The sequence below is a fragment of the Treponema succinifaciens DSM 2489 genome (genome assembly GCF_000195275.1).
In the GTDB taxonomy this organism is placed as follows: domain Bacteria; phylum Spirochaetota; class Spirochaetia; order Treponematales; family Treponemataceae; genus Treponema_D; species Treponema_D succinifaciens.
In genome coordinates this window covers 1-57671 of sequence record NC_015386.1, presented here as the reverse complement: position 1 = coordinate 57671, position 57671 = coordinate 1, and the positions used below count along the sequence as shown (strand labels likewise).

Below are 57671 nucleotides of genomic sequence, written 5' to 3'. Positions count from 1 at the left end.
CGAAAAAATCTTTACCAAATTCCGCTTCTATAAATTTGTCTTTAGGAGAATAAAAAATTATATGATTGGGATCGGTTATATTAAAAATAAAACAAACCCTATCTCCGTATTTACCAACATACCCAATAAATAATAGATATTTTTTATATTCAAAAGACACTGTCAAAACTTTTATCCCAGAAGAGTCAAATCTAATATCATTAATAATAAATTTTTGATTATTAATCTCAAACATACCTTTTAGCAAATCAATGTTATTACTGCCTATTGGATAATACAATATATAAGGTATTTCTTTTAATTTCTCTATTGTAATTACCTTGCAGTCAGAAAAACCTGTATTTTGTAATTTATCATGTTCTAACCAGCCATGTTCATCAATTATATATTCCGTATAACTGTAGGAATCAAAATAAAAAAAGTTTTTAAATTTATTGTCAGCATAAAGCAAAAAAAATGTAAAAATAATTTGTATCGATATAAAAATTTTTTTCATGGATATACCTTATTGTCTGTAACATCCTGATAGTTTGAATTCTTCTTCCAAAAAACAGTTCCACCATAGGCAGCTGTTGAATCTAACTTATGATTCCATGGTTCACCTCTATTTTTACCAGAAGGTTGCCAATGCTCTTGGAAAGGACCTACAGTCGTATCTCCTGTTTTATAAATATCATGTTTTGGATCTGTATAATGAATTCCCCATTCTTTATTATGCATATTTGATTTTATATCAGCACCATACCACCAATATGCACCATTTGACTTACCTTTGCTTGTTCCCAAGATTGTAGTTATTGTAGCGTTTCTTGAAGTTCTTAGTCTTGCATTGTTATTTAATGTTCTTCCACGACGCGTAATACCTTGAGAATCATTATCATAATACCCATTAACTTGACCAGGTGCCTGTATTTCTTTTGTCACTGTTGTTTTCATCAATTCAGATCTATTTATTATTACATCACCAATTGCCTGCATTTCTTCAAGAGTATAATTTTTTTCATCAGTTTCTCCGTATAATGCAGCTGTCATTGTCTCAAAATCTTTGATTGAGCCAACATATTTTGAATTACCATTTTCTTTCACATAAACAGACTCCCATTCGTTTTCACTCCCTTCTGTCTTTATAAAATTCCCATTCATATCATAGTATATTCCAGCCGAATCGACTCTCGGAAAGTTTATGTCTATTGTTGCAAGTTTGGCGACAGGAATTTCCGTACCAATGAGCTTGAACAAATCTTCAACAGTTGCTACTTCAGACAAGACATAATATTTTTGTCCTGATAATATAACATCACATTTTAGTTTTTCTCGAAGCCAACAAATTATTTCAGCATAAACAAATTTATCAGAATTCAGTCCAAAAGGAGTTAAGATTTCAGCTGCAATAGTACTAATTGTTTTACCCATTTTATCATTATTTATCGTTTCAACAAGTACATTGTTTACATTATCACTCATGCTCGTCTTTCTCCCAAAATATATAATATTTCGAAATGTTTATGTTCCTTAAATCAGCATATCCATTTTCATCTGTGCTTCCATCAATTTTAATTTTTCCATCGAAAGAAAATATTCTAAATTTCTTGTTTCCAACAGGAAGTCCATTTTCTTTATCCTTAAATTGAGTTTTTATCCATCCCAGCACATCCAACTGTCTGGATTCTTCACTTTCTACACTATCGCATTCAACAGTGAAAGCATATTCGGGCAAGGTGTAACCCTTTTCTTCCATCTCTTTCTGGCTTTCGGTGTCGTCGTTGTCCTCCATGTAAACGACTTTCCAATCACAACGAATTTTTCCGTCCTGTACTTTATCAGTGAGAACCGTTAAATCATCGTCATCTCCGTCATCGTCTTTCTCAACGATTTTGAGTTTTGCGGTCGCCCCGTCTGCAGCTTCCCAATGAGGATTCATGATTTTCGGATTCTTTTCATTGGATGTGTTTTCTAAGTCGCTCTGATTCTCAGCCTTGCTTCCGCCCGCAGAAGCTACTAGTGAGTTCTCTTCCTGTGTGCCGTTAATCTGGCTGTCCGCCCGCTCCCTGTCTATCTCGCTCGCCGTTCCGCTCCTGTCGTTCACCTCGCAGAAATTCCTTATCAGATGGCATCTCGTGATGAAGCCTTCCTGAATGTCAAGCGTATGCTCCACGCTCTCAATCAAATATTCACCGTCGCTCTGCTTGCCGATATATTTCACCGTGAGGCGGTTGCCCGGCTTTATGTGATAGTTTCCCTTTGTCTTTATGTCGCAGCTCTGGAACTTGAACGAGCGGTTCTGTATGTAGGCTTTGGCGACCGCCGCCGCGTCTTCCTCGTCGATAATTTCTTCGGTGGTAATCTGCTCGATTTTCTTCGGGTCGTAGCCCTTCGAGTTGTCCTCCCAAGAGTATTCGCCCCCGATTTTGAGAGGGATGTCCTTCATCGTAGCCGTCGCCGCAAAGCCCCTGCAGTCCATAATGCTCCAGCCCGTGCAGGTCGCAGCAGAAAGCTGCTTTGTCATGCTCGTCTTTGCCCTTGCGCTGATTATCGACTTTCCCCATTCAAGGATTAAATCGTCATCACTCGGTGTTATTTCAGTTTTTACATAAACAGTGTTGCCCTGACACCAGACCGCCTTCCCGTACTTGCAGGCGAGCTGAGTGATGTAGTCATAGTCAGTGATGTTCCTTTGCTCCGTGTAGTTGTGCTTCGGGCCGAATTCCTCGACCTCGGCTTTCAGATTATGATTTGTGATGATTTCTTTTATAATCTGGGCTGTTGTCTTGCTTTCAAATGCCTTTGCGCGTATGCCTTTGTCCAGCCTGTGCAGTTTTGTTTCTATTTGGACTTCCATCTGGGGCGCGCCGTACTCACCGAACCGCGGCACGAAGCCCGTTACCTCGCCTGAGAAAACTTCTTCGACATCATCCTTGTAGCCCAGATGAACCGAGACCTCGCTTCCTTCGGAGAATACATCGTCATTGTCAAAGTCCGGCACTGACATACCGAAGACAAGGCTCGCAGTTCCGATTGAGCTAAGCCTGTCAGAAACTCTGATTTTCTTCAATGCCCCCTCATACTTCCAGGGAAGCCTCGCTCCGTCCGCATAGACTATCCATATCGGGGTCAGCGTTTTGTTCTCTGATGACATCGTTGTTTACCTTAGTTTTGATTATAGCATATTTATTGGTTATAGTCTTTGTGTAAGAATATACAGATAAATGAACAAGTTTTTTACATTTCCTATCAATCAAGTTTTATCATTATATTTTGTATCGACTCATCATTTGCAAGATAGAAAAGTCTTAAGCTATTATTTATAAAAAAAGACTTATCATTAACTATAAAGAATTTACAAGCACTTATATATGCGTTTGTTGGTAATGATACAATTTTCTTATTATCTGAAAAAATATCTTCTACACTAATTTCTATATCAGCACATAGAACCTTATAATTTTTTAAATCAACAATTGCTGTTGCAAATTTTTTTCGGCTAGAGATTTTTTTTATTCGTTTTGAAAAAAAATATGAACGAACATCAGGAGCAAAAGGACTTCCAAAATCAAGTCTTAAAATATCATCTGAAATCCAATAAGAATTATATCCTGTGGGACTTATTTCGTGCGATTCTAATCGATCATTTCTATAACTAAAAACGATTTTAAATTCACCATTTATAAGTTCTTCTACAGATAAAGATACTTCATTGTCATTATAAAGTTCATTTGCAAAAACCTTAAAATTCAATAGAAGTAAAAAAATTAATATTCTTTTTATATTCATTAAGCTAAGCCCTTTGTCCAGACATTTTGTCTGAAAAATAACGAATTTTATGCAGCCATCTTGTTGATGATTGCCGAAGGAAAACTTCCTTCCCTGTATACTTCGTCAGGAGTCTTGTAATCCAAGCCCTGATGAATTCTTTCATTGTTGAAGAACCTCACGAATTCTCCAAGCAGTTTTCGGAGTTCTTCTTCGGATCTGTAATCCCGGAGAAAAATCCATTCATATTTCAAAGTACGCCAGGTTCGCTCTACAAAGATGTTGTCCTTGCATCTTCCGATTCCGTCCATGCTGATTTCAACATTGTAGGATTTCAGAAGCCCGATGAACTCTCCGCTGGTATACTGGGAACCGCAGTCCGTGTTGAATACTGCCGGAACCCCGTATTTCTCAAAGGCTTCCCTCACGCATTCCAGGCAGAAATCTGTCCTCATGCTGTCCGAGAGCCGCCAGCTCAGAATCTTCCGGCTGTACAAATCAATCACGGCCGTAAAATACATCATGCCCCATGGAGTCTTGATGTAAGTGATGTCTGTCGCCATTACCTGGTTCGGGAACGCGATGAGCTTGTTCCGCAAGAGGTACGGGAACTTTCCGTATGGCGCTTTTCCGCTTCTTGTGGTCTTGAAGACAGGCTTCTGGCCTTTGATTCCAAGTTCCTTGTACAGGTTGCGGATAAACTTTTCTCCAGCCCAGTCGTACCCGAGTCTTTTCAGATGCTTTGACATCTTTTTGTAACCATAGGTACTGTGAGTTGACCACTCATTGATTACAATTTTTGCACGATTGAGCCTTGTTTTGTTTTCCCCAGCCTTCTTTTTCTGTCGTTCTGCTTCAAATCTGCGGCGCTCATAGTAAGTTGCCCGTGGAAGTTTCAGTATCCGGCACTGTTCAAGTACAGACAGCCCGACTCCATTTTTGTCATGCATATCTTTTTGAACAAGCTGCCATGATGCTAGTCCAGATGAAGCTTTTTTTTTAGCAAGTCAACCTCGAGCTGTTTCTTTCCTAATGAGGCGAGCATTTCATCCTGCTTTGCCCGTAGCCTTTCATTCTCTTCACGGAGGGCTTTCTGTTCGTCTGTCTCAAGTTTTCCTTCCAGAAACTGCTCCATCCATTCAGACAGTGTGCTTGGTGCAATGCTGTACTTTGCAGCGACCTCCGCCTCTTTAGCTCTCTTTTTAAGAGCCTCTTTTGCGACTTCGAGTTTGAACTTGTCTGAAAAATCCTTTCTTTTTCTTCCCATGAATTTGTCCTACCTTGACCTTAGCACAAATTCGTTGTTTTTTCTCCTCCGTGTCTAAATCTGAGGCTTATTATAAATTTTCCTTGATAAACACAAACATTTAGGAGTTGTAAATTACTATTCTCATAAAATGAAAAGTTATATTGCTCTTCAAGAGGACTACTATCTGCATAACAATTAAATGAACTAAATAATATAACAAATAATGTAAATAATAATGATTGAATCTTCATAACAAATATCCTTATTTATGCAGAACAGCACATTTTTTATCAATCCATTTATTCTTTATTTTCTTAAAATACTGTTTTCTTTCCGCATATGAATCTGTTTTCTTATTTATAACAGAAGTAATTGTATCAACTGCACTTTCTGTATTTCCTGCATCTGCTTTAGCGTTTAAGTTATGATTGTACCAATAAGCCATAGCAGAAATTACAGCCTCTCTAATATTTGATATATTTTCTGGAGTAATTTTAGTTTTAAAAGCTGGATGTACTTTTTTTATAGTAGTATTAATTTCTTCATATTGATCCTTAAATGTTACCTGCAAAATACCACCTCCACGATATCTCCAACCATCCCCACTTTCTATATTACCATTTCCATATTTATTTGCATAAACTCTATTTGCAATTGCTTCTTGGTTTGCTTTATGACCTCCTTTACCATCAACCCTTCCATACAACTCAGCTTCATCTTGATGATTAAGAAAATACGTAAATGGATCCCCAGATTTTAATACATCAGCCCTATAATTCATATTTTCTCGTTTTATAGATAAATCATTTCCTATTTCTTTTCTAACTTGTGCAAAAAAATGTGCTCTTCTTAAACAAGTTGTTAAATTAAATGACTTATAAAATTCATTAAATGCATTTATGAAAGACTTTAAATTTACATCACTTGATGCATTAAACAAAAATTTAATATCTTCAACAGTTAAATCTTTATCACATCTACATGTCTTTTCTTCTTTGATCACAGGTTGTTCCGGTGCTTGCAACGTATTCACGTTGGCTGTTTGTCTTGAACTTTTGGCATCAGACATGACAAAGTGTTCTGAAATAGCACATTGCAATGCAGGTATAAAAAATTCAACTGTATCTGTAGTACAATCTTGAGGCTTCTTACCAAAACGAAGAATAAAAAGTTTTTCAACTAATTCAGCATATTCTGGAATTGTCAGAACATCAGATAATGTAACTTCTTTCCTGGCAACTTTGGTCATAAACGAATAACTTGTCTGAGGAGTTCCTTTCCACAAGTATCCAGGAATAGCAATAACACAAACGTCACCTTGCTGAAGTAAATCACTATATATATCTTTCCAATTCGAAATAGCCTTTTCTGATAAATGTAAACTATTATCAGATAATTGATTGATATAACTTGATTCGATATTAAAAACCTTATCTAATTTATCATCTGCTAATTCCTTCAGTTTTTTTGTAAAATATTGTGCGACTGAATAAACTCCAAATGTTTTTTTCCCTAAATTATTATAATACTCTTTCCATTTAGGATTATTTTCATCTAGATAAAACACAAATCCGTTGTAATATTCCATATATCTTTTTCCTTTATTTTATAAACATACAGGCTGAACCAATAAAAATATCACTTATCTTTAGTTTTTCACTATCGATAGGTATTTCTTTACTGCTTCCATCTTTCCAGACAAGTTTTAACGTTTTTCCTTTGAGTTCATCAAAGTTTTTTACGGTTAGAACAATTTCGTCTTTTATATCCAACTGGCCAGACTCTTCACTTTCAACGCCGTCACACTCAACTGTGAAAGCGTACTCAGGTAATGTGTAACCTTTTTCTTCTTTTTCCTGCTGGCTGTTAGAGTCGTCGTCATCTTCTGTATAAATAACTTTCCACTTAGTTTTGATTTTACTATCCTGTACTTTACCAGATACAGAATCTATATCATCATTATTACCGTCATCGTCTTTTTCAATGATTTTGATTGTAGCAGTGGCACCATCGTCAATATCTGTAACATCAGCACAAAGGTAGACTTCATCGCCAACAAGAGCTTTTGTAATTGTATTGCCGTTTGTATCTTCCCAGTGTGGATTTGAAATTGCAGGATTCTTTTCTTTATCATTAGTTTCTTCTGCATTATTCTGTTCATCTGTCTGGTTTCCGCTACCAGTAGAAATTACATTTGATTCAGTGCCAGCAGTTTGATTATCTGCTCGTTCTTTGTCTATTTCACTTATAGTTCCAGATTTATTACTTATTTCACAAAAGTTTCTTTTTAAATGGCATGTTGTAAAATAGCCATCAAGAACATTAAAGGTATGTTCTACAGATGAAACTAAGTATTCACCATCGCTTTCTTTTCCAAGGTATTTTATAGTAATTCTGTTTCCAGGTCTTATATGATAGTTTCCTTCAGTCTTTGCTTCACAGGTTTGAAATTGCAAGGATCTCTTTAAGATAACTGCCTTGGCGATTTCCATGGCTTCAGCTTCATCTGTAAAATCCGCTGAATTGATCTGCGTAACTTTATGTGGGTCATATCCTCTTGCATTATCTTCCCAGCAATATTCACCGCCAATTTTCAGAGGCACATCTTTCATTGTTGCTGTTGCTGTAAAGCCTTCACATTTCATTACATCCCAGCCAGTTGCTGTTACAGCAGAAAGTTGATTCCTTATGCCTCATTTTTTGGGAAGTGAATTACATTCAATTAATTTCCAATCATCTTTAATTGTTTTAAAGTATGTTTTTTCATATTCATTATAAATTATATTCAATTTTTTTACTCCAAGGATATTTTTTTATATAACTGTTAATAATTTGACCAGAATCATCAAGAGAAAATTCAATTCTGTGAAAATAAAGTAAATCGGCATTTATATAAATACGGTGAAAACTTGTATTTTCATTATCATACATATAATACATGATTATAAAATTCTTACTTCCTTTTTTATCATATATAATTGGGTAGTTAAATAAGATATACTTTTTCGGATTGAGTTGTTTTTCTTTTGTCGAATTTTTTAATTTATCAACATACCAAAGTGATACATCACCATCATAATATTTGTCATAAAAATCCATTACAACTTGAACTTTTGCCTTAATATTAGGAGCTCCATAAATTACAATTTTAGGACAAATCGATTCAACTATTAATGAGAAAAAAACAAGAATGGAAAAAGTAATTAGTATTTTTTTTATTTTCATACTGGGTGAAATCTATCTCCATTTAAATCAAAACAATAATGAATCAGCCTTGATTCTCCAATATATTTTAAATTTTCAAGCTCATCTAGTATTACTTGATAAGTTAATTTAGAAATATTGTCTTTGTATTTAGAATATAAATCCATCCCTAGCTGCATTGTAATTTTATCAGCAGGATCATCACCGCCTTTAAAATTAAAATGTTTAATGTTTGTAATTAATTGTTGAATATCTGACCCTGTTAATAAAGTGTCTTCAGAAAATCCACAATATCGACCTACAAAACCATAATGTATATTAGACCAAACATCTAAATAATAATCATGATAATTATATTTATGATAATAAGATTCTGAAGGGGTTCCAGATTTTAGGGGTCTATGTACTGCACAATAATGAAATTGTTTTTTTATTTTTAGTTTATGATCCCAAGGTTTGTTAGTATCAACCATTTCAATCCATTTTAAGACAGCACCTCCAAATGCTTCTTGAGGAGAATATGGTGGAATAAAAGAAGAAGTAATAATTCCTCGTTTTTTAATTTCTGCTTCATAGTTATAATGTATTAAAGCAGATATTTGTTTTGCAGCTTCACTATTTATATTTGTTTTTATTTCTTGAACTATATATTTAGCAACATCAATAGCACCATCTACTTCATGTTCACATTCAATTAAATCAAAATATTCCGTACAAGTTTGATTTAATTTTAATTCTTTACAAAATATTTGAAGAATCTCAATTTTCGAAGCGGGAATTTTTACAATAGAATTTCTTTGTATAAAATCACTTTTTACAACAGATGCATTTTTATCTTTTAACCAACACATCAAAACATATTGATTTCCACCTGTATTTTTAATTCCATTTTTTTTTAATATATCTGCTGCTAAATACCAAACACCAGTTTTATCTTTTATTTTCTCTTCTTTAACTTTTATACCGCTCATATTTTATTCTCCAAAGTTTATGAAATATTTACCGGGCTTCAAATCTTTTTCATCAACAAAACCATCAGAGTTCGTGATACCTTTTTTTGTTGAACCATCCAATAAATAGATTGTATATTTATGATTTGAGATTGGTTTTCCACTCTTTTTATCCTTAAATTGGGTTTTAATCCATCCCATAACATCCAGCTGCCCAGATTCATCACTTTCAACACCATCACATTCAACAGAAAATGCATATTCAGGCAAGGTGTAACCTTTTTCTTCTTTTTCCTGCTGGCTGTTAGAGTCATCATCATCTGCAGTATATTTTACTTTCCATTTGCATTTGATTTTTGAATCCTGTACTTTACCAGAAACAGAGTCAATATCATCATCTTCGCCTTCATCATCTTTTTCAACAATCTTAAGTTTTGCGCTTTTACAATCATCTATATCTGTAATCTCAGCACAAAGATAAACTTCATCGCCAACAAGAGCTTTTGTAATTGTATTGCCGTTTTCATCTTCCCAGTGTGGATTCATGATTTTCGGATTCTTTTCATTGGATGTGTTTTCTAAGTCGCTCTGATTCTCAGCCTTGCTTCCGCCCGCAGAAGCTACTAGTGAGTTCTCTTCCTGTGTGCCGTTAATCTGGCTGTCCGCCCGCTCCCTGTCTATCTCGCTCGCCGTTCCGCTCCTGTCGTTCACCTCGCAGAAATTCCTTATCAGATGGCATCTCGTGATGAAGCCTTCCTGAATGTCAAGCGTATGCTCCACGCTCTCAATCAAATATTCACCGTCGCTCTGCTTGCCGATATATTTCACCGTGAGGCGGTTGCCCGGCTTTATGTGATAGTTTCCCTTTGTCTTTATGTCGCAGCTCTGGAACTTGAACGAGCGGTTCTGTATGTAGGCTTTGGCGACCGCCGCCGCGTCTTCCTCGTCGATAATTTCTTCGGTGGTAATCTGCTCGATTTTCTTCGGGTCGTAGCCCTTCGAGTTGTCCTCCCAAGAGTATTCGCCCCCGATTTTGAGAGGGATGTCCTTCATCGTAGCCGTCGCCGCAAAGCCCCTGCAGTCCATGATGCTCCAGCCCGTGCAGGTCGCAGCAGAAAGCTGCTTTGTCATGCTCGTCTTTGCCCTCGCGCTGATTATCGACTTTCCCCATTCAAGGATTACATCGTCATCACTCGGTGTTATTTCAGTTTTTACATAAACAGTGCTGCCCTGACACCAGACCGCCTTCCCGTACTTGCAGGCGAGCTGAGTGATGTAGTCATAGTCAGTGATGTTCCTTTGCTCCGTGTAGTTGTGCTTCGGGCCGAATTCCTCGACCTCGGCTTTCAGATTATGATTTGTGATGATTTCTTTTATAATCTGGGCTGTTGTCTTGCTTTCAAATGCCTTTGCGCGTATGCCTTTGTCCAGCCTGTGCAGTTTTGTTTCTATTTGGACTTCCATCTGGGGTGCGCCGTACTCACCGAACCGCGGCACGAAGCCCGTTACCTCGCCTGAGAAAACTTCCTCGACATCGTCTTTGTAGCCGAGATGGACTGAGACCTCGCTCCCCTCGGAGAATACATCATCATTGTCAAAGTCGGTGGCGGGCAGGTCGAAGACGAGGCTCGCCGTCCCGATTGAGTTCAGCCCGTCGTGGATTCTGATGGATTTTAGCGCGCCCTCGTAGCCTGTGCCAAGCCTCACTCCGTCAACATAGGCTATCCAGACCGGCGTAAGTGTTCTGTTCTCTCCTGGCATTTTGCAATACCTCTTGTTTTATCTTTTTGTATGCAATGAATTATACAATGGCCTGGTGATTTAGTTAATAGCTAAAAAATAATCTTGACCTTTTAGCTTTATATGCTTAGAATTTATGCATTATGCTTGGAGCATTCGTGTTTTAAATATCAGTTTGAGTTTATATCCTGCGCGCTCAATTCCAAACCTAACTAGACTTCAAAAAAAATCAAATTAGATTCACAAAGCAATGTGGCTAGATTATGGTGCTTAACACTTTAGTAATTGTATATGATTTCTAAAGGTACAGGCTACTATGCCTTACGCTACAGTTTGTCCGGGCTTGTTATACAGCTTGTCTGTAGTGGCTATACAGTCTGTCTGGGGCGTAAGCACAATCAAACTGGGGCGGTTGTACAGCCAGGCCGGGGCAATATGCACAGGCAGAATGGGATGTGGGAATTTGGAATTATTATATTCTTTGATTTTCTCCATACAATATATAGTCCAATTCTCTGCTTTATCTACGTCTGTACAGTTTGCTTACACCAATTATTCTGCCATTTTCATCATATATGTCATACATACACTTTTCAGGAGCATTATCAAAAGTTTCTTTGAGGGTTTTATATGGAGCAGGATCAAATTCTGGGACATTCATATAAAAATCAAAAAGTTCTTGATAATTGTCAAGCAAGTATTTTACAGAGTTTCCCATCAGCTCGATTTCTCTCTTGTTGGCTGAACTTGAATCGTATTTATCCTCTGTTCCATAATGAATTATTTCTCGTAATCGCCATCCATTTATATGATACACAGACTCATAAATTAAAGCATTGTTTTTATCATATTGACAACCTGCTATATACATACGAACATCATTTTTTAGCGTAATATCAAAACTCATTACATTTTTCCAATCCTCTGTATCATAATAATGATTTACAGATACGACATTTTGATTACTAGAAAATTCATTAATAATGGAGTCCCTTGTTTCAGCTGAATAATTATCTGAACAAAAATGAAATATTAAGACTATAAAAAAAAGATTTAGATATGTAAGTATTGTCATAAGGTTTTTGCAAGTTTTTCTCTCAATTGTTTCTGCTTTTCTTCTTCAAAAGTATTTTCCCATTTCTCAAAATTTCCACAATCCTCTTCTGCATCTTCCCACCAGCTTTCTAATTCAGCGCCAGGCAGATTTTGGTTTATGTATACTTTTGAATAATCAAAATTCCCGTGATTAAATGCATTCTCATAATGCTTTTTTATATTTGCAATTTTATCAATAACCCTGCTTGCCTTATCTGTAATACTGTATTCCACTTTTCCTTTCCTATTTCTCCATACTTTAAAGCTTACCCAGGCAGGAGCGTGCGCTGATACTTTTACTATCGTTCCGTCTTTAAATATAGCTCCGTCAAATTTTCCTCTTTGTTTGCAGTGCGGAGCAATGACAACATTGTGCAGGTTATAGTCAGGCTCTCTGTCTTCCAACCTCAAAATCACATAATCATCAGTATCATTAATTACCCCCTTAAAAGCAACATAAACAACAAATTCTATATTCATGCGTAAAACTACAGTCATTTTGAGTTCCTCTCAATTTTTTAATTAGCATCCAGTTCAATAGAATATTTGCCAAATAATAAATCCTTTAAATATACATAGCCATTTCCATCGCTTTTACATTTTATGATTGTGCCGTCTTCTTTTAGAATTCTCACAGGAACATTTGAAAATATTCTATCAGATTCAGTTTCCTTTAATTGGAATTTTATCCATCCCCTCACATCCAGCTGTTCTGACTCTTCGCTCTTAACTCCGCTACTCTCAACCGTGAACGCGTATTCGGGCAAGGTGTAGCCTTTCTCCTCCATTTCTTTCTGGCTGTCTGTGTCGTCATTGTCCTCTGTGTAGATGACTTTCCAATCACAACGGATTTTACCGTCATTTACAGACGTGCTCAGTTCTGTAATAAAATCATCGTTGCCGTCGTCGTCCTTTTCTACAATCTTTATTTTTGCTGTCGCTCCGTCTGCAATGTCCGTTACATCGGCGCAAAGAAAGACTTCATCGCCGACAAGGGCTTTTGTAAGTGTCCTGCCGTTTTCATCTTCCCAGCGCGGGTTTGTGATTGACGGAGTTTTTTCAGCAGATGAGTTTTCTGTGTCGTTCTGCGTTTCTTCATGGTTTCCGCTGCCGGATGAGGTTGCCGCTGCGTTCTCTTCCTGTGCATTTGCGCCCTGTCTGTCTATCCGCTCCCTGTCGATTGCGCTGATACTTCTGTTGTTGCCCACTCCGCAGAAGTTCCTTTTAAGATGGCATGTTGTGAAGTATCCGTCCTGAACGCTGAAGTCGTGCTCCACTGAGTAGACAAGATACTCGCCGTCGCTAGAAAGCATCAACAGCCCATAATGCTATTGCAGAATCGAAATTTATTCCTTTTATTTATCATCAAGTTTATTTACTAGTCCTGAAATATCAGGCATTTTTTCACCTATATAAATTTCCTGGCCTTTTCCATTTGGATATTCAATTCTCTGATATGTTAAATACCCGTTTCTGTCTACTTTACGCACAAGAGTTGCTATTGTTTTAAATTCTTCGCCTTCTTTTTTTTGATATTCGCCGGTTCCCTCGGAAACAGTATACCGATAAGTGTTGTGGCCGTTATGCTCTGCAATAAGGATGCCTTTTTCATATTGCCACCAAGCCATATTATCTCCAACTTCTTCTATTCTTTGCTTTTTATTTTCATTGATTAAAACCAGATTCTTCATTCTTCCATTTGAACCATACAAAAATACGTCATAGCCTTTTTCAGTTTTCATTATTTCATTTTTTCCATATATTTTTCCTTCTAAAATTTTCACAAAATTGTCTTCAAACTTATAAGTCCAGTATACTCCCCAGTCCGGATGCAATCGCCCATTTTCATCATAACAATTAATAAGTTCACCGACCCTCATTTTGTCATCTTCAATTATAAGTTTATACCATATTTTTTGTTCTATTTCTTCCTTATAAAAAGCCACAGATTCTGTTAAGTTTATTAAATTCTTATTAAAGGTATAGATGATGGAAGTTGCCAGTGCGTCCCAATCGCCAAAATCTACAACACCATTTTTTATATCTGAATATGTTATCGTTGTTACATATACTTTTTTTATGTTTGGATTAAATGCCAAACATGGTTCCGAAAGCATAAAATTTTGATTTATACGAACAAGTAGATTTCCCATTTTTTTTTGGTCAGCAGACAGTTTCGGATTTGAAAATGCCATGTGGCATATAAAAATTGCACAAATCAAAGCTATAATTTTCTTTGTTTTTCTCATAATAATACTCCTTAGAATTTAATTTCTTTTTATTGAATATACTTCAATTTTATTGATACAGGCTTTTTTCTTATCTGTTGCAAATTTCGGATCTGATGTAAATACTCTTCCTGAATCATTTTTGCTTGACGGTACAATTTTGTATTCTATTGTTCCATTAGGAAGAACTTTATAATCTTCTATAACTACCCAATGTTGTCCAAGGCCACCTCCAACATTTGCTCGGCCAAGGATATAATGTTCATATTCAGAATCTTTCTTTAATCTTTTCAATGTAGATTCGTTTAATTGCTTTTCAAAATAGTCCGCCTTCACAACAATATTTGGATTTGCCTTTTTTATGGCGGTCATTATTTCAGTTTGTGATAGATTTCCATTTTTATCAATAATTCTATCATTTTTATCAACAAAACGCTTAGGAGAAAATTCGCTATTATTTGATACTGAACAAACTAGTTTTGCAGCCGCAACTATCTTACAGCCATGTAAACTCATAGTATCATTCTCATCATTTGATAATAATAATGCTTTCCAAGCAGCATCCTGCTGATTCCAATTTCGGTACATTTCATTTACTTTTCCAAAATCATATAATATTTCTTCATTATTATCCGCTACAATTGGATTATTGTTATCTGCCTGAGAATTTTCCTCTGATGAAGTCTGAGAATTCTTTTCAATAGATGTATTTTCTGAATTATTATGCGTTTCTTCATGGATTCCACTTGCAGAGGTTGATGCTGCGTTCTCTCCCTGTGCATTTGCGCTCTGTCTGTCTATCCGTTCCCTGTCGATTGCGCTTATGCTTCTGTTGTTGCTTACTCCGCAGAAGTTCCTTTTAAGATGGCATGTTGTGAAGTATCCGTCCTGAACGCTGAAGTCGTGCTCCACTGAGTAGACAAGATACTCGCCGTCGCTGTGCCTTCCAAGGTATTTCACCGTGAGGCGGTTGCCCGGCTTTATGTGATAGTTTCCCTGTGTCTTTATGTCGCAGCTCTGGAACTTGAACGAGCGGTTCTGTATGTAGGCTTTGGCGACCGCCGCCGCGTCTTCCTCGTCGATAATTTCTTCGGTGGTAATCTGCTCGATTTTCTTCGGGTCGTAGCCCTTCGAGTTGTCCTCCCAAGAGTATTCGCCCCCGATTCTGAGCGGGATGTCCTTCATCGTAGCCGTCGCCGCGAAGCCACGGCAGTCCATGATGCTCCAGCCAGTGCAGGCCGCTGCCGAAAGCTGCTTTGCTATGCTCGTCCTTGTCCTCGCGCTGATTATGCTCTTCCCCCGTTCGAGGATTACATCGTCGTCGCTCGGCGTTATCTCCGTCTTTACATGAACCGTGCTGCCCTGACACCAGACCGTTTTTCCGTACTTGCAGGCGAGCTGAGTGATGTAGTCATAGTCAGTGATGTTCCTTTGCTCCGTGTAGTTGTGCTTCGGGCCGAATTCCTCGACCTCGGCTTTCAGATTATGATTTGTGATGATTTCTTTTATAATCTGGGCTGTTGTCTTGCTTTCAAATGCCTTTGCGCGTATGCCTTTGTCCAGCCTGTGCAGTTTTGTTTCTATTTGGACTTCCATCTGGGGCGCGCCGTACTCACCGAACCGCGGCACGAAGCCCGTTACCTCGCCTGAGAAAACTTCTTCGACATCATCCTTGTAGCCCAGATGAACCGAGACCTCGCTTCCTTCGGAGAATACATCGTCATTGTCAAAGTCCGGCACTGACATACCGAAGACAAGGCTCGCAGTTCCGATTGAGCTAAGCCTGTCAGAAACTCTGATTTTCTTCAATGCCCCCTCATACTTCCAGGGAAGCCTCGCTCCGTCCGCATAGACTATCCATATCGGGGTCAGCGTTTTGTTCTCTGATGACATCGTTGTTTACCTTAGTTTTGATTATAGCATATTTATTGGTTATAGTCTTTGTGTAAGAATATACAGATAAATGAACAAGTTTTTTACATTTCCTATCAATCAAGTTTTATCATTATATTTTGTATCGACTCATCTTTTGCAAGATAGAAAAGTGTTAAATTATTATTCTTGAAAAAAGATTTATCATCAACAATAAAAAATTTACAAGCACTTACATATGCATTTATTGGTAATGACACAATTCTTTTGTTATCGGAAAAAAAATCTTCTATATAATTTCTATATCTGCACATAAAACTTTATAATTTTCTAAATCAACAATTGCTGTTGCAAAGTCTTTCCGTTTTGAAATTTTTTTTAATTTTTTTGAAAAAAAGTACGAACGAACATCGGGAGCAAAAGGGCTTCCAAAATCGAGTCTTAAAATATCATCTGAAATCCAATAGGAATTATAACCTGTCGGACTTATTTCGTGTAATTCTAATCGTTCATTGCTATAACTATAAACAATTTCAAATTCACCTTTTGAAAGTTCTTCTACAGATAAAGATGTTTTATTGTCATTATAAAGTTCATTTGCAAAGACCTTAGAAATCAGTAAAAGTAAAAAAACTGCTATTTTCTTTTTGTTTATGGTCATCTTTGATTATTATGCTCCTTTACCCATTTATCTGTCAATTTCCAAAAATCACAAGTTCCAAATGAAATTGTTTTTTCATAAGAATCTTCCTTCTCAATTCCATGACTCCAGAACATAGCATCTTTTGAAATATTCTCATCACTTAGTAATCCGTGTATAACACCAGCAATCGAATATCTCATTGCAATATCTTTCTTTATTTCACCAGTTTTTTGCTGGTATTTTATGATGGATATGCCTTGTTTGAATCTATTTGTTTTTTTCTTAAGAGCATCAAAACCACTTAGCCTGTGATACAAAATTTGAGAAATAGATAAATTCTTTTCATTCATTCTATGCTTTACAAGTTCGCCCATGGAACATAGAAATCACATCGTTCCAGTTCCGTGGTGAATGGATGGATTTAGCTAAGCAAGGCTAGAATTGACGGATACGATACATCATGTATTTCCGTGATTCGGAACGGAGAAAGCGAGATACATCGTGTACATCGCCGGATTTCCTCGAAGTCAGGCAGGTACACGATGTATCACGAAGGATTTATGGCAGGGCTGGAAAGAATATTTTGTATCTTGTAAAAATTCTATAAAGCAGTAGATCTTTGAGGTATCAATCGCTGATTTTTATACCATCATCGTTAACATAAAAAGCAAATATGCAATATTCAGAATTCATTTCTAAATCTGGGAAATAACCACTATTATTCCAAAACCAAGGAATCGTAGGTGTATAATAAGCCTCAGATTTAGACACGGAGGAGAAAAAACAACGAATTTGTGCTAAGGTCAAGGTAGGACAAATTCATGGGAAGAAAAAGAAAGGATTTTTCAGACAAGTTCAAACTCGAAGTCGCAAAAGAGGCTCTTAAAAAGAGAGCTAAAGAGGCGGAGGTCGCTGCAAAGTACAGCATTGCACCAAGCACACTGTCTGAATGGATGGAGCAGTTTCTGGAAGGAAAACTTGAGACAGACGAACAGAAAGCCCTCCGTGAAGAGAATGAAAGGCTACGGGCAAAGCAGGATGAAATGCTCGCCTCATTAGGAAAGAAACAGCTCGAGGTTGACTTGCTAAAAAAAAAGCTTCATCTGGACTAGCATCATGGCAGCTTGTTCAAAAAGATATGCATGACAAAAATGGAGTCGGGCTGTCTGTACTTGAACAGTGCCGGATACTGAAACTTCCACGGGCAACTTACTATGAGCGCCGCAGATTTGAAGCAGAACGACAGAAAAAGAAGGCTGGGGAAAACAAAACAAGGCTCAATCGTGCAAAAATTGTAATCAATGAGTGGTCAACTCACAGTACCTATGGTTACAAAAAGATGTCAAAGCATCTGAAAAGACTCGGGTACGACTGGGCTGGAGAAAAGTTTATCCGCAACCTGTACAAGGAACTTGGAATCAAAGGCCAGAAGCCTGTCTTCAAGACCACAAGAAGCGGAAAAGCGCCATACGGAAAGTTCCCGTACCTCTTGCGGAACAAGTTCATCGCGTTCCCGAACCAGGTAATGGCGACAGACATCACTTACATCAAGACTCCATGGGGCATGATGTATTTTACGGCCGTGATTGATTTGTACAGCCGGAAGATTCTGAGCTGGCGGCTCTCGGACAGCATGAGGACAGATTTCTGCCTGGAATGCGTGAGGGAAGCCTTTGAGAAATACGGGGTTCCGGCAGTATTCAACACGGACTGCGGTTCCCAGTATACCAGCGGAGAGTTCATCGGGCTTCTGAAATCCTACAATGTTGAAATCAGCATGGACGGAATCGGAAGATGCAAGGACAACATCTTTGTAGAGCGAACCTGGCGTACTTTGAAATATGAATGGATTTTTCTCCGGGATTACAGATCCGAAGAAGAACTCCGAAAACTGCTTGGAGAATTCGTGAGGTTCTTCAACAATGAAAGAATTCATCAGGGCTTGGATTACAAGACTCCTGACGAAGTATACAGGGAAGGAAGTTTTCCTTCGGCAATCATCAACAAGATGGCTGCATAAAATTCGTTATTTTTCAGACAAAATGTCTGGACAAAGGGCTTAGCTTAGTGACTCTTGATAAAAATAAAATACAATCTCATTGTAATTTTTATTACTTTCATAATAAGCTTTACAATAGTCAAATAATTGATTTTTTAAATTTTCTTTTGAAAGATGATTCTTTTTTATAATATAATGCTTCCAACAAGTATTACTATTTTTATAGATAATATCTTGATGTAAATACCTTATGTTTATTTTGTTTAAATATATTATATCTCCTTGAGGCACAATTTTACTTCCCCTGTAAGTAATATCAGGTCTTGCCAAAATAATCCACAGTCTTATAATACCAAAAAACAATGTAAGGATAATGCTAAAAATAATAAACAAAATTGGCTTTATTTTTTTATTATTCAATTTTAAGCTCCAATTTTTTTTCATAAGTTGCATGATTTACAAACGCTTTACAACCTGTATTGCATTCACTTAAATGTTGCAAAATATACCATCCTTGAAATCCCGTCCTAAGAGGAGTATTATCAAAAGAGATAAGATCTCCTGAATCCAATCCAAAGTGATCGTAAAAATCAAAAACAAGTTCACAAGAAAAGACTCCTTTTTTGTTTTTAGTAAGATTTTTATTCATTATCAAATTAGGAATCATATATATTGTTTTTTATTGTTTGTACTCAATATGCTTTATTATTTGTCCATATTTAAGTAATGAATTTGAACGAGTACAAACATAGTAATAGCATATTTGATTCGTATTAAAACTGTAAATAAACCTTCCAATCCAATCTGAAGGATTTCCTTCCCCCAAGTGATAAGGAGGAATATATTCATTTTTAATTTCCCAGGGAATTTCCTTTGATACTCTGAAAAAATCTATTTCTATTGTTTTGTCATTACTACCTAAATTGTGATTATCTAGTTTTTCTTCCGATTCTTGAATAAAATCTTTACAAAGAATTTTTTCTGTATAATTATAAAGATATTTTTCAAGGTCATATAAATTCTTTGAAGAGTTATTAACTAAATACCCCTTCACTCTTGTATTTTTTGCATAAATATAATCATAAAAATCCAATTCTTTAATTTGCATTTGTTTTTTCTTGCAACTAGTTAATAATATTAAAATTAAAAACAATATAAATATATAAATTCTTTTCATAATTTTATTTCTAAGTCCTCATAAAAAATTGCATGTGTTATAAAAGGTTTGAATTTACCTTTATAATTTACAGAATGTTGTAAATAATACCATGCCCTAAATCCAGCAAGATCTTTAAATTTTATTTTAATTTTAGAACAATTTAAATCGTCACTATTTAGTCCATAATGATCAAAAATATCAAATTCTAACTTACATTTTAAAACATTATTTTCTATTTTGGTATTTGTAATTTTAATATTATTTCCATGAGTTACATGAATCGCAATCATTAGTCCTGTAAAGGGATTTTCAAATTTAGGAAATGTTGCATTCATCTGAAATTCATTATTTATTGAATTATCTTTTATTAATTCGTAAATGTCTCCATTATACTTTTTTAGATACTTTTTTATTGTAGTAACTGCAAAATTTACATAATTTTTAGTAGACTTATTTTTCCTTACTTCATTAGTTAAAATTGGTGAAGTAAACTCCCCCCCCCCATTTCCAGTAATAAAATGATTCACTAAATCATCATTTGCTTTTCTCATTTCAAAGTTAAATATAGAACAAGTTTGTAGCAAATCTCTCATCGAACATATATGTAGTAATTCGCCAATTTTACAATTCATAAAACCAGATGGATTTGCTAAATACAATTCTCTTGTTAGAATTTTATTATACTCATCAATTGTGTATTTGAAGGCTTTCCCTAGTTTTAGTATTTCTGAATCTGTTTTATCATTTTGGGGCAACTCTATTGTATCTACTGCTAATGCATTAAAATTATAGAAAAAATTACCAACTATCAAAATTATAAACAGCAATACAGCAAGAATACTTGAATATAATATGATTCTTTTTTTCATAATTCGCCTTTTATATCATCTTCATAAATCCATTTTGTTATAAATGGTTTATAATATCAATTGAAATAATTATTGATATAAGATTCATATGTCTTTTGATTATATGGTAACCCCAGCCCTTTATAACAAGTATAGCTTGTTTCTTTTGGAATAATATTGTAATACTTCTCATATGTAAGAAAATCTTCTGCAGATAAATAAAACTCTCCTTTAGGAATATATACAGAAATTTTCTTCCACCTTTTTTCTAATGGTATAGAAAGTTTGTAAAAATCAGCTTTGAAAAACTCGTTAAAATGAATCACAGAAAAACTGTATTTTATGTTCTTTTTAATACATTCTACATCAAGAGAATTTGCAGATATATTGGAATACTTTGGATAATTATCTTTTAACCAATCTGAAGAGTTTATTAGTGAACTTATCGCATTGTAGTCTTCATCAGTAAGTTTTTCAGGATTTTTATTTAACAATTTATGCTGATTCAAAACTTTATATTGCCCATTTTCTGAAAAATTCCGAATATCCTCACCGTATTCTTTATTTCCTTCGAATTCGTAGAATTGGGTGAAGAACAAAGATTTAACAAAAATAAAAGATTGTAAAATGATAAAACAGAATAATAAAACTTTTCTCTTATTTAATACTAATTGATTTGCCAAACTGAACTCTGAAAAAGAAATTGGAAAAATCAATATGCACAGATAAAATTTCCAACCTATTCTATAAGGACTATAATGACATCCAATTAATAAAAGACAAAAAAGAAGCCCCCCAAATTGAAGCAAAAATAAAAATAAAAACTGCTTTTCCCGTTTTATAAAAAAAGTTGCAAAAATAAAGAATAATGATAAAATGCCCAATCCAATGTTAATTGCATAAATATAAAGGCTATCAATCGGCAAGAAAAGGCTAATTAAAACGGTAACCAAAAGAAATGTATTAATACCTAAAAAAATTTTCTTTTTCATTGTATATCCTCGTGTAAATTCTATTTTCTTTTGTATTCAATCATTTCATCAGGTAAGTTTTTAGGTGTAGAATATGCTCTTACAGGATTAAATGCACCTTCTGGGTAAAAAATATCACCATCTACTTTATAATTATCAGTTTCCCATATTTCATGTAATTTTTTATAAATCGGATTTTCTTTATCTCGATCGGAAGCTTCTGCCCATTTTTCAACAATATTTCTATCATCAGGTTTTACTAAGGTATCTTCATAGGAAGTTCGTTTAAGATAAGAGTAAACTGTTGCGCCTGTCGCATTAGCTAATGCTTGTGCTACGCTTTTATCTACCATCAAGTCATCTTTAAAATTCCATTCCTCATCAATATCCGAATTTCCAATTCCTGTTCTACAAGCATAACTGTAAATTTCTGAATTTTTTGTAAACGCACTTTCTTTTAGTTTTGAAATACTATTATTATCGAAGCATTTTCCACTACCTCCACGAGGATGCTCATCTAACCAAAAATAGAATCCTTTAGGCATTCCATGACTATATATAGAAATATGTGATACTTTTACATATTTTCTTCGCTTGTTATATTCATTAAATTCTAAATCACCATAGTTTATATAATTAATCATCTTATCAATTATAGAAGATTGCATTCCGTCAAGTATTAAAATATTTAATACACTGTCACGCATTATATTTTTATCATAAAAGGCTTTTTCAATTGCATGCATCTGGGATTTTGTATACCCCTCTTTACAAATTAAAACTGTCCATTTTTTTGTATTATTCTTTCGAACTTCTCTTAACGCTTGATGTACGAACATCATTTTTGAACGATAATCAACATCAAAGCCAAAAATACCTTGAACGTATCCTTTTGCATTTCCACCCCTCCATACATTAGCTCCAATAATTACTAGATTTTCTTCTATTTCAGGATAAACATCAAAAAACTCTGGATTTTGGCTAAACAGGAGTTCATTGATTCCAATAATATATATAAGATCTTTTTTCGAAGATGGTGTAATTATATGTCTATTTTTTAAAATATGCTCATTTTCTATTATGGTTTTATTGTTTTCTTTTAACCACTTTATAAATATTAATTGAGCCGACGTACTTTTTTTTAGCCCATATTGTCGTAAAATCTTTGCAGTATAATTCCAAATACATGTTCTTTCCTTTATAAGTTCTTCTCTTAAACTTATTGTAATTTTTTTTGATTTATTTGCCATATTTAGTCCTCAAATACAATAAAGTATTCACCCATTTTTAAGTCTTTTACATCAACTATTCCATCGGAATCAGTTGTCCCATTTATTTCAGAACCATCTAGAAGATATATTGTAAAATTCATGTTAGCGAGAGGCTTTCCTGTTTTCTTATATTTAAACTGCTTTTTTATCCACCCCATGACATCTAACTGTCCAGACTCTTCGCTCTTCACACCATCGCACTCAACCGTGAACGCATATTCAGGCAAAGTGTAGCCTTTCTCTTCCATTTCTTTCTGGCTTTCGGTGTCGTCATTGTCCTCTGTATAAACGACTTTCCAATCACAGCGGATTTTTCCGTCCTGTACTTTGTCGGTGAGAGTCGCCAAATCATCGTCATTGCCGTCATCGTCCTTCTCTACGATTCTGATAGTCGCGGTCGCTCCTTCATCAATGTCCGTCACATCGGCACAAAGGTAGACCTCATCGCCGACAAGTGCTTTTGCGATTGTCTGACCGTCTGCAGCTTCCCAGCGCGGGTTTGAGATAGTTGGAGTTTTTTCAGCAGATGTGATTTCTGTGTCGTTCTGCGTTTCCGCCTGATTTCCGCTGCCTGATGAGGTTGCCTCTACGGTCTCTCCCTGTGCATTTGTACCCTGTCTGTCTATCCGCTCCCTGTCGATTGCGCTTATGCTTCTGTTGTTGCTTACTCCGCAGAAGTTCCTTTTAAGATGGCACGTTGTGAAGTATCCGTCCTGTGCGCTGAAGTCATGCTCCACTGACTGGACAAGATACTCGCCGTCGCCAGACGTGATTTACGTTTTTAATTTTGGTCTTTAATTATTACATATAAATAACTTGTATAATCTTATGCTCACTTTCAATGTTATTTCTTGTAATAAATATCTCATACTTTCCTTGTTCTAATGGAAAATTAATATAGTCAGAAATATTAAATGTTATGTTTCCTCCATAAACATACCCATCATTAAGTTCCCTATCAGAAAGAGATTTATATTGTTTTATTAACATATTCCGTTCGTTTTCTTCTGCTTCAAAATCTGGTGAAAGCGCTGTTATTTCTTGCATGGAATAGTCAATGAATTCCTTTTTTTCAACTGGATACTTAAGCCATTCTGTCTTTTTTTCATCAAGCTGTTGTTTTATATATAAAGTCAATTCATATTTTTTTTCACTGTATTTATATATTCGTTTTTCAGTTATGTAATAAGATATACAAATTGGTACAGGCATCTGTTGTACAATATTATTATTTACGTAAATTTTTGATGGTAAATTTATTGATATTTTGTTGACTTCAGATATTTTATTGCAGCATGCATTTTCATTTTCATCCCAAATATAATTATTCCAATTATTATGGAAGAGCATTAAACTCATTCGGTTCAAATTGTATTTTATTCATTAAATTTTCTCCACTAAAACAAAAAGTACAAAAAAATATTATAAATAACAATATTCTTTTTTTCACTTAATATACTCCTTCTGATAAGTCCGTTTTCTTTACATTTTTACCACAGTCTGTACAGAAATTTGACTTATTATTTGTTGCGCCAAACATTACGCATGCTGACGAGGCTATGCTTGTCTCTGATTCCATACTGTGAGTCTCTGACCGCTCCCTGTCTATCTCATTTGAGAATTCTCAAAGATGTAATTTAAAACATCCTTTTTATGTTTTTCATTCTTATAAATGTACTGAAAAACTCCAAATCCCGTATTCATATTAAATTTTTGAATGATATTTTCATAATCTTTTTCGCTCAAAGTGTTATTGCTCCAAATGCACCAGGCTAAATCGCCCTCAAATAAAGGACAGCCTAAAAACTCAATCTGAACATTTCTAGTTTTTCCAAATTTTGAAATTAAAAATTTATTTTTAGAATCCCTGCAAAAATACATGCAAGATAATGGCATGTATTGAGTTCCAGTTTGTTCGTAATTTCCAATATCATAGTTTCTTTCCCGAACTAAAATTTTCCAGAAGATTTCATCTCTAGCCATAAATATGAGAAAAAGAAAGATAATACTAAAAAGTAAAAAAGTTATATTTTTTTTTAATCTAGTCTTCATAAAATATTTTTACAGTTCCCCAGGTCACAAACCATACATCATCACCTTGTTTATGAATAAAATTAATATCAGGTTTGGATGTTGGACTAGAAGCCTGAATTGCGCCTCCTGTAAAACCAACAACTTTACATTTCTTAAAATAGTTAGCAAATTCTTCAGCTATACATTTTTTTCCAATAAACTTTCTAAACCTACTAGGATTCGAAGCCGTTTTACATCCCCAAAATGTTATGATTGCATCTTTCAAAAATGAATCTTTATTAAATTTTGATAAATCTGATGCATATAACAGCTCTCTTTTACCAATACCTTCTCCAGAGCCTATAACTAAATGCTCTGTACCTCCATGAGAGAAGATATCCAACTGCTTTATATTGCCTTTATTTATAATGCCAACTAAAGTTGTTATGCTGTCTATATTATAAATTTCTATATTAATGTTGGCTTTATATGAATCGAGTTCTTTCTCAAGTTTTTTTCTGAGAGTATTTGCCGCATCAATAAATCCAGTTCCAATATCCTCTGATGAACCTCCTCGAAAGCACGAAATAATAATATATCGCTGCACAGGAGTATCAATTTGAATTTCATCCTCAATTCCTAATTTTGGTTTTATTTTTATTTTGGTCATATTAAAACTCCAATTCTATATATTTATATTTTTTTCTGAGATTATACTTTATTAAATATCCTTCACCATCTGTAGTTCCTGTTTCTTTCGTACCGTCATCATAATAAATTTTATAAGGCATATTTTTTACAGGTCGTTTATTTTTCTTGTCTAAAATCCTCGTTCTTATCCACCCCATAACATCCAACTTTCCGCTTTCCTCGCTAACAATCCCATCACATTCAACAGTAAATGCATATTCAGGCAAGGTGTAGCCTTTTTCTTCCATTTCTTTCTGGCTTTCGGTGTCGTCAGTGTCCTCTGTGTATATGACTTTCCACTTGCGGCGGATTTTTCCTTCCTGTACAGACGTGCTCAGCTCCGCGACAAAATCATCGTTGCCATCGTCGTCTTTCTCAACAATATTTATTTTTGCTGTCGCTCCGTCTGCAATGTCCGTTACATCGGCGCAAAGAAAAACTTCATCGCCGACCAGGGCTTTTGTAAGTGTCTTGCCGTTTTCATCTTCCCAGTGCGGATTTGTGATTGAAGGGTTCTTTTCTTCTGCGTTGCTTTCTTCTGTGTCGTTCTGCGTTTCTTCATGGTTTCCGCCCGCAGAGGTTGATGCTGCGGTCTCTTCCTGTGCATTTGAGCCATGGCTGTCTATCCGTTCCCTGTCGATTGCGCTTATGCTTCTGTTGTTGCTTACTCCGCAGAAGTTCCTTTTAAGATGGCATCTCGTTATGAATCCGCCCTGCATGTCTAGCGTGTGCTCCACGCTCTCAATCAGGTACTCGCCGTCGCTCTGCTTCGCGATATATTTCACCGTGAGGCGGTTGCCCGGCTTTATGCGGTAGTTCCCCTGTGTCTTTATGTCGCAGCTCTGGAACTTGAACGAGCGGTTCTGGATGTACGCCTTTGCGACTGCCGCCGCGTCTTCCTCGTCGATAATTTCTTCGGTGGTAATCTGCTCGATTTTCTTCGGGTCGTAGCCCTTCGAGTTGTCCTCCCAAGAGTATTCGCCCCCGATTTTGAGCGGGATGTCCTTCATCGTGGCCGTCGCCGCAAAGCCCCTGCAGTCCATAATGCTCCAGCCCGTGCAGGTCGCAGCAGAAAGCTGCTTTGTCATGCTCGTCTTTGCCCTTGCGCTGATTATCGACTTTCCCCATTCGAGGATTACGTCGTCGTCGCTCGGCGTTATTTCAGTTTTTACATAAACAGTGCTGCCCTGACACCAGACCGCCTTCCCGTACTTGCAGGCGAGCTGAGTGATGTAGTCATAGTCAGTGATGTTCCTTTGCTCCGTGTAGTTGTGCTTCGGGCCGAATTCCTCGACCTCGGCTTTCAGATTATGATTTGTGATGATTTCTTTTATAATCTGGGCTGTTGTCTTGCTTTCAAATGCCTTTGCGCGTATGCCTTTGTCCAGCCTGTGCAGTTTTGTTTCTATTTGGACTTCCATCTGGGGTGCGCCGTACTCACCGAACCGCGGCACGAAGCCCGTTACCTCGCCTGAGAAAACTTCCTCGACATCGTCTTTGTAGCCCAGATGAACCGAGACCTCGCTTCCTTCGGAGAATACATCGTCATTGTCAAAGTCCAGCGCTGACATACCGAAGACAAGGCTCGCAGTTCCGATTGAGCTAAGCCTGTCAGAAACTCTGATTTTCTTCAATGCCCCCTCATACTTCCAGGGAAGCCTCGCTCCGTCCGCATAGACTATCCATATCGGGGTCAGCGTTTTGTTCTCTGATGACATCGTCGGCTACATCTCCTTTAATTCTAATAAAGGGGCGGAAGTTCTACTATTGTTCCCGGCATAACATTTTCAGGATCATCAATGTTATTAGCATCTGCAATGGCTCGCCATTTTCGGCTGTCATTATATTCCCGGGCACTGATAGAACTGAGAGTCTCACCTTCTCTTAATGCCATTCTTTTTGTATGATCGGCAGATTCACGCCTTGTATTTGATAATTGTGTCGCTGCTGTTGAATACTCTTTGAATACAACTTTAAGAATTGCCCGTAGAGGAAGCCCGCTATTATCAAAAAGTGTAAAACGCTGAACAAGGTCTTCCAATACACAATCAAAACTGAGACTTCCCCAGCTAAATCTTAAAAGCGGAGGTCTATGTTCCTGAGCATTCACAAGCATAAGCTCCTCAACTTTGGAAGTATAATTGCGAACATCGGTCTTATCTTCCGAAGTATCAAAAAAAAGCTCCATGCTCAGTCTTTTTCTTTCTCCCATTGTAAATTGCACCGGCGGAGCATCCATTCCAAAAACATTAACTTCACTCCAAGGAGTCTTTTTTTCCATAACATATTCTTTTGGATTAAACATTACCGCTATATCTTCGCCTTTATCCAAGTTACTAATAACCGCTTTTTCCAGTGCCATAATCTATACTCCCTTTTTTTTTATTAGTTACTATCCAGTGCCAGACCTTCATGAGTTATTTCAATTCTTTCAACAGCATATTCGCTACCCATATTTGTTTCCAGTCTTGGACCAATCCATCTGCATGGGAATGCCCTAAAGAAATTCCAACGCTTTACCTCATTATTTTCTATATCTTTTAAAATAATTGAACCATTTTTTCGTTCAATTTTCTGGTCATCAAGCAATGTTTCTTTATACCACTTAAAGAGGTCATCATTGTCTGTAATACCCTTTTCCAAAATAATATTCGGATATCTTGTGCGACCATAAAACTTGTGAGTCGTATTATTTAAGCCCCCTTCTTCAACCTCATAGACATAGGTTTCGGCTTCAAGACCTTCGCATTTCTGGAATCTTGCAGTTTCAATTCCATCAATTTCTACAGTGAATAAATATGAAGTAATTTTTCCATCGTCTGCCATAATAACATTCTCCTTTTTATTATGCTATTCTTGCAAGTATACGCTTGCTCCATCTTTTTCTGCTGTCAGTACAATCTTAAAGAATTCAACTGGATGGATAATTGCCAATCCTACTTCAAAAGTCAGTATTCCAGCGTCTATATTTTCAGGAGGATTTATTTCCTCATTGCATCTTACATAAAAGCCCTGCTCTGGAGTGCTTCCGGCAAAATAGCCGTCATGCCAAAGATTTAATAAAAAACCATAAACTTGCCTTACAAGCCTTTTTCGCAAATTTTTATCATTTGGCTCAAAGACAGCCCATCGAGTTCCTTCTTTTAGTGCCTTGCATACACGACTGAAAGTTCTCCTGACATTTATCTGTTCCCATTCTTTTTCACAAGATAATGTTTTCGCACCCCAAATTTTTACTCCTCTTCCGGGGAAATATTTTAAGAAATTGATTCTTGATGTATACAATATTTCTTGTTCCCCGATTGTCAGAGAATTTGATAAACCTACAGCTCCATCTATCAAACAATTGGCCGGAGCACAAAAAACACCTTTTTCGCCGTCAGTCGCAGCTATACACCCACAAATAGCACCGCTTGGAGGCACACGAATAGTTCCAATACCTGTTCTATCCAATGGATCCGTAATATCTATAAATGGATAATATGCCGCAGCAAATGAACTTGTCATTCTTTTTACCCAATTTGCCGCCCCTATGATGTCCAATTGCTCAGGAACATCAAGAATCGCAAATCGATTTGGGAAACGTTCTGCCTGTGCAATAAGAGCCATCTGCACAGACTGCATATCTTCCGGCTTTTTTAGCCAGCATATATCCGGTACAGCAATTAATGAAATATCATCAAAACTCTCAAAACAACCTATACCAGCATAATCATTAAGCCCATTATAATAGCCAATATAATTTCCTGCTTTCAAATCGGCAATCCCATCATTTCCTGACGAAAAGTTCCGCATAAATACAGGAGCTGGCACAGTGGCAAAGCCCTTTACTTTAACCTTACATAATGAAGAGCGAGCATTTATATATGTTACAATATAGCGTTCGTCATTTTTATCACATGAAAGATGAATAAAGTTTTCAGTTTTTGCCTGATATGTTAAAGAGACAGAAAAGTACTTCTCGTCTTCTTTCCAAATGCTTGCCGAAATATAATTCCCCCAATGTCCAGGAGAACTAGCCTCAAATTCTATCTTTCCACGATTCTGTTTTATCTTTAACTTCGCACAAGCCGCAGTTTTTTCATCCGCAATTCTAACGACAACACATTCTTTTCCACCACATCGGAAATAATTATAAATTGAACAAGGAAGAATACCGGCAGTATCAAAACCTCCGAAAACTTTTAGATATTCGTCAAAACTCCTAATTTTTACAGGAGTATTTATAGGACCACATTCGGTAATACCTGCAAAACCAGACAGACACCGATTGTCAATCTTTAGAGAATTTAAATTATATTGCTGCTCCTGAACATATATGCCAGGAACCACCATATTATTCAATTATTTCTTTCCCTTATTTTTCTTTGATTTCTTTCTTGCAAGCTCTGGCATATATTTGCAAAATGGGCAGCTTTCCCAATTATCTTTCATAATGCTTCTGCAATCAGGACATCTTCGCCTAGTAATTCCCATACTTTTCCTTTTTAGGCTTTTCTTAACAATCAAAAGAACAATTACACCGACAAAAAGAATAATAGCAAGAGCTAAAAATACTAACTGCAACCAGCGAGGAATCGGATGCTTTACCGCAATAAAAGTCTTAACGCCTCGACCCTTTGACTCAGTTTCCTCTACCTTAATCTCTAATAAATGAGCCTGATCATCACCTTTTACATTTTTTACCTTTAATTTGACTATATAACTTTGCTTAATACAGTCAACAACTTTTTTTAAATTATCAGGAATATCTTTGAATCGCGTACTATAATAGTATGTACCACCAGTTAACTGAGAAATCTCATCAAGATTGCTTAATGACTGGTTAGAAAGGACTTTCATTCCAACCGTATAAACAGGAAGTCCGCTGTTGCTTAAAGTCTCAATCAACTGGTCTTTTGAAAAACGACTGTTCTGGTCTCGACCATCAGAAAGAATAATGACAACTTTTCTCTTTCCTTTTTTCTGCTCAACCTTCCTAATAAGATTCATAATAGAATCATACAATCGCGGCTGACCTTCGGATAACTCTATTTTATTGATAACCGCAGAATCAAATGTCTTGTTCGTAACATCAAGGACAACTTCACCTGCATCCTCTCCAATAGTATAAATGGAAAGCGTATCTCGGTCTGACATCAACTCCACGAATTTCAGCAGGGCATTCTTTTGAAAATCAAAAGGCTCTCCTTCCATAATGCCGTTGTTTGAAATCATTATCGTATAGTCAACGCCCTCATCCGACATAGAAAAAGGAACTATCTTTGATTTTACTTTTATTTCAGCAGTATCAATTCTGAATGAAAAAAGCCCGGGAGCTAATCCAGAAATAAGCTCTCCCTTATTGTTTTTTATTACCGTATAAGCAGTCATTTCTGGGTAATCCTTGGAAATAATCTGCTCAATTTTAACATTTAAGTTTTGCTTTTCTTCTGCTTCAATAGCAAGAACACAAGAAAATATGAATATAAACAAAAAGACAAATCTGCGATACAACCTCATACAAGAACACCTATAACAATTTTATCTTAAAAACAGCTTCTCCAAATTGAATCAAATCACCGTCAATAAGTGACGAGCGAGTTGTCTCGACATCATTTACCTTCATACAATCGCCATTTCCCATATCAACAATATTACACAATCCGTCAATTATTGTAATATAGGCTTGTTGACGACTTAATCCCTGTCCAAGAACACGAAGCTCACAATCAGCCCCCGCTCCTAAAAAAGACTTTCCTTCATGAATTGTATAAAACTTATGAGCCTTGCCCTCTTTATCGAGAGTTAAAAGCCACCCCGCTAACGGAGCCAGACAAACAGGGCAATACTTCCAAGATGGATCCATTATATGCCCTTCCGAACAATATTTATATCCCATTCTTATTCCCCAATTTTATAATAACTGATAAACCCAGATTGTACCAGAATTGTCTCTCCCCTGGCCCCCAATGTCAAAAGAAAGTTCAGGAGTATATTTGTTAATCTCACCTTCATCAAAAATAACAAAAACATTACGCCATCTGTTTTGAGAATCCGTGCCGTCAATAACAAGAGTCTTTAAGCTTTTGTCCTCATATTTCACATCAACGCTATAATTTCCTTTCAGAATATCTGTCCGACGAACTAATAAGGTTTTTCGACCTTTTACAATATTTTTTAAATGGAATCTCATCTCGCCACCTATCCATCGTTTTACAGCATCATGGACAAGAACCCCATCAGGATAAGTGAACGCTTCATTTGATGTCGTAGGATGCTTACAATTAATAAAGCGAACTTCATGAGATTCAAGAGATTGCTCATTTGCCATATTAATTGAATCAACCAGAGTATATCTTTCGTTCTCGAAAAGAAGAACACGCGGCATTTTGTAACTGATAAATTTAATGTCATTTGTTGACACTTCTTTTTCAACAAGCGTTGCTTTTAGGCCATCAATAACCTTATTATGAGTATCCAGTATTTTATCAATCTCATCATAGGCTCCAGTATAAGACTTTATCAAATCTCCAAGAGCATACATTGCAACACGAGCTTCCTCATAAGCAGCTTTCGTGGTGTACAACCTACCTTCTGACTCATGTTCTCGTTCCCATTCATCAATATCAAATAAAACCTGATGATCCATATTAAAAATAGGAATTATCATATTGATAAGGTCATCAAAGTAGACACCCGTTGTTTGCAGAATCATCTTTGAAGTCATAGCTACTGACTGAAGATTTCTTAATGATGTTAATTGAATTACCTCATATCCTGCGTTGCCCAAAGATTCCGTATATTCAAAAAGATTAATCATGTGATTCAACAAATAAGATGATATACCTTTCCGAACACGATTTATCCACGGAACAAATCTAAAATCTATGGCATTCGGTCCTGGATTAGAAAATGCCTCATTGTTTTTTATTTCGTTTATACCAGTTCCATCAGGATCCTCAAGCCTGATACGAGCCAATTCAACATAGGAGTTATAGTCTATAACTTCGCTCAGGATTTCAACTTTTGAATTCTCTTCTTTATGTTGATACCCCTGCAATTCATAATTTTCTGGATTTTCATAAAAATCTTCCATTCGCTCATTATAACAAATTGTTACATAGACAGTACAAGGAAGTTTAAATTTTTTTGGATCAAGGACAAGAGCCTGTGGTTTATATAAAAAGATGGGACGGCCAAATCCGTCAAAAGCAAGCCCGCTTCCTACAAGCAGCGTAATAAGACCACCACGAGTTTTTTCAGCCTGAACATGTAATGATTGCTGATATTCTGGAACAATTCCATACCCATGAAATAAACTGTTATACAATGTTTCTTTATTAAAATGATAGTCCTCCATTTCATTCCAAAATGCAGGAGTTGCCTTTAATCCTGGGAAAAAATTAGCCCTTTTATAGCTTTGCAATGATTCCATGCTTATTAAACTATCACAGATTCTCTATTATTTCTAGTCGATTGTTAAACCACAAGAGTTTTTCTCATATTTTAATAAAAAATAGTTTTTATTGTCGATTCTCAATAGAGATGCTATAATATGCTTATAAGTTATCTCATATATTGAGATTCGCTATAATTTCAGGGAGAAACACTATGTCTAAATTTGTCAGTAATTACAATCAGTTCCTGACAACCATGCAGATTAAGCAGAATTATATAAGCCGAAAGTCAGGAATAGAAGAAAACAAATTATCTCGCATTCTCACAGGAAAACAATCCGCTTCAGAGACAGACTTGGAGGTCTTAAGCACAGCAGCCGGAAAGACTCTGCAATACTTTTTGTCCCCAGATTTTAACATCAAAACAAATTATCCGTCTTCCGCAACACGAATTGCTTTTTATGCTGGCGAACCCACAAAAAAACAAAGCAACATCGCAAATAATCTGCTTGAGCTGATGGAAAATGTCGATGTTATTCTGAGCGCCCGCGATTCGTTTTTGTGTCTGGAGGAATAATGACAACAGAACGTCTCAGAGCCATACTTAATTACAGCAAATCTCATTCAAAAGACATCCGTGCGGATATAGCAAATTTCTGTAATCAGATAGAAGTGTCGAATTTAGACGGCATTCGTGACATACTTCAAATAGTCCGCCCGTATCTTTTGCAAAGAAAATACCTTACCATACAACTTCCGTTGCATGATGATGAAATAGGTGCTTTTGTGTATAAAGGGGATTCGCTCTCATATCTCGTAATAAATACAAGTATGCCTGTACTGAATACAAATTTTGCATTATGCCACGAACTCTATCATATTTTTTTCCCAGCTGATGAAGCCCTAAATAAAGCGCGTATTGATTTGGATTATTATTCAAATGAAAATGAGATGCGAGCCAATGAATTTGCCGGAAATCTGCTTATGCCTGAGATAGAATTTAAGCAAATGTTCTCAAAACTGAAAGCTATTCATGAAAACAAGTCCAAGACTGAATTGAAAATAATAGTATCTTTAATGAATTATTTTAAGGCTCCATTCATGGCGGTATATATCCGCTGCTATGAACTCGGCTTATTATCTTCCACTCCACAATATTTGGATATTGAGCCAGAAACAATTAAGAACGAATTTGAAGAACTATGGCTTGATACAACAGACTTACATGCCTTGAAAATTGATAACTCTGAATATTTGATTAAGCATGTTGAAGATAAAGGTCGTGAATATTTAGAAAAAGAATATATAAATGAGCGCACTCTGAAAAAAGCTCTTGAGAATATTAAAATATTAATCTCAAAGGTCAAGACGAGAAAATAATGGCAACACTATATTCAGAAAATCCTGACAATTTTGATGAGCTAGAGCCTCACTTAATAACAGAATTTGAGACTTGTAAAAGTGAAATAGAATCTGCCGCTCTCGTCATTTTTTATGATACTTGTGCGGTACAACACCATTCAGCCTTACCACCACAGTACCAGCTTAAAATATATGACTATCTCAAATCTAAAAATGCGGTTGTTACCGTTGTAAAATGCGTTCTTATGGAACTAGCCGGCGACAGGCATCATTTACATTCACAGGTCATACAGTATTTAAAAGCAATGGCAGAAAATGGAATTAGAATCATCCTGTTTAATGAAAGCTATGTCTTTGGCTTTTTGACAGATGTTTATCAGTCTGCTGCTACAGCAAACGAAAAATTACGTTACGCCGTCAGGAATTTCAATAAAGCAACGACCACGATAAGGGAAACGGTTAATAATAATGCAGAGTTAAAAGTCCTTGTTAGTGATGACGAAATTCCTACAGATAAAGATTTATGTGAGAGTTTTTTTTCTCTTGTTCGCTCAAACAAGCAGCACAAAGACAATCTTGGAGAACAACTAATTGGTATTTGCATATATATCCTGCTCCACTTACCCGCAGAGCCTACCCATAAATTTACAATCTTTACAGATGACAAAGGTGCTGCAAGAATTATAAGCAGCAGCACAAGGTCAATACCTGCCGATGTTTCAGACAAACGTGCCGGAATTTTCAGCTCTGCAAAACTCTTTCAGAATATGTATGACGAAAATTTCCTTGCAAATGAAGCTGAACTAAAAGAAGTAATAGAAAAGATTTTCCCTTCAAATATTTCAGTCCTAGCATTGATGGAAAAAAGCGACCTTACCACCTCAGAATATACATTCACGGCAGAGGAATTGGCTCACTTGATAACATTGAAAAATACAATCAGAATTGCTTTTTAGCGTTACACCACGAGCCTATTGCCCACTGCTGCATGTGCATAGTATCGTCATGCTTTGCAACGCTGTCTTTTGTAGCACAAGACTTGTCTTTTATCTTTACGTCTTTAGAAAGCTTATCTGCAAGTTTTCCAATAAAAGGATGAGGAAGCGGAACTGTTGTAGTTCCGCTTCCGCTCGGCACCACCATTATATGAACATCAAAGCCCATTACCTTGTCATCCTGAACGGCTATCTGCTTGCCTTCTGCCGCAACGCCCTTAGAACCGCTCATCTTGATGTTCTTGCCCTTGAGATTAACTGCCTTGTCGCTTGTGATGTTCAGGCTTCCGCCAGCCTTTATCTTCAGGGCATCGTCTGTCCTAGCTGTGAGAGTCTTTTTTGTCGCAAGGTGAATTTCGCCTTCGCCTTCACATTTGAAATTCCTGCACTTTATGTTTATTCCGCCAAGCTCGTTCTCGACCTTTATCCCGCCGGACTTCCCTATGCTCACCCGCATACGGCCTTCCGCACTTTCTATCCGTATCTCCTCGCTTCCCTCTTTGTCGGTGATTTCTATCCTATGGGTTCTTGTCTGGAGCACCGTGCTCTCCGAATGGGTTTTACTCTGGGGCATTTTTTGCTTCGCAAAAAACCGGGCTTTCCGCAGTTCCGCGTCTTGCGCGCTCCATACTTTGCAAAGCAAAGTACGCCTTGCGGCGCTGCTGCAATCCCTTGTCCGTGCAGGCTCGCAGGGGAGAAATAGTTCTGTCAAAGGATTGCTTTGCATTCATTTACTCCAAATATCCACCATAACACCAGCCGACAGTGCCTTGTTTAATCGGCTTGCCCTCACGGTCTTTAGCACCTTTTTGAACTTCAACTTTTACCCAGTTTGAAGAAATGCCGTCAATTGTCTCAGTTTTTCCGAGTTCAAGGATTTTTACTTTTGTACCAGCGGACATTACTGTAAGAACCTGAGTAGAGGTAGCTTCACCTGAACGGAGCTTTAGGTTTTCGCGAACGGTCATTAATTTGTTTTTAGAGACATTTGTAGAGGAAGTTGTTTTTTGTGTTTGAGTTGCTACAGTTGTCTTTTTGCTCTCATCATAGTCACAGGAACCGTCTGCATAACGTGGCCAAATTACTTTTGAAAGGTTCCTTTTTTTATTTCTAAAAAGATTATCAAGCTCTGTCATTGTAGAATTATCAACATAAACTAATGTTATAATTAAATTATCTTGATTTAATTTGCTAATACTCAAATAATCGCCATCAATTTTAATGTAAAATTTTTCAACTTCATTATCAAAGGTATTTTTTAAAATACTACTCCACCTAAAACAATCAAAATCGTATTCAAGTTCATCATAATCTCCCTTTGCAATACCTTCGATTTCGTATAAATTTTCTTCTATCTTCAAAATATTCTTGAAAGCAATCTTATTATCAGAATAAAAATATATTCCACAATTTGATAGATTTGTAGTTATTCCATTTGCTGAGAAAGTCTCTCTCTCACTTTCAACATATCGAATATTAAAATGCTTTTCATATTTCTCTAATTTACTTAGATTCCCATCTCTTAAAATTTTTAAATAATAAGCTGGAATTAGATTTTTTACTCTTTTAGTTTGATCGTGTGTAATTAATTCTGTTGATAATACATTCGATGTATTTTTAGGTTTAGCAAAGAATACGGGTATGTAAAAATCTTCCTCTGCCTCATTATTTAATAATACTGAATTTATTTGTGAAAAATCACTTTTATATAATATATTTGATAAAGAATTTAAAGATAGTATGGTTCCTTTTTGGATTTTTTTTGTTTTAACATTTTCATATTCTCTATAATATTCTACGGTATCTTCTGTAATCACATAATTTAATTCATTATTTTGCGAAAAAGAAAATTCTGTAAAAAAAATAAATAATAAAAAAAATATCACTTTGTTTTTCATTTTTTTGCTCCTTCGTTTTCTTTCGATTGTAATTGTTTTCTATAATTTTCTTCTAGTTCCAGTCTCTTTTGTTCACTATCATCTGTTTTATTTTGCATCCAACCTCCAGTATATTTATAATTAAATGGATCTAGATATGTAGGTGATATCCATGAACGATGTTTTTCCATACCCCCTCCTTTTATACTGATATCCTTTTCTGCTGTAAGAACATCTGCAACTTTTACATTTGCTTTACTTTGTATAATGCTAAGATGTAAATGAGCACTGTCTTTAAAAGTTGTCTCACTATAAGAACCACTTGCACCTCCTGATGTTCCGACTTTTGCAACTACCATACCTGGATACACTTCAGTTCCTACCTGAATTTTATCACCATATGAACTTAGATGGCAGAGCATATATAAATGATTCGATGTTTTTCCCTGTATAAGTAGGCATCGTCCATTACTTGAAATCCAGCATTTTGCAACAACTTTACCATATATTAAGGCTATAATAGGATCTCCCTTTTTTCCTGAAAAATCTACTCCAAAATGATAATAATAATTCCTATAAACTGAGTAAGGATATTCTATTTTATTCTTTGTAAATCTCGTAACAGGAAGGTAATCTTCATTGAACAAACCTGTTACTTTACCATATCCAGTAGCGTTACCTTCGGTAAATTTGTTCTCAATATTTGATGGTTTTGTTGTAAACCCAGGATTATCAACAACTGTCCAATCTGTAGGAAGTGTACATTTATTTGTTGATTTATTCCCAGCGGGATTATCTCGATTATATACCTCATTAATCTTGGCTCCTTTTTTGCAAAGATCTTTATACGACAGACCTTTATATGGATTAAATTCGAATACTCCAGCTCTCTCCATATGATTTATAAAATATATTGGATGGTAAAAATATGGTTTTTTTGGAAAAATCTTATCCAATCCTCCATTCCATAAATCTATGGCAGTCGCTTCATTTACTATATAATAAGCCTCAGATTTAGACACGGAGGAGAAAAAACAACGAATTTGTGCTAAGGTCAAGGTAGGACAAATTCATGGGAAGAAAAAGAAAGGATTTTTCAGACAAGTTCAAACTCGAAGTTGCAAAAGAGGCTCTTAAAAAGAGAGCTAAAGAGGCGGAGGTCGCTGCAAAGTACAGCATTGCACCAAGCACACTGTCTGAATGGATGGAGCAGTTTCTGGAAGGAAAACTTGAGACAGACGAACAGAAAGCCCTCCGTGAAGAGAATGAAAGGCTACGGGCAAAGCAGGATGAAATGCTCGCCTCATTAGGAAAGAAACAGCTCGAGGTTGACTTGCTAAAAAAAAAGCTTCATCTGGACTAGCATCATGGCAGCTTGTTCAAAAAGATATGCATGACAAAAAATGGAGTCGGGCTGTCTGTACTTGAACAGTGCCGGATACTGAAACTTCCACGGGCAACTTACTATGAGCGCCGCAGATTTGAAGCAGAACGACAGAAAAAGAAGGCTGGGGAAAACAAAACAAGGTTCAATCGTGCAAAAATTGTAATCAATGAGTGGTCAACTCACAGTACCTATGGTTACAAAAAGATGTCAAAGCATCTGAAAAGACTCGGGTACGACTGGGCTGGAGAAAAGTTTATCCGCAACCTGTACAAGGAACTTGGAATCAAAGGCCAGAAGCCTGTCTTCAAGACCACAAGAAGCGGAAAAGCGCCATACGGAAAGTTCCCGTACCTCTTGCGGAACAAGTTCATCGCGTTCCCGAACCAGGTAATGGCGACAGACATCACTTACATCAAGACTCCATGGGGCATGATGTATTTTACGGCCGTGATTGATTTGTACAGCCGGAAGATTCTGAGCTGGCGGCTCTCGGACAGCATGAGGACAGATTTCTGCCTGGAATGCGTGAGGGAAGCCTTTGAGAAATACGGGGTTCCGGCAGTATTCAACACGGACTGCGGTTCCCAGTATACCAGCGGAGAGTTCATCGGGCTTCTGAAATCCTACAATGTTGAAATCAGCATGGACGGAATCGGAAGATGCAAGGACAACATCTTTGTAGAGCGAACCTGGCGTACTTTGAAATATGAATGGATTTTTCTCCGGGATTACAGATCCGAAGAAGAACTCCGAAAACTGCTTGGAGAATTCGTGAGGTTCTTCAACAATGAAAGAATTCATCAGGGCTTGGATTACAAGACTCCTGACGAAGTATACAGGGAAGGAAGTTTTCCTTCGGCAATCATCAACAAGATGGCTGCATAAAATTCGTTATTTTTCAGACAAAATGTCTGGACAAAGGGCTTAGCTTACTGATCTATTACTTTTACAAGCAAATTAGCAGAAATCTCCACCTCCGAAGATTCTATCTTCTTGCATCTCTGCCCTGTCACCTCAAAAGTAAATTTAGGCTTATGGTCAAGTTTTTCTCCGTTCCAGCGGTAAGTCCACTCAGCCTCAGCCTTGCCGTCAACAATATTCACACCTTTCGAGAAGACCTCGTGCCCGTTCTCGTCATACACATGGAAAGTAACTCCGCCTTCCATGTCCTTCGTTTCTGCATGAAGTTTAAGAGGCTCTCCGACCAGACCTTTGCTTACAGTGTTTCCGTCCTTATCCTGCCATTCCGCCTTTGTAATCTCAGGACGGATAAGCCTTACTTCCAGTGAGTTGCTTGATTTCTCAAAATTGCACCATGCGCAGTGAGCGCTGAACACAAACTTAGGATCACTGTCCGGTGGCAGCTCGCTTTTATTTGCGTAGTAACTCCACTTTGCACTTACACTTCCGCCCTTTACCGTAAGAGGAAATGATGCAATCGGAACTCCGTCCTCAGGCCCCTTTCCTTCCGGGAACACCTGCAGCGTTACCATATTGCCGTCCGCTATGTCCTTCACGCTTGCGGTAAGCTCAACTTCCTTGCCTTCTTCAGCGCTGGAACTTCCCCACTTAACGCTGGAAAACTTTGGTTCCTTCTTTTCCTTTTCTTCCTGCTCGCGCTTCCATTCTTCCGTGTTCTTAGGATTAATGATTACAGGCATAGGCATACTGGCACCCGGCGCAATAACCGTACTGTTATTCTGTGCCCCCACATCATTACATGTGCTTACCTGAGAACCAATTACAGCGGCCTCTTTACCGTTGATTTTTACCTTGCTCGAAGTTCCGCCGGTAACCTTACCTTCTTTTTTGGGATTATTCTGAAACTTGATTGTGCCCGGAAGCTGCATATGCATGCTGTCATCATGCTTTGCAACGCTGTCTTTTGTTGCACAGGCCTTGTCTTTTATCTTTACGTCTTTAGAAAGCTTATCTGCAAGCTTCCCGATGAATGGATGAGGAAGCGGCACTGTTGTAGTTCCGTTTCCGCTCGGCACAACCATGATATGAACGTCAAAGCCCATTACCTTGTCGTCCTGAACGGCTATCTGCTTGCCTTCTGCAGTTACGCCCTTCGTCCCGCTCATCTTGATGTTCTTGCCCTTGAGATTAACTGCCTTGTCGCTTGTGATGTTCAGGCTTCCGCCAGCCTTTATCTTCAGGGCATCGTCTGTCCTAGCTGTGAGAGTCTTTTTTGTCGCAAGGTGAATTTCGCCTTCACATTTGAAATTCCTGCACTTTATGTTTATTCCGCCAAGCTCGTTTATCACCTGAAGCCCTTTTCCCTTGCCCGTGATGACACGTATTCCCCCCCCCCGGCGCTCTCTATCCTGATTTCTTCCTTCCCGTCCTCGTCTGTTATCTCTATGCGGTGCTTCCTTGTCTGGAGCACAGTGCTCTCCGCACTGCTTTCAGTCGAGTGCTCGGGCGGCCTGTGCTGCCTGTCGTAGATGAACCCAAGCACGTACCCCCTGCTCCTGTCAGCCGCCGTGAACACCGCGAGCGCCTGTGTCCCGATTTCCGGCAGGGTCCACAGTCCGGCTCCGCCTTTCCTGCTGCCTCCCGCAACGGGAAGCCATGTGCTCTCGCTCCCCGGTATCAGCGCGTCAAGGCTTATCCTCACCCGTCCGAGGCACTCTGGGTCGCGGTTGTCCGTCACCGCTCCCAGTACCGGCGGGCAGCCCCACAGCAGCAGCTTCTGCGCACGCTCCGTCCGCTCTGCCGCTCCTCCCCGCGGATCCGGCTCTTTCTGGAGTAGTTCCTTTATCTTGGCGTTTATGTCCATCATGGCTTTCTTCCCTGTTTTTTCCGCATCTTCCTCATTCAAGGAAACCACCGAAGCACCAGCCGACTGTACCGGGTTTTATCGGATTTCCATTGCGGTCTGTTGCATCAAATTGTACTTCAACCTTTACCCAGTTTGAAGAAATGCCATCGATAATTTCTGCTTTGCCGAGTTCAAGAATTCTTACAGTTGTTCCGGCTGACATTACAGTAAGAACTTGTGTTGAAGAGGCTTCTCCAGAACGGAGTTTTAAGTTTTCCTTGACTTTCATTCTCTTATGCTGAGCCACATTTTTATTGTTAACTATTTTTCCATTTTCATAATCACAGGAATTATCAGCGTGTCGAGGAAATTTCACTTTAGAAAGATTGCATTGATTATTTTCAAATAAATTACAAAGTTCTTTTATAACCGTATCATCAACATAAGCAAGTGTAATTATATGTTTTCCAGTTGTTTTATTGTCTATACTTAAATAATCTCCATCAATTTTAAGTGTAAATTTCTCTATCTGCCTTTTACTATCTATAATGACTGAATACCATTGAAAAGTTTCATAACTGGAAAGTGGGTTGTCGCTAAGTCCAAAAGCTATTCCGTCACATTCATATACTTCGTCAGACTTTTTTTCGATATTTGTAAAATCAATTTCATCACTATTATGTAATTCTATACCGATATTTGTTACTATAGCATAAAAAGGTATGTCATTATTTAAATATGAAGCTACAGCTTGAATTCTATACAGATTATCTATTACTTCATATTCTTCCAAAATATTCCTATTTTTTGAATAAAGTATATCTAAAAAGTATGCAGGAATTGCTTTTTTTTCAAAGCCTTTTTCTGTATAAGTAATTATTTTTTCTGGCAATTTTGTATTACATTGCATTAATTCCAAATAAGCTAAGGAAATGAAATTTCCAGTATTTGCATCCTGCATGCACATAAAATAATTATCATCTACAATGTTTCCATATATAACACTATGATCCGAGCTAATTATTGCTCCTTTTTTTATTTTTAATTCTCTTTCATTTTTTGAATAACCAACATTATCTTTTATAACTCTATATTCAAAAGTATGTGCAGAGAAGCAATAATTAATAAAAATTAAAATTGTTATAAAAATTATTTTTTTCATTTTTCTTTTGGTTTCTTGGATTCAACATATGCGTTTTCTAAAGCTTCTCTGTCACCAAGATCATTAAACCATCCTCCTTCAAATGAATAATTCAATGGATCCAGATATTGTCTGGAAAAATTAGTTTTATCATTAAAATTCCAATTTCTCCGTTTTTCTTTCTTTTTCTTATCAATAGTAATAACTATTGCTTTATCGAGAATTTCACTTACGACAGCATTTGCTTTAGGAAAATATATTACACTTACATGCAAATGAGGGTGAGCAAAAGCCGTTTCACTGTAATAACCATCATCTCCTCCAGAGCCACCAACTTTTGCAACCTCTTGTCCAGGAACTATTTCGTCATCTACTTCTAAATTATCTGCATAAGCGCTTAAATGGCATAACATATACAAATTGTTTGTAGTTTTTCCCTGAACTAATAAACATCTGCCGTTCGATGTAATCCAGCACTTAGCTAAAACTTTTCCATGTATTAATGAAATTATCGGATCACCTTCTTTTCCAGAAAAATCAACTCCAATATGATAATAATAGCTTCTTGTAACAGAATAAGGAATTTCTATACCATCTTTTTTAGATCTTATAGTTTTTAAATAATCTTCATTGAACAATCCTGTAACTTTTCCATAACCTTTGCACTTTCCGTCTGTAAATCGCTTTTCATCAATTGAAGGTTTTGTAGTAAAACCAGGATTACTTTCAACTTTCCATGAGTCTGGAAGTTTGCATTTATTGGCTGCTTTTTCACTATCACTATTTGCACTTTTTGTTCTGTCAAATACTTCTGCTGGAGAACCTGAATAAAGTGATGCATATGTCATTCCTTCATACGGATTAAACTCAGGAATAGTAACGAGTTTCCGCAAGTTTTTCAGGAAATAATTTGGATGTATGTAACAGAATACATCTTGTTTTGGAAAGTTGTTTTTCCCTTTAATTTCTTTGAAAAATTCAAAGTTTTCAAATGAATCTTTAATTTTGTCAGGATCATCGGTTAGTAACTGGATATCTGTTACCTGCTTGCTTTCATTCGACCATTCATTTACATGGGTAAAGAAAAAATTGCCTTCTTTTCCATCCAGTAATCTGTTTGCAAAATCTTCGCCGATTCCGCAATCTGCAAGTCTTTGAATCTTTCTTTGTCTGTCAAACCGATTAAATCTTGCTGAAAATTTATCTTTTTTTTCCAGCTTTTCAGGCTTACAGACAATATACTTTTTATTATCTTTCAATTCGATTTTATCAAATAGCTTATTCCAATCGTAATATGAAACAAGTTCTACAGGCGTGCCACCTTTTTCTGTTTTAATGTCTGATTTTTTTACCCAATAACTTTTGCCTTCGTTATCTTTTGCATTTATCCAAACAGCAGACTCTTCTTTTCTTTCTTCGGTTGCATATTCAATAATTTCTTCAGATGTTGGTTCTAATTTTATCTCTGCTGCAACAGTTTCTGTTTCACCTTCAGATTTTTCAATCTTTGAATACAAATTGCTGGAATCTAATCTGTCTTTTATCCATACGAGGTCTTTTTGATCTTTTTCTGTTAACCACCTATTTTCTGTAATTTTATTTATCATTTTGGAATAATCAGCGGATTTTATATAATAAATCTTACTTTGAGGTAATATTTCATAAGTACAATCTATATGACGTAATTCTTTAGGAGCTTCGCCTCCATCCTTACCCCAACCTTTGTCTTTATCTGTTCCTCTTCCATCATCAACGTGGTATATATATCCAGCTTTCAATGAAATTGTTTTATTTAAGGAATTAGCTTTTTCATTATAAACAGATACATTTACATCTTTTGGAATCGAATACCAATTTCTACACCCTGGGTCGTTGCGGCCAACATAGTTCCATTTTGAGTAATCATTTATTATAAAATAATTTGAGTTAACTACGAGAGCATTTGCATAAATAGTTAGCTTATAAAACTCTTCATTATCATAAAAGCCAAAGCCTTTTTCGACTTTTGCTATGCAGCCATCGTATGATTCTGTTGCTTTTGTCAGTTTACATTCAGGTTTTTTATTTACAAGTTGTGTTTCGGCATTTACTATTAAGAAGAATGGTTTTAATAAATCTGCTTCTTTAAGTTTTCCATCTTTAAAATAATCAAATTTTAGTTTCTCATCATTTTCAAAGAACGTTTCTATATGAATAATAAAATCTCTTATATCGTTATCAGAAACGACTGCATTTCCATTTCCTACAGTATCTTCTTTCATAAAATTAAAGCCTGAATAGCCAATAATTTCTCCTTCATCGATTTCTAAATCTTCTGGGAAACATATTTTGTCTTCTTCAATTTTAATTTGCTTACCATTCTTTGTTTCTCTGAACTTCAGATTTAACTTAAATGAATTAAATGGGACGGGTTTATTTTTGTTTATAACTTCATAAAACTGATTAATGTCCTTTTCCCATTCTTTTTTTGTTTTGTATTCCTGCGTTTCATTTAAGTATATAAAACCTTCAATTCCATCACAGTTTACTTTTAATGGGCAAAATGAAATATCTTTATTATCCTTATCCTTAAATGTAGTGTCATAAGCCTTGATCAAATCGTTTATCTCGCAATCAAATTCGGTATCCTTAGAAACAATAGCTTTTACATTTCGAGCTCCTACTTTTTCATTTGTATAAATAATTATTCCTTCCGCTGTCTTTTTATCACTCGCAGCAAGACAAACCGCTTCTTTAGATTCAGGATCTATTCCTTTTCTATAGGCCCTTCTTGTTTCTTTTTCTCTTAAATCTATACGAATTAAAGATTCTTTAATTGTTCCAGTACCAGCAGGAAGACCAGGACAATAATTCCAGGATATTTTATAAATATCATCTTTTACTTTACTTACGGTTTTAAGTTTTAATTCAGAAGGTAATATTGTTCCTTCTTCCGTAGTCACATAAGTATATACAGCATTGTCTAATGACAACTTCTGTTTAGAAAACCATGCTAACTCTAATTTCTGTTTAGATGTCATTCGGCCAAATGGAGCTAAATGATTGTATAACATATAAAACTTTATTTTATCTTGATTTAACTGTGGTAATTCATACTCCATTAAAACAAAACTGTTTGAAATTAATCTTCGTAAATAATAATAAGCTTCTATTTTGTCAAATTCACTTAATCCTTCCTTTAATTTATAACATCCTTCCTGATTTTCAATTTTTTCAAAATAAGTTTTATAGTTGTTATTCTGATTTTCTCCTTCAATAAGATTTTTATCCTTCCAGAAATCATTTCCCAGCCAGTGAAAATGACTTTCCATTATATAAGTATCTTCATTGATTCCTAACGCAATATAATCTTTTGAAAATCTGTATGCAATAACTTTTCCTTTAGCAATTGATTTTACAGGACCATGTGTTTCAATATTAATTCCATTATGAAAAGCTCCACTTGGTCTGAGAATAAAATCTTTTCCTTTAGCTATATCTTCAACTGGATTTATAAGTTCCTTCATTTACGATGCATCCTCTTCCTCTGATGAATATACAACAACTTTTATGTCATCATTAGGATTTATTATTAAACCGTGTTTCAATAATACTTCTATATCTACCGGTACTATTTTTGTCTCACTATTTTCCTGTTCGCTCATTCTTTTTCCCTCGCAATTAATTTATATATACCTGGTATCAAATCTTCTTCTTCAATAGCACCTTCATTAATATTAACCTGTTTTTCTTCATCATTAGGCAACATTAAATAGAATTCATACTTATCCGTAAAATTTGAATATACTGTTGTAAGCTCCATCTTAAATTTAGAAAAAATCTCGCACTCCCCAGATTCCACCCTCTTACACCTCTGCCCCGTTACCTCAAACGTAAACTTAGGCTTTTCTTCAAGCTTTTCGCCGTTCCAGTGGTAAATCCACTCAGCCTCAGCCTTGCCGTCAACAATATTCGCGCCTTTCGAGAACACCTCGTGCCCGTTCTCGTCATACACATGGAAAGTAACTCCGCCTTCCATGTCCTTCGTTTCCGCATGAAGTTTAAGAGTCTCTCCAACAAGGCCTTTACTTGTAGAGCCGCCATCTTTATCCTGCCATTCTGCCTTTGTAATTTCAGGGCGGATAAGCTTTACTTCTACACTGTTACTGCTCTTTTCAAAATTGCACCATGCACAGTGAGCGCTGAACACAAACTTAGGGTCGCTGTCTGGCGGAAGCTCGCTTTTATTTGCGTGGTAGCTCCATTTTGCACTTACGCTTCCGCCTTTTACAGTAAGCGGGAACGATGCAATCGGAACTCCGTCTTCTGGTCCTTTTCCTTCCGGGAATACCTGCAGCGTTACCATATTGCCGTCTTCAATATCCTGCACGCTTGCGGTAAGTTCAACTTCCTTACCTTCTTCCACGCTGGAACTGCCCCACTTAACGCTAGAAAACTTAGGTTCCTTCTTTTCCTTTTCTTCCTGCTCTCTCTTCCATTCTTCTGTATTTTTAGGATTGATGATTACAGGCATAGGCATACTGGCACCCGGCGCAATAACCGTACTGTTATTCTGTGCCCCCACGTCATTACAGGTGCTTACCTGAGAGCCTATAACCGCAGCTTCCTTACCGTTAATTTTTACCTTAGGACTTGTACCGCCTGTAACGTTTCCTTCTTTCTTAGGATTATTCTGGAACTTGATTGTACCAGGCAGCTGCATGTGCATGGAATCATCATGCTTTGCAACGCTGTCTTTTGTTGCACAGGCCTTGTCTTTTATCTTTACGTCTTTAGATAGCTTATCTGCAAGTTTTCCAATAAACGGATGAGGAAGCGGCACCGTTGTTGTTCCGTTTCCACTTGGAACTACCATAATATGAACGTCAAAGCCCATTACCTTGTCGTCCTGAACGGCTATCTGCTTACCTTCTGCAGTTACGCCCTTCGTGCCACTCATCTTGATGTTCTTGCCCTTGAGATTAACTTCCTTGTCGCTTGTGATGTTCACATTGCCTTTCGGACTTATTTTTAATGTATCATCAGTTGTAAGTGCAAATGTTTTTTTTGTCGCAAGGTGAATTTCGCCTTCGCCTTCACATTTGAAATTCCTGCACTTTATGTTTATTCCGCCAAGCTCGTTCTCGACCTTTATCCCGCCGGACTTCCCTATGCTCACCCGCATACGGCCTTCCGCGCTTTCTATCCGTATCTCCTCGCTTCCCTCTTTGTCGGTGATTTCTATCCTGTGGCTTCTTGTCTGCAGGAGCGTGCTGTCGCACCTCTTTTCGGTCCCGCTTTCCGGCGGCCGGTGCTCCCTGTCGTATATGAAGCCCAGCACATAGCCCCTGCTCCTGTCCGCCGCCGTGAACACCGCAAGGCACTGCGTTCCGATTTCCGGGAGCGTCCACATTCCTTTTCCCGTCCCACGCCCCTGCCCGATTACCGGAAGCCACGGGCTTACGCTTCCGGGCACTACGGTGTCATAGCTTATCCTTATCCGTCCGAGGCAGTCGGGGTCGCGGTTGTCCGTCACCACCCCCACCGTCGGCGGGCATATCATGAACAGCTTCGTCTGGTTGAACTCGCGCCTTCCGCCGGCCCCTTCCCTCGGATCCGGCTCGCTTTCGAGCAGCTTGGTTAGCTTCCTTGCCACTTCTAACATAAGGCTCTCCTAAAATTCAATTCCATCTTCACCCATTTCCACAATATCCGTTGTTATAACCGTCGTTTTTCGTTTCTTTACTTCAGGTTTCTTAAAAAACAGGTAACACTCCGAATCTATGGGCTTCTCATTCTGTATCAATTTATACAGCCGTTTTATCATATCCGGGCTAAATTCTTCACTAAGAACAGGAAAATAGACACTGACTAAATTTATGCCATCCTGAGTATTAAGAATTGTAGAAGATATATCTGTATTTCCATCTATACTTAAAGCATCAAACGGAAGTTCTCCTTCAATTATCTCTGGAACAATACCACTTACAAGATAAAGCAATGCCTTTAATCCAATTTTTGTTCCTCGATACCTGTAAAGAGGGATTGTATACTGTAATACTTTTCTGGCTATTTGCTCATCACCTAGCAAATCAAATTCAACACCAAACCAATCGGCAAGAACTGGAAGAAACTTAGCAGGGGTTTCCATAGGCCGGAAAATATTATCAAGATTATCCAATGAAATTGCTGTTTCGTTCATGATATGCTGAAAAATCATTAAATAATGTCTTAAAAAATCGTTTTCCTGATAAATTGACGGTAAATGCCTTATTGGATTATTTGATGTAGCAACAAGTTTTACGATACCATTAGTAAAGCTGATGTCTGTTACAATAAATCGTCTATACTTCGATTCAACAAATTCAATATCAATTTTTTGTGCAATTTCTGGACATAATAATTGCAGACGGTTCTTTGCCTTATACACATCGAGACCAACACACATTTTTTTTATTTGTTCTTCCGTCAGAGATTTTATTTCCATCGTCTTACCGTCAATTTCAAGTTCTGCTGCAAATCTTGAGTTTCTTCGACCACAGAATAGCCCATATTCCTGACTTTATCCAAAACAGTTTCATAAGCATACTGCCTTGTTATTCTATTCAACAAATCTTCTTGTTTCTGCCCTGTAAAAGTTTCGATTGCCCACCAATCAGCAACGAACTCATAATTCTGTCCTATTTTTCTGATACCAATACTGTATTTTGAGCCTGTTTTTATTTCCATAATACAGCCTTCAATTTTTTCACCTTTACCATATCCGCATAAAGTAAGAGTTTCCCCTTCTGCCGCTTCTATGCATCCCATTTGTAATGCTTCGCAAGCTTTTTTTAGGAATCGTAAGTCTTTTATTTTCGTTTCTATTTTCGATATATGTGACATTCTTATTTTACTTCCTTTGCTTTCTGACCTGTCTGAATTCTGATGAACGAATTTGAAGGAACTTTATGAGTTAGCGATTCAATAGAACCTCGTACAAATCCTCCGTCCTTACTTACAACTTTAAAAGTTCCTATGACTTCAGAAAATGTTGCTTCCACAGAAATTTCCCCCATTACGCCAGCCGTAATTTCAGGAATATCACCATCCAGTTTTGCATACAAATACTTCTGAACTCCATTTTCCTCTGCTACTTCACGGATTTTCAGCACTGCATAGATTGGATCATATTCAATCGGAGTTGCTATTACAACTTCTCTTGGAAGGGGTTTTATCTCTTGCATTGCAATCGGCCCCATAGTTGTTTTACATGACAGACACAATATGGGCAAAATAGCAAGCGCTATTTTTCTAGTAAGTTCCATACATACGCTCCTTCCCTTCCTCTGAATATTTTTATCTCATTATTATTCACAAAAATAAACAAATCATCATTTTTGTTTGAATAAAAATTATTCGGATTACTATTTAAATCACTTATTAACATTGTTCCTGTGTTGATAAGCGAATTCTCTGCAGGAATCGGAAAATTATCTATCAAATTCCAACCTGCAAACATTCCATTTTTATAAAATGCTTTTCCACCAATAGAAATATCATTTAGAAGCTTATAATTTTTTTCAGAGTAGATTGATTTTGTAATTTCGGAAAGAAAATAATTTGTAAACTTCCATACTTCTTCAACATCAAGTTTTTTTGTAAAAAACTTGACTGTCTTTACCAATACTCCGGAATCAGTTTTGATTAGGTTCAGTGTTATGACATTCATTTTATCCGATAAAACAAGTTTTGCATTTATAAGATAATCAGACTGCGTAGAAACTAATGTCGATGTAGTTTTTGCAGTGACATACTCGGGTATCATTCCCATTGGACTAGCCGAATACAGACCTGTTGCCGTTGCCTGATGTGCAAATACATAGCTGAACATATCGTCTGTCTCTTTTAATTCTATGCCTTCTTGATTTGAAAATGAAGTTTTTATAAAATCAAATTCCCCTGTTTTTTGTTCAACCAAAGTCCTGCACGAAATCTCAAAGGGATTAATTGCCAGTTTTACTTTCCTTTGCTCATGTTTCTGCATAAGCAGATTAAGCTCAAAAAGACAATTTGAAACCGCATCTTTGATTTCTTTTTCTTTTCTTATTATTCTAAGTGAAGTTATTGGATAACCAGAGTTATCAAATGGAAAAATTGCAATATATACAATATAATTTTCACCACATTTAAAAAGCTTCGGTTTACAAATTCCTCTTAAATTAACTTGATAACGCTCTCCCTTGATTCCATTAAAAAACTGAAAGAGATTTCTTTCTTTTTTTTCCGTATATTTTCCGTCAAGGTACTTTGTCATTGACACTGGCTTAAAATATGAATTTAAGACCATCTGGAGTTTTAGTTCTGTATAAAAAAGCTCCAGCAATTCATCAGAAATTCCTGTCGTGCTGTCTGGCGAAAGAAAAATTATGGCAGGAACCATGTCACTTAAATTATCATAGTATTCCTGCATATTTATTACATTTTTTGATTTTTTATCAGCTTGTGGAGCTTTTAAACTTTTATTTCCAAAAGCAAATAGTGGACCTGCGAGCAAGCCGATAAAAAAAAATATACAAATTATTTTTTTAATAAGTTTCCTCACAGATCCACTCCTTGTGCGTTCATATTTTAAATTTATAAATAGACCTATGCCCATTCTGCATTTTCGTACACAATAGAAATAGTTTCCTGATTTACACCTTGCTCACCACTGCCCAAGTCACTTATACTCCAAGCACATGGAACACAGTTAAACAAGTTTCGTCTTTGAATCTCTGTAACTCCGTCACGATCCATAAAGACAATGGAAATAGATTTCTGCTCAGGATTTCCGCGCTCAACAGTCTTCCACCAGTCTTTCAGAACTTTGTCGCGAGGATCGCTATTGCGGGTCATTTTTACGGTATCGTATTTTACTTTTCCCACAACTTTTCTAGGATTCTTATCCATTCCGCCCATATCATCTGCAACCTCAGCAGTTGCGCCCAAACCTGAAATTGATACGAAATTACCATAATCAATTCCATCAATTTCAACCTTAAAGTAAGCCTTGGTAGTTGGTAAATAATCAGCCATCTTCCGTACTTCTCCTTGTAATATTTTTAGAAGTTCAACGAACTTCTTTGTTTATTATTCCTCACCCATTGCTTTTTGTGAAACTCTGAATACAACAAATTCAGCAGGTTTTGCGGGTGCCAAACCTATTTCACAAACAACATATCCTGCATCAATAGATTCAGGAGGGTTCAATTCATCATCACATCGCACATAAAAAGCCTCTTCCGGCGTATCGCCAAACAAAGCTCCTGTTCTCCACAGATTCAAAAGGAACGCAGTAATGTTACGAGTGATTTTTTTCCATAAATCTCGTGTGTTAGGTTCAAAGACAACCCAATTCGTACCATTCTGTAATGCCTGTTCAACCATACAGAAAAGACGACGAACATTCACATAACGCCATTCAGGATTAGAACTGATTGTTCTTGCACCCCATACGCGAATTCCTCGGCCAGGGAAATCACGAATACAGTTGATACCTTTTGGATTTAACAACTCCTGCTCTGCATCCGTTAGATTATATTTAAGTCCCAAGGCTGTTCTAAAGATTTCATTTGCAGGAGCTTTATGAACACCACGAGTTCCATCAACCCGACCATAAATTCCACAAATTCCACCGCTCGGTGGAGCATATACATTCTTATCCTGAACAGCATCATACATAGAAATCCAAGGGAAATAATATGCTCCCATCATTGAATCCCGTGGTTTTGGCATCGTATCAATTCCGGCTGCTAAAGTTTCAGGACTATCCAGTACGGCAAATCTGAAACGATTTTTCTCACAATGACTTAAAATAGCATCTTGTGCAGCTGGATCAGTAACACCTGGGGCCGCAACAATTGCAATATCTTGAATCTGATCAAAAAGATACAATCCAGTTTTCTTACCGACACCTTCATCTTTACCAATAATAAGCTTCGCAATATTATCAGGATTCTTAATTTCCACAGTCTCAGACTCTGCTTTAGCTTCTGCTGGCTGCTCGTCATTTTTTGCCTTTGTCTTTTTCGACGGCTCGGCAAGATTATTGATATAGGCTTTTGTTCCGCCATTCTGGAAAAACTGATATACAGCATGTCCCAACCAGCCACCTGTATGCATTCCTCCAAAGATTTTTGTATACTGAGTCCAGTTTGTTACAAGGACAGCCTCATTAACAGGCCCTTTTTCTGCAACTCCCAAAAATCCAACAATATTGGTCGCTCCTGCCTCAATAGGCTTTGAGCCACTCTCCACTTCTTCTACATAAACACCTGGAGTTTGATAACTAGGCATTTTCTCCTCCTATATCTTATTTTTTCACATATCCCCGAATATCACGTTTCTCAACGCGTTTAAATTCGTTTGCTTTTTGTGAATTCAAACTAAATTCCATAGTATACAAAAGTTCAAATTTATGGAATTCACCATCGAAGCTATTTTTGCTCAAATCAAGCTTTCTGATAACAGGTTCCAGATAAATTTTATCACTAGAACACCCATGCCATTTCCAATTTGATATATCAACCGACGGATTATCCTTAAAATGCACCGAAACCCTACCATATACTTTTAAAACATCGGATAAATTTTTCCCTTTTATTACAACCCCTATACACATTTCGTGCATCGCTGGTTGCTCATACTGTTGTTCATCTACAATAATGCGCTGTCCACTCTTATCAAGCATACATTGGCACAAATCCTTTACATAAACATTAATTATAACATCATTCGTGTTTTTTATCTGCCTTATCTTATCTTCCGTTGCATTATATATACCACAAATAATATCAGATTGCTCCATATCTACTTTCCTTTCTCAATAATCATAACAGAACTTAAATACGGAAGCTCGTCATCTTGCAATGACAACTCATCAACAGAAACATCCGCGTCAATATCAAAAATCTGCGTTTCATTCACAGATAAAATTGAATTTATTTTTTCGAGCTGTTTCAGAATTGCACCTACTGTAACACTTTTTCCAAATTCCCAACCTTGTCCATTAGAACCAACAAGAGAATGAAAGAAGAGTATCAGATTTTCTTTTATCTTCTGTTTTTCAGTTTCAAAATCAAATATGTTACTTTTAAATTCAAGCATAATTTTGATACTAAAATCCCTGTAACAAGGAGCTGAAACAACAATCTTGTTTCCAACAACTTTTCTATCATCAAGATAATTTCTAACTCTCCTAATTAACTCTCTTGAAGGCATAAGTTTTGTTTCGTATGTGCTACCAGAATCAATCTCTGGAATAATTATCGTTCTTATTTCTCCATTCTTTGTTTTCTTTTTTGGACAATATGCCCTTCCCACGGAGCTAGAAGCCTCTCGGCTTAACCACTGAAAATCATCGGCCGTAACAGCTCTATTCAAACTCTTGAATACACCCGCAGCCCGGGATTTCAGGCTGTCTACAGTTTCCATATCACAACCACCCTCCGAGGCAAAAGGATTATTACAACCTGCAATATACGGAATACTCTGTGTCATAAATTGAATTTTATGTGCCGCAATATTTCCTTTTTCACCACCCCCAACTTTATATTCATCTGCACGAATATTAAATTTCCCTTTCGGAGGATTTATACCATGAATACCATCTCCAAACATAATTTTCCCGGTCGCATAATCAACGACAAAATGTCGAGAAAACGAAGTTGAATTATAAAAATTAGGAACTTCCTTATATGTTACCCAAATGCCTTTATCCGTTTCTTTATACGGTTGGTCTATTCCTTCTTCCTTCATAATTTTAAGTTCATTATTACTCGGAATAGAATTTTCATTAATTGAAAGTTTTATTCCTGGTAACAAATGCGGATGAGAAACATTACAGATTTGATTCGGTGCGCCATTCGCTGATCCCAATATCTCATTTTTATATGTATCTTGATTCGCTGCATAAACAGAATTAATGATAATGGACTTTATAACAGGAACTTTTTCAAAACTCCCATTCAATTTAACACATCTTAACCAAAAACCTTGTTTATTAAAAAACGAGGCGACCTTCAATCCTTCGGGAACAATAAAATTAATAAATCCAGATTCATGAAAGCTATCTGTAAAATCGCTTGCCTCTATTTTTTCCCATTTTTCTCCATTCCAACACTGCCATTCCAGAACAACCCACCTTGAATCATTCTCCTTTGGTTTTGTCAGGCTCAAGAATTCCAAGTCTAAGTCCTTTGCTTTTCTGGCTTTTCCATCCTCATTTATCCTAAAATAAACAGAAAACGAACCTTCAGATATTTTATTATTAAACCCCATATATAAAGCAGGTAGTTCATCCTCTTCTATATCGAAAAGCTTTAACTCACCCTTATTTTTATCAGTTTTGTCAAAAAGATTAATCCATTTAAAATTGCTGCATGAATAGAGTTTTTGCGGCAACTGAACAGGAGCGTTATATGTAATCCTAATTTTATTCAAAAGCGGAGATTGAACGCGTGAACCAAAATGCCATTCCCAAGTTCCCTTCTCATTTTGGACATAATTACCGCCGATCGCAAAATCTTTTGTAATTAATCTAATTCTTAACCACAAATGTTCTTCGTTATTAATAGATACCTGTGATATATCTTTTGGAATTTGGAAACTTACGATTCCACCCTGTTTAAAACCAAACGTACCATCCGTAAAATTATTTTTCTCGCCATCAAGTTTTATCCAATCCTTTCCGTTCCAATATTCGTATGCAAACAAAGCATTCTCATTATCTGCTTCAGGAACATAAGTTTCACTAAATGTGAAAGAAATTTTTACAAGGGAATTTTTATTTTTGAATATTTCATCAGCTGAAATATAAAAGGTTTCATTGAAGGACGGATTTTCAGAGAACAGCATAAATGAATTATTCATGTCCGTTACTGAATATACGCCATTTGAATTTGAAATGCATAAATCAGGGATAAAACCTTCACCAAAAAAGATACTTTTCAATGTAATTTTTTTTACAAAGAAGGTATTATAGTTCTCTGGAATATCTGAAAGAACTGCACGGATAAACAAATCATCAACATCTTTTATTTTACATGGCTGAATATCAACTGGTCCTTTTAAATAAATTACATTATCTTTCTTTTTTATGCCACTTACAGAAGACAAAGACTCGATTTCCTGCCATTGCTGCCCATTCCAATATTCAAAATACAAATGATTTATAATTTCATCACTAACAGAAGTAATCTCATTTACCGAATCAAATGATATTTGTATTCCATGCCCCTCTGAAAGATATTTCAATATTGGCGAAGAAATATATAAAATATGTTCTACAGCATTCTTTGTATCAAACAACGCAAATTCATGTATATCAGAACCTTCAGAACACACCTCTGACCAATTTTCTCCATTCCTATTTACACAACTTATTATGTTTGTATCGCGAACCGTGACACTATTTTCTGTCTCAAAAATAATAGGTTCTTTCTCACTTTCAATGGCAGCTACTTTTGTTCCGGATTTTATTAAAATATTCTTATTGCAGTTTTCAACAGGAAAAAACTGTATAATTGCCCTTGCACTTTGAGGAGCAGTTAATGAGAGACCAATAAGTTCCAGCATTGAAAGATATGTTTTTGCAGGAACTTTGTTTAATCTATAGAGAGTCATCTCCGTCATCCATGAGAATAACTCAATTAAAGTTATTCCAGGATCAGACTCATTATGATTTGTCCATTCAGGGCAATAGCGAGGAATTAATCGAATAGCTTCATTTTTTATATCATCAAAAGTTCTATCATCTAAGTTGACCGTTGGAATCACGTTCACCTCTCTCTAAGTAAAATGGATAAACCATATTAAAAAATGTATTTACAGACCGAATCTCATAATCAATTTTTATATTGATGAGTCCGGACTTGTCAGGATCAAAATCACCTGTAATATTCTTTAAAATAACTCTTGGCTCCCATTTTACGATAGCCTCTTCAATATAATGAATAGCAAGAGAAATAGTTTTTGAAGAATTTGGAGAAAAAATTATATCATTGATTTTGCATCCAAAATCGGGGTTCATCACACGCTCTCCAGGTGTGGTTCCCAAAATAATACGAATAGACTCTTCCACACTCTTTTCATAACTTGAGGAAGCAATATTTCCATGAATGTCCGTCGTCACTGGGAAAGCCCAACCTTTTCCTAAAATATTACGCATTGTTGTTCTCAGCCATTCATTATAACTCAACAAATAATGAATCCACTAATACACACTTTAACCTATTTCTCGATTTTTGTATATTATTTATCATCATCAAAATTTTTTACAAACCACACTTCCGGGTTCACCTCCCCCGCCATACGCCGCATCTGCATGAGCGTAAAGTTCGCCCGCCTGTTCACAAATATATTCCGGGCGTTTTCTTCCTCAATGCCGTATTTCTGGGCAGTCTGCTTCCAGTCTTTTTTGTGCTGCTGGATAAAGACAGATGTCTCGTCCGGATTCCATTTAGGAAGAGTGCGGATTGGGTACGGTATTTCTTCGTCAGTAAAGAAAAGCCATTCGGCCGGGGCAAAGTATGGCACAAGATAGCTGATTGCCTTGAATGTAGGGACACTCTGCCCTACTGCCAGCTTGTAAAGGCTTGCGTGAGGAAGATTGCGTTCCATGCACCAAGAGCGGAGCTGGCGAGATTCTACAAGAGCAAGAAGTTTTTGCTGGGCGTAGGTAATACGGGAAGTTCATCAATAAGATGGATTCTGTATCCTTTGAAACTTGCGATAAGGCAAAGTTTTCCGTCCACACCGGGAAGCGTAACTGGCTCACCATCACGCTCGTCCTGCCAGCCGGTTACGACATAGGTACGCTTTATGTTCTGGAAGGTGTAAAAAAGTACGACCGGAGTTCCAACTGTGAATTTGAAGATGTATTCACTTTGGTCATCCGAAAGAGTCGGAACTGCAATCTTTGAACCAAGCGCATAGAGCGAATAGGAGACATCTTGATTCTGAGGAATATGGACTGTAAGGCTTTGTCGCATAAGGCTAGAATACCTCATGCAGTAAAAAATGTACAGAATGAAATATTGATTAAATCCTTTTGGCGTGATATATTTCATCTGGTACATTTTA

The 57671-nt window shown here is 36.7% G+C and carries 63 protein-coding genes (1 of these 63 running past the window's edge); 7 read left to right on the top strand and 56 right to left on the bottom strand.

All coding sequences use genetic code 11. From position 1 onward, the window contains the following. The 18 genes from TRESU_RS13400 to TRESU_RS13315 form a co-directional block, all read right to left on the bottom strand. Positions 1-496, bottom strand: the 5' portion of a protein-coding gene (locus TRESU_RS13400; protein WP_013702733.1) for a hypothetical protein. The gene continues 215 nt to the left of window position 1, outside the view; 496 of the gene's 711 nt are visible here — the first part of the coding sequence; it begins with the start codon at positions 494-496; its stop codon lies beyond the left edge, outside the window. Beyond that, entirely contained in the window at positions 493-1464 is a 972-nt protein-coding gene (locus tag TRESU_RS14480; RefSeq protein ID WP_013702732.1) for a hypothetical protein, read from the bottom strand. Before TRESU_RS14480 ends, TRESU_RS13400 begins: the two co-directional genes overlap by 4 nt. Beyond that, complete coding sequence (locus TRESU_RS13390; protein WP_013702731.1) at positions 1457-3136, bottom strand: phage late control D family protein; 1680 nt, start codon at positions 3134-3136, stop codon at positions 1457-1459. The genes TRESU_RS14480 and TRESU_RS13390 overlap by 8 nt, the downstream gene beginning before the upstream one ends. A 95-nt stretch (positions 3137-3231) precedes the next feature. Next, on the bottom strand, positions 3232-3771 hold the full coding sequence (locus TRESU_RS13385; protein WP_013702730.1) for a hypothetical protein: 540 nt from the start codon (positions 3769-3771) through the stop codon (positions 3232-3234). Positions 3772-3818: 47 nt separating this feature from the next. Next, entirely contained in the window at positions 3819-4700 is an 882-nt protein-coding gene (locus TRESU_RS13380; RefSeq protein ID WP_013702729.1) for an IS3 family transposase, read from the bottom strand. Between the two features lie 26 nt (positions 4701-4726). Continuing rightward, a complete protein-coding gene (locus TRESU_RS15705) occupies positions 4727-5017 on the bottom strand; it encodes a transposase (RefSeq protein WP_013702691.1) in 291 nt (96 codons plus the stop codon). Positions 5018-5261: 244 nt separating this feature from the next. Beyond that, positions 5262-6587, bottom strand: a complete 1326-nt coding sequence (locus TRESU_RS13370) for a glycoside hydrolase family 19 protein (RefSeq protein WP_013702727.1) — start codon at positions 6585-6587, stop codon at positions 5262-5264. Between the two features lie 13 nt (positions 6588-6600). Beyond that, positions 6601-7644, bottom strand: coding sequence for a hypothetical protein (locus TRESU_RS13365; protein ID WP_041612504.1), 1044 nt, complete (start codon positions 7642-7644; stop codon positions 6601-6603). A 127-nt stretch (positions 7645-7771) separates the two neighbouring features. Beyond that, complete coding sequence (locus tag TRESU_RS13360; RefSeq protein WP_013702726.1) at positions 7772-8224, bottom strand: hypothetical protein; 453 nt, start codon at positions 8222-8224, stop codon at positions 7772-7774. Further along, a complete protein-coding gene (locus tag TRESU_RS13355) occupies positions 8221-9174 on the bottom strand; it encodes a polymorphic toxin type 44 domain-containing protein (RefSeq protein ID WP_013702725.1) in 954 nt (317 codons plus the stop codon). Before TRESU_RS13355 ends, TRESU_RS13360 begins: the two co-directional genes overlap by 4 nt. Positions 9175-9177: 3 nt before the next feature. Then, complete coding sequence (locus TRESU_RS13350; RefSeq protein WP_013702724.1) at positions 9178-10914, bottom strand: phage late control D family protein; 1737 nt, start codon at positions 10912-10914, stop codon at positions 9178-9180. 499 nt (positions 10915-11413) lie between these two features. Beyond that, entirely contained in the window at positions 11414-11968 is a 555-nt protein-coding gene (locus TRESU_RS13345; RefSeq protein ID WP_013702723.1) for a hypothetical protein, read from the bottom strand. Beyond that, complete coding sequence (locus TRESU_RS13340) at positions 11965-12486, bottom strand: hypothetical protein (protein WP_013702722.1); 522 nt, start codon at positions 12484-12486, stop codon at positions 11965-11967. The genes TRESU_RS13345 and TRESU_RS13340 overlap by 4 nt, the downstream gene beginning before the upstream one ends. A 20-nt stretch (positions 12487-12506) precedes the next feature. Further along, positions 12507-13301: a hypothetical protein gene (locus TRESU_RS13335; RefSeq protein WP_013702721.1), complete on the bottom strand. Its 795-nt coding sequence runs from the start codon at positions 13299-13301 to the stop codon at positions 12507-12509. A 42-nt stretch (positions 13302-13343) separates the two neighbouring features. Further along, entirely contained in the window at positions 13344-14237 is an 894-nt protein-coding gene (locus TRESU_RS13330; RefSeq protein ID WP_013702720.1) for a hypothetical protein, read from the bottom strand. An 18-nt stretch (positions 14238-14255) separates the two neighbouring features. Beyond that, a complete protein-coding gene (locus tag TRESU_RS13325; RefSeq protein ID WP_013702719.1) occupies positions 14256-16109 on the bottom strand; it encodes a phage late control D family protein in 1854 nt (617 codons plus the stop codon). Positions 16110-16377: 268 nt separating this feature from the next. Beyond that, on the bottom strand, positions 16378-16749 hold the full coding sequence (locus tag TRESU_RS13320; RefSeq protein ID WP_013702717.1) for a hypothetical protein: 372 nt from the start codon (positions 16747-16749) through the stop codon (positions 16378-16380). Continuing rightward, positions 16746-17081: a hypothetical protein gene (locus TRESU_RS13315; protein ID WP_148228347.1), complete on the bottom strand. Its 336-nt coding sequence runs from the start codon at positions 17079-17081 to the stop codon at positions 16746-16748. The genes TRESU_RS13320 and TRESU_RS13315 overlap by 4 nt, the downstream gene beginning before the upstream one ends. Before the next feature lie 471 nt (positions 17082-17552). Between TRESU_RS13315 and TRESU_RS15700 the strand changes: the two genes are divergently transcribed. Beyond that, positions 17553-17843, top strand: a complete 291-nt coding sequence (locus TRESU_RS15700; protein WP_013702691.1) for a transposase — start codon at positions 17553-17555, stop codon at positions 17841-17843. Positions 17844-17869: 26 nt separating this feature from the next. After that, complete coding sequence (locus TRESU_RS13305; RefSeq protein WP_013702715.1) at positions 17870-18751, top strand: IS3 family transposase; 882 nt, start codon at positions 17870-17872, stop codon at positions 18749-18751. Positions 18752-18790: 39 nt separating this feature from the next. Here the strand turns inward: TRESU_RS13305 and TRESU_RS13300 are convergent, their stop codons facing one another. From TRESU_RS13300 to TRESU_RS13220, 17 genes are all read right to left on the bottom strand, one after another. Continuing rightward, positions 18791-19150, bottom strand: coding sequence for a hypothetical protein (locus TRESU_RS13300; RefSeq protein ID WP_013702714.1), 360 nt, complete (start codon positions 19148-19150; stop codon positions 18791-18793). Then, entirely contained in the window at positions 19143-19379 is a 237-nt protein-coding gene (locus TRESU_RS13295) for a hypothetical protein (protein WP_169309780.1), read from the bottom strand. Before TRESU_RS13295 ends, TRESU_RS13300 begins: the two co-directional genes overlap by 8 nt. 30 nt (positions 19380-19409) lie before the next feature. Beyond that, complete coding sequence (locus tag TRESU_RS13290) at positions 19410-19907, bottom strand: hypothetical protein (RefSeq protein ID WP_013702712.1); 498 nt, start codon at positions 19905-19907, stop codon at positions 19410-19412. Further along, positions 19904-20758, bottom strand: coding sequence for a DUF3289 family protein (locus TRESU_RS13285; RefSeq protein ID WP_013702711.1), 855 nt, complete (start codon positions 20756-20758; stop codon positions 19904-19906). The genes TRESU_RS13290 and TRESU_RS13285 overlap by 4 nt, the downstream gene beginning before the upstream one ends. Before the next feature lie 56 nt (positions 20759-20814). Next, positions 20815-21729, bottom strand: a complete 915-nt coding sequence (locus TRESU_RS13280) for a hypothetical protein (protein WP_013702710.1) — start codon at positions 21727-21729, stop codon at positions 20815-20817. A gap of 20 nt (positions 21730-21749) precedes the next feature. After that, positions 21750-22958 (bottom strand): hypothetical protein, encoded by a 1209-nt coding sequence (locus tag TRESU_RS13275; protein ID WP_013702709.1) that lies wholly within the window; start codon positions 22956-22958, stop codon positions 21750-21752. 2 nt (positions 22959-22960) lie between these two features. Next, positions 22961-23716 carry a prealbumin-like fold domain-containing protein gene (locus tag TRESU_RS13270; protein WP_013702708.1) on the bottom strand — a complete coding sequence of 252 codons (756 nt, stop codon included), beginning with the start codon at positions 23714-23716 and terminating at the stop codon, positions 22961-22963. Between the two features lie 64 nt (positions 23717-23780). Continuing rightward, on the bottom strand, positions 23781-24338 hold the full coding sequence (locus TRESU_RS13265) for a hypothetical protein (protein WP_041612503.1): 558 nt from the start codon (positions 24336-24338) through the stop codon (positions 23781-23783). 246 nt (positions 24339-24584) lie between these two features. Then, positions 24585-24962 carry a hypothetical protein gene (locus TRESU_RS13260; protein WP_013702706.1) on the bottom strand — a complete coding sequence of 126 codons (378 nt, stop codon included), beginning with the start codon at positions 24960-24962 and terminating at the stop codon, positions 24585-24587. Positions 24963-25020: 58 nt separating this feature from the next. After that, complete coding sequence (locus tag TRESU_RS13255) at positions 25021-25662, bottom strand: DUF4347 domain-containing protein (protein WP_013702705.1); 642 nt, start codon at positions 25660-25662, stop codon at positions 25021-25023. A 1-nt stretch (position 25663) separates the two neighbouring features. After that, positions 25664-27400, bottom strand: a complete 1737-nt coding sequence (locus TRESU_RS13250) for a phage late control D family protein (RefSeq protein ID WP_013702704.1) — start codon at positions 27398-27400, stop codon at positions 25664-25666. Between the two features lie 23 nt (positions 27401-27423). After that, complete coding sequence (locus TRESU_RS13245) at positions 27424-28044, bottom strand: CIS tube protein (RefSeq protein ID WP_013702703.1); 621 nt, start codon at positions 28042-28044, stop codon at positions 27424-27426. Between the two features lie 23 nt (positions 28045-28067). Further along, positions 28068-28508 carry a phage tail protein gene (locus TRESU_RS13240; RefSeq protein ID WP_013702702.1) on the bottom strand — a complete coding sequence of 147 codons (441 nt, stop codon included), beginning with the start codon at positions 28506-28508 and terminating at the stop codon, positions 28068-28070. 24 nt (positions 28509-28532) lie between these two features. Next, the gene (locus TRESU_RS13235) at positions 28533-30017 is read right to left on the bottom strand and encodes a phage tail sheath family protein (protein ID WP_013702701.1); all 1485 of its coding nucleotides are present in this window, start codon (positions 30015-30017) and stop codon (positions 28533-28535) included. 9 nt (positions 30018-30026) lie between these two features. Beyond that, positions 30027-31184 (bottom strand): vWA domain-containing protein, encoded by a 1158-nt coding sequence (locus TRESU_RS13230; protein WP_013702700.1) that lies wholly within the window; start codon positions 31182-31184, stop codon positions 30027-30029. Between the two features lie 10 nt (positions 31185-31194). Further along, positions 31195-31563 carry an FHA domain-containing protein gene (locus TRESU_RS13225; protein ID WP_013702699.1) on the bottom strand — a complete coding sequence of 123 codons (369 nt, stop codon included), beginning with the start codon at positions 31561-31563 and terminating at the stop codon, positions 31195-31197. Positions 31564-31578: 15 nt separating this feature from the next. After that, positions 31579-33099 carry a hypothetical protein gene (locus TRESU_RS13220; protein WP_013702698.1) on the bottom strand — a complete coding sequence of 507 codons (1521 nt, stop codon included), beginning with the start codon at positions 33097-33099 and terminating at the stop codon, positions 31579-31581. Positions 33100-33275: 176 nt separating this feature from the next. Between TRESU_RS13220 and TRESU_RS13215 the strand changes: the two genes are divergently transcribed. From TRESU_RS13215 to TRESU_RS13205, 3 genes are read left to right on the top strand one after another with little or no spacing between them, the layout of a single operon-like run. Further along, a complete protein-coding gene (locus TRESU_RS13215; RefSeq protein ID WP_013702697.1) occupies positions 33276-33638 on the top strand; it encodes an HTH domain-containing protein in 363 nt (120 codons plus the stop codon). Next, entirely contained in the window at positions 33638-34441 is an 804-nt protein-coding gene (locus TRESU_RS13210; RefSeq protein WP_013702696.1) for an ImmA/IrrE family metallo-endopeptidase, read from the top strand. The genes TRESU_RS13215 and TRESU_RS13210 overlap by 1 nt, the downstream gene beginning before the upstream one ends. Continuing rightward, positions 34441-35379, top strand: coding sequence for a hypothetical protein (locus tag TRESU_RS13205; protein WP_013702695.1), 939 nt, complete (start codon positions 34441-34443; stop codon positions 35377-35379). Before TRESU_RS13210 ends, TRESU_RS13205 begins: the two co-directional genes overlap by 1 nt. On the opposite strand, the gene TRESU_RS15005 is transcribed toward TRESU_RS13205, so the two are convergent. The 4 genes from TRESU_RS15005 to TRESU_RS13190 are packed head-to-tail and all read right to left on the bottom strand — an operon-like array spanning position 35363 to position 38317. Then, entirely contained in the window at positions 35363-35959 is a 597-nt protein-coding gene (locus TRESU_RS15005; RefSeq protein WP_052299634.1) for a PAAR domain-containing protein, read from the bottom strand. The genes TRESU_RS13205 and TRESU_RS15005 overlap by 17 nt on opposite strands. 19 nt (positions 35960-35978) lie before the next feature. Then, positions 35979-36149 carry a hypothetical protein gene (locus TRESU_RS15240; protein ID WP_169309779.1) on the bottom strand — a complete coding sequence of 57 codons (171 nt, stop codon included), beginning with the start codon at positions 36147-36149 and terminating at the stop codon, positions 35979-35981. Next, positions 36150-37316 (bottom strand): SH3 domain-containing protein, encoded by a 1167-nt coding sequence (locus tag TRESU_RS14470; RefSeq protein WP_013702693.1) that lies wholly within the window; start codon positions 37314-37316, stop codon positions 36150-36152. Next, positions 37313-38317 (bottom strand): M23 family metallopeptidase, encoded by a 1005-nt coding sequence (locus TRESU_RS13190; protein ID WP_013702692.1) that lies wholly within the window; start codon positions 38315-38317, stop codon positions 37313-37315. Before TRESU_RS13190 ends, TRESU_RS14470 begins: the two co-directional genes overlap by 4 nt. A 50-nt stretch (positions 38318-38367) precedes the next feature. Between TRESU_RS13190 and TRESU_RS15695 the strand changes: the two genes are divergently transcribed. Together TRESU_RS15695 and TRESU_RS13180 are read left to right on the top strand one after the other, a co-directional pair. Next, positions 38368-38658 carry a transposase gene (locus TRESU_RS15695; RefSeq protein WP_013702691.1) on the top strand — a complete coding sequence of 97 codons (291 nt, stop codon included), beginning with the start codon at positions 38368-38370 and terminating at the stop codon, positions 38656-38658. Between the two features lie 30 nt (positions 38659-38688). After that, positions 38689-39567, top strand: a complete 879-nt coding sequence (locus tag TRESU_RS13180; protein WP_013702690.1) for an IS3 family transposase — start codon at positions 38689-38691, stop codon at positions 39565-39567. Positions 39568-39611: 44 nt separating this feature from the next. On the opposite strand, the gene TRESU_RS15325 is transcribed toward TRESU_RS13180, so the two are convergent. From TRESU_RS15325 to TRESU_RS13100, 17 genes are all read right to left on the bottom strand, one after another. After that, on the bottom strand, positions 39612-40952 hold the full coding sequence (locus TRESU_RS15325; protein ID WP_013702689.1) for a PAAR domain-containing protein: 1341 nt from the start codon (positions 40950-40952) through the stop codon (positions 39612-39614). Continuing rightward, the gene (locus tag TRESU_RS15690) at positions 40949-41509 is read right to left on the bottom strand and encodes a phage baseplate assembly protein V (protein ID WP_041612498.1); all 561 of its coding nucleotides are present in this window, start codon (positions 41507-41509) and stop codon (positions 40949-40951) included. Before TRESU_RS15690 ends, TRESU_RS15325 begins: the two co-directional genes overlap by 4 nt. Next, positions 41502-42611 (bottom strand): SH3 domain-containing protein, encoded by a 1110-nt coding sequence (locus tag TRESU_RS13165; protein WP_013702687.1) that lies wholly within the window; start codon positions 42609-42611, stop codon positions 41502-41504. The genes TRESU_RS15690 and TRESU_RS13165 overlap by 8 nt, the downstream gene beginning before the upstream one ends. Further along, a complete protein-coding gene (locus TRESU_RS13160) occupies positions 42608-46096 on the bottom strand; it encodes a M23 family metallopeptidase (protein WP_013702686.1) in 3489 nt (1162 codons plus the stop codon). The genes TRESU_RS13165 and TRESU_RS13160 overlap by 4 nt, the downstream gene beginning before the upstream one ends. Beyond that, the gene (locus TRESU_RS15225) at positions 46097-46234 is read right to left on the bottom strand and encodes a hypothetical protein (protein WP_013702685.1); all 138 of its coding nucleotides are present in this window, start codon (positions 46232-46234) and stop codon (positions 46097-46099) included. It lies immediately after the preceding gene. Then, the gene (locus TRESU_RS14460; RefSeq protein WP_013702684.1) at positions 46231-48234 is read right to left on the bottom strand and encodes a phage baseplate assembly protein V; all 2004 of its coding nucleotides are present in this window, start codon (positions 48232-48234) and stop codon (positions 46231-46233) included. Before TRESU_RS14460 ends, TRESU_RS15225 begins: the two co-directional genes overlap by 4 nt. Positions 48235-48243: 9 nt before the next feature. Then, on the bottom strand, positions 48244-49056 hold the full coding sequence (locus TRESU_RS14455) for a phage tail protein (RefSeq protein ID WP_013702683.1): 813 nt from the start codon (positions 49054-49056) through the stop codon (positions 48244-48246). After that, positions 49047-49454, bottom strand: a complete 408-nt coding sequence (locus TRESU_RS13145) for a DUF1257 domain-containing protein (protein WP_013702682.1) — start codon at positions 49452-49454, stop codon at positions 49047-49049. Before TRESU_RS13145 ends, TRESU_RS14455 begins: the two co-directional genes overlap by 10 nt. Positions 49455-49456: 2 nt before the next feature. Next, positions 49457-49795, bottom strand: coding sequence for a hypothetical protein (locus tag TRESU_RS13140; protein ID WP_148228344.1), 339 nt, complete (start codon positions 49793-49795; stop codon positions 49457-49459). A gap of 59 nt (positions 49796-49854) precedes the next feature. Beyond that, positions 49855-51153, bottom strand: a complete 1299-nt coding sequence (locus TRESU_RS13135; protein ID WP_013702680.1) for a hypothetical protein — start codon at positions 51151-51153, stop codon at positions 49855-49857. A 44-nt stretch (positions 51154-51197) separates the two neighbouring features. Continuing rightward, entirely contained in the window at positions 51198-51626 is a 429-nt protein-coding gene (locus TRESU_RS13130; RefSeq protein ID WP_013702679.1) for a phage tail protein, read from the bottom strand. Positions 51627-51680: 54 nt separating this feature from the next. Then, the gene (locus TRESU_RS13125; RefSeq protein ID WP_013702678.1) at positions 51681-52886 is read right to left on the bottom strand and encodes a phage tail sheath family protein; all 1206 of its coding nucleotides are present in this window, start codon (positions 52884-52886) and stop codon (positions 51681-51683) included. 16 nt (positions 52887-52902) lie between these two features. Next, entirely contained in the window at positions 52903-53397 is a 495-nt protein-coding gene (locus TRESU_RS13120) for a hypothetical protein (RefSeq protein ID WP_013702677.1), read from the bottom strand. 2 nt (positions 53398-53399) lie between these two features. Next, the gene (locus TRESU_RS13115) at positions 53400-56366 is read right to left on the bottom strand and encodes a baseplate J/gp47 family protein (RefSeq protein ID WP_013702676.1); all 2967 of its coding nucleotides are present in this window, start codon (positions 56364-56366) and stop codon (positions 53400-53402) included. Continuing rightward, complete coding sequence (locus tag TRESU_RS13110) at positions 56341-56757, bottom strand: GPW/gp25 family protein (RefSeq protein WP_013702675.1); 417 nt, start codon at positions 56755-56757, stop codon at positions 56341-56343. Before TRESU_RS13110 ends, TRESU_RS13115 begins: the two co-directional genes overlap by 26 nt. An 83-nt stretch (positions 56758-56840) precedes the next feature. Further along, positions 56841-57209, bottom strand: coding sequence for a hypothetical protein (locus TRESU_RS13105; protein ID WP_013702674.1), 369 nt, complete (start codon positions 57207-57209; stop codon positions 56841-56843). Between the two features lie 26 nt (positions 57210-57235). Then, entirely contained in the window at positions 57236-57658 is a 423-nt protein-coding gene (locus TRESU_RS13100; protein ID WP_148228343.1) for a hypothetical protein, read from the bottom strand. Positions 57659-57671 lie beyond the last annotated feature (13 nt).

Excerpts from the sequence above, each read along its gene's own strand:
- TRESU_RS14480 (WP_013702732.1), bottom strand. The coding sequence starts at position 1,464 with ATGAGTGATAATGTAAACAATGTACTTGTTGAAACGATAAATAATGAT.
- TRESU_RS13390 (WP_013702731.1), bottom strand. The coding sequence starts at position 3,136 with ATGTCATCAGAGAACAAAACGCTGACCCCGATATGGATAGTCTATGCG.
- TRESU_RS13385 (WP_013702730.1), bottom strand. The coding sequence starts at position 3,771 with ATGAATATAAAAAGAATATTAATTTTTTTACTTCTATTGAATTTTAAG.
- TRESU_RS13380 (WP_013702729.1), bottom strand. The coding sequence starts at position 4,700 with ATGCATGACAAAAATGGAGTCGGGCTGTCTGTACTTGAACAGTGCCGG.
- TRESU_RS15705 (WP_013702691.1), bottom strand. The coding sequence starts at position 5,017 with ATGGGAAGAAAAAGAAAGGATTTTTCAGACAAGTTCAAACTCGAAGTC.
- TRESU_RS13370 (WP_013702727.1), bottom strand. The coding sequence starts at position 6,587 with ATGGAATATTACAACGGATTTGTGTTTTATCTAGATGAAAATAATCCT.
- TRESU_RS13365 (WP_041612504.1), bottom strand. The coding sequence starts at position 7,644 with ATGAAATGTGAAGGCTTTACAGCAACAGCAACAATGAAAGATGTGCCT.
- TRESU_RS13360 (WP_013702726.1), bottom strand. The coding sequence starts at position 8,224 with ATGAAAATAAAAAAAATACTAATTACTTTTTCCATTCTTGTTTTTTTC.
- TRESU_RS13355 (WP_013702725.1), bottom strand. The coding sequence starts at position 9,174 with ATGAGCGGTATAAAAGTTAAAGAAGAGAAAATAAAAGATAAAACTGGT.
- TRESU_RS13350 (WP_013702724.1), bottom strand. The coding sequence starts at position 10,914 with ATGCCAGGAGAGAACAGAACACTTACGCCGGTCTGGATAGCCTATGTT.
- TRESU_RS13345 (WP_013702723.1), bottom strand. The coding sequence starts at position 11,968 with ATGACAATACTTACATATCTAAATCTTTTTTTTATAGTCTTAATATTT.
- TRESU_RS13340 (WP_013702722.1), bottom strand. The coding sequence starts at position 12,486 with ATGACTGTAGTTTTACGCATGAATATAGAATTTGTTGTTTATGTTGCT.
- TRESU_RS13335 (WP_013702721.1), bottom strand. The coding sequence starts at position 13,301 with ATGCTTTCTAGCGACGGCGAGTATCTTGTCTACTCAGTGGAGCACGAC.
- TRESU_RS13330 (WP_013702720.1), bottom strand. The coding sequence starts at position 14,237 with ATGAGAAAAACAAAGAAAATTATAGCTTTGATTTGTGCAATTTTTATA.
- TRESU_RS13325 (WP_013702719.1), bottom strand. The coding sequence starts at position 16,109 with ATGTCATCAGAGAACAAAACGCTGACCCCGATATGGATAGTCTATGCG.
- TRESU_RS13320 (WP_013702717.1), bottom strand. The coding sequence starts at position 16,749 with ATGACCATAAACAAAAAGAAAATAGCAGTTTTTTTACTTTTACTGATT.
- TRESU_RS13315 (WP_148228347.1), bottom strand. The coding sequence starts at position 17,081 with ATGAATGAAAAGAATTTATCTATTTCTCAAATTTTGTATCACAGGCTA.
- TRESU_RS15700 (WP_013702691.1), top strand. The coding sequence starts at position 17,553 with ATGGGAAGAAAAAGAAAGGATTTTTCAGACAAGTTCAAACTCGAAGTC.
- TRESU_RS13305 (WP_013702715.1), top strand. The coding sequence starts at position 17,870 with ATGCATGACAAAAATGGAGTCGGGCTGTCTGTACTTGAACAGTGCCGG.
- TRESU_RS13295 (WP_169309780.1), bottom strand. The coding sequence starts at position 19,379 with ATGAATAAAAATCTTACTAAAAACAAAAAAGGAGTCTTTTCTTGTGAA.
- TRESU_RS13290 (WP_013702712.1), bottom strand. The coding sequence starts at position 19,907 with ATGAAAAGAATTTATATATTTATATTGTTTTTAATTTTAATATTATTA.
- TRESU_RS13285 (WP_013702711.1), bottom strand. The coding sequence starts at position 20,758 with ATGAAAAAAAGAATCATATTATATTCAAGTATTCTTGCTGTATTGCTG.
- TRESU_RS13280 (WP_013702710.1), bottom strand. The coding sequence starts at position 21,729 with ATGAAAAAGAAAATTTTTTTAGGTATTAATACATTTCTTTTGGTTACC.
- TRESU_RS13275 (WP_013702709.1), bottom strand. The coding sequence starts at position 22,958 with ATGGCAAATAAATCAAAAAAAATTACAATAAGTTTAAGAGAAGAACTT.
- TRESU_RS13265 (WP_041612503.1), bottom strand. The coding sequence starts at position 24,338 with ATGAGTTTAATGCTCTTCCATAATAATTGGAATAATTATATTTGGGAT.
- TRESU_RS13260 (WP_013702706.1), bottom strand. The coding sequence starts at position 24,962 with ATGGCTAGAGATGAAATCTTCTGGAAAATTTTAGTTCGGGAAAGAAAC.
- TRESU_RS13255 (WP_013702705.1), bottom strand. The coding sequence starts at position 25,662 with ATGACCAAAATAAAAATAAAACCAAAATTAGGAATTGAGGATGAAATT.
- TRESU_RS13250 (WP_013702704.1), bottom strand. The coding sequence starts at position 27,400 with ATGTCATCAGAGAACAAAACGCTGACCCCGATATGGATAGTCTATGCG.
- TRESU_RS13245 (WP_013702703.1), bottom strand. The coding sequence starts at position 28,044 with ATGGCACTGGAAAAAGCGGTTATTAGTAACTTGGATAAAGGCGAAGAT.
- TRESU_RS13240 (WP_013702702.1), bottom strand. The coding sequence starts at position 28,508 with ATGGCAGACGATGGAAAAATTACTTCATATTTATTCACTGTAGAAATT.
- TRESU_RS13235 (WP_013702701.1), bottom strand. The coding sequence starts at position 30,017 with ATGGTGGTTCCTGGCATATATGTTCAGGAGCAGCAATATAATTTAAAT.
- TRESU_RS13230 (WP_013702700.1), bottom strand. The coding sequence starts at position 31,184 with ATGAGGTTGTATCGCAGATTTGTCTTTTTGTTTATATTCATATTTTCT.
- TRESU_RS13225 (WP_013702699.1), bottom strand. The coding sequence starts at position 31,563 with ATGGGATATAAATATTGTTCGGAAGGGCATATAATGGATCCATCTTGG.
- TRESU_RS13220 (WP_013702698.1), bottom strand. The coding sequence starts at position 33,099 with ATGGAATCATTGCAAAGCTATAAAAGGGCTAATTTTTTCCCAGGATTA.
- TRESU_RS13215 (WP_013702697.1), top strand. The coding sequence starts at position 33,276 with ATGTCTAAATTTGTCAGTAATTACAATCAGTTCCTGACAACCATGCAG.
- TRESU_RS13210 (WP_013702696.1), top strand. The coding sequence starts at position 33,638 with ATGACAACAGAACGTCTCAGAGCCATACTTAATTACAGCAAATCTCAT.
- TRESU_RS13205 (WP_013702695.1), top strand. The coding sequence starts at position 34,441 with ATGGCAACACTATATTCAGAAAATCCTGACAATTTTGATGAGCTAGAG.
- TRESU_RS15240 (WP_169309779.1), bottom strand. The coding sequence starts at position 36,149 with ATGAATGCAAAGCAATCCTTTGACAGAACTATTTCTCCCCTGCGAGCC.
- TRESU_RS14470 (WP_013702693.1), bottom strand. The coding sequence starts at position 37,316 with ATGAAAAACAAAGTGATATTTTTTTTATTATTTATTTTTTTTACAGAA.
- TRESU_RS15695 (WP_013702691.1), top strand. The coding sequence starts at position 38,368 with ATGGGAAGAAAAAGAAAGGATTTTTCAGACAAGTTCAAACTCGAAGTT.
- TRESU_RS13180 (WP_013702690.1), top strand. The coding sequence starts at position 38,689 with ATGACAAAAAATGGAGTCGGGCTGTCTGTACTTGAACAGTGCCGGATA.
- TRESU_RS13165 (WP_013702687.1), bottom strand. The coding sequence starts at position 42,611 with ATGAAAAAAATAATTTTTATAACAATTTTAATTTTTATTAATTATTGC.
- TRESU_RS13160 (WP_013702686.1), bottom strand. The coding sequence starts at position 46,096 with ATGAAGGAACTTATAAATCCAGTTGAAGATATAGCTAAAGGAAAAGAT.
- TRESU_RS15225 (WP_013702685.1), bottom strand. The coding sequence starts at position 46,234 with ATGAGCGAACAGGAAAATAGTGAGACAAAAATAGTACCGGTAGATATA.
- TRESU_RS14460 (WP_013702684.1), bottom strand. The coding sequence starts at position 48,234 with ATGTTAGAAGTGGCAAGGAAGCTAACCAAGCTGCTCGAAAGCGAGCCG.
- TRESU_RS14455 (WP_013702683.1), bottom strand. The coding sequence starts at position 49,056 with ATGGAAATAAAATCTCTGACGGAAGAACAAATAAAAAAAATGTGTGTT.
- TRESU_RS13145 (WP_013702682.1), bottom strand. The coding sequence starts at position 49,454 with ATGTCACATATATCGAAAATAGAAACGAAAATAAAAGACTTACGATTC.
- TRESU_RS13140 (WP_148228344.1), bottom strand. The coding sequence starts at position 49,795 with ATGCAAGAGATAAAACCCCTTCCAAGAGAAGTTGTAATAGCAACTCCG.
- TRESU_RS13130 (WP_013702679.1), bottom strand. The coding sequence starts at position 51,626 with ATGGCTGATTATTTACCAACTACCAAGGCTTACTTTAAGGTTGAAATT.
- TRESU_RS13125 (WP_013702678.1), bottom strand. The coding sequence starts at position 52,886 with ATGCCTAGTTATCAAACTCCAGGTGTTTATGTAGAAGAAGTGGAGAGT.
- TRESU_RS13120 (WP_013702677.1), bottom strand. The coding sequence starts at position 53,397 with ATGGAGCAATCTGATATTATTTGTGGTATATATAATGCAACGGAAGAT.
- TRESU_RS13110 (WP_013702675.1), bottom strand. The coding sequence starts at position 56,757 with ATGCGTAATATTTTAGGAAAAGGTTGGGCTTTCCCAGTGACGACGGAC.
- TRESU_RS13105 (WP_013702674.1), bottom strand. The coding sequence starts at position 57,209 with ATGGAACGCAATCTTCCTCACGCAAGCCTTTACAAGCTGGCAGTAGGG.
- TRESU_RS13100 (WP_148228343.1), bottom strand. The coding sequence starts at position 57,658 with ATGAAATATATCACGCCAAAAGGATTTAATCAATATTTCATTCTGTAC.